At 38.3% G+C, this 57671-nt stretch carries 38 protein-coding genes and 5 pseudogenes (2 of these 43 running past the window's edge); 13 read left to right on the top strand and 30 right to left on the bottom strand.

Annotation, left to right across the window (positions count from 1 at the left end; genetic code table 11):
• The 6 genes and pseudogenes from QE450_RS08160 to QE450_RS08135 all read right to left on the bottom strand — a co-directional run.
• Positions 1-801 carry the 5' portion of a phytoene desaturase family protein gene (locus QE450_RS08160; protein WP_307298388.1) on the bottom strand. It extends 708 nt beyond the left edge of the window, so 801 of the gene's 1509 nt are visible here — the first part of the coding sequence; its start codon is at positions 799-801; its stop codon lies beyond the left edge, outside the window.
• Between the two features lie 70 nt (positions 802-871).
• Positions 872-1762: an alpha/beta hydrolase gene (locus QE450_RS08155; protein WP_307298386.1), complete on the bottom strand. Its 891-nt coding sequence runs from the start codon at positions 1760-1762 to the stop codon at positions 872-874.
• Between the two features lie 634 nt (positions 1763-2396).
• A complete protein-coding gene (locus QE450_RS08150) occupies positions 2397-3356 on the bottom strand; it encodes an L-threonine 3-dehydrogenase (protein WP_307298383.1) in 960 nt (319 codons plus the stop codon).
• Between the two features lie 37 nt (positions 3357-3393).
• Positions 3394-4584, bottom strand: coding sequence for a glycine C-acetyltransferase (locus tag QE450_RS08145; RefSeq protein ID WP_307298381.1), 1191 nt, complete (start codon positions 4582-4584; stop codon positions 3394-3396).
• Positions 4585-4942: 358 nt separating this feature from the next.
• A pseudogene (locus tag QE450_RS08140) lies at positions 4943-5275 on the bottom strand (nuclear transport factor 2 family protein); the annotation flags it as partial.
• Positions 5276-5437: 162 nt separating this feature from the next.
• Positions 5438-6169, bottom strand: a pseudogene (locus tag QE450_RS08135) (NADPH-dependent F420 reductase); the annotation flags it as partial.
• A 333-nt stretch (positions 6170-6502) separates the two neighbouring features.
• Between QE450_RS08135 and QE450_RS08130 the strand changes: the two are divergent.
• The 3 genes from QE450_RS08130 (at position 6503) to QE450_RS08120 (ending at position 9959) form a co-directional block, all read left to right on the top strand.
• Complete coding sequence (locus tag QE450_RS08130; RefSeq protein WP_301262276.1) at positions 6503-6871, top strand: winged helix-turn-helix transcriptional regulator; 369 nt, start codon at positions 6503-6505, stop codon at positions 6869-6871.
• A 257-nt stretch (positions 6872-7128) separates the two neighbouring features.
• On the top strand, positions 7129-7443 hold the full coding sequence (locus QE450_RS08125) for an ArsR/SmtB family transcription factor (protein ID WP_307298379.1): 315 nt from the start codon (positions 7129-7131) through the stop codon (positions 7441-7443).
• The gene (locus QE450_RS08120; RefSeq protein ID WP_307298377.1) at positions 7440-9959 is read left to right on the top strand and encodes an FAD-dependent oxidoreductase; all 2520 of its coding nucleotides are present in this window, start codon (positions 7440-7442) and stop codon (positions 9957-9959) included. Before QE450_RS08125 ends, QE450_RS08120 begins: the two co-directional genes overlap by 4 nt.
• A gap of 117 nt (positions 9960-10076) precedes the next feature.
• Here QE450_RS08120 and QE450_RS08115 read toward each other — a convergent pair whose 3' ends face one another.
• From QE450_RS08115 to QE450_RS08095, 5 genes are all read right to left on the bottom strand, one after another.
• A complete protein-coding gene (locus QE450_RS08115) occupies positions 10077-10421 on the bottom strand; it encodes a darcynin family protein (RefSeq protein WP_307298375.1) in 345 nt (114 codons plus the stop codon).
• A gap of 78 nt (positions 10422-10499) precedes the next feature.
• The gene (locus tag QE450_RS08110; RefSeq protein ID WP_301262272.1) at positions 10500-11078 is read right to left on the bottom strand and encodes a Crp/Fnr family transcriptional regulator; all 579 of its coding nucleotides are present in this window, start codon (positions 11076-11078) and stop codon (positions 10500-10502) included.
• Positions 11079-11263: 185 nt separating this feature from the next.
• Positions 11264-11935, bottom strand: a complete 672-nt coding sequence (locus QE450_RS08105; protein WP_307298371.1) for an NAD(P)H-dependent oxidoreductase — start codon at positions 11933-11935, stop codon at positions 11264-11266.
• A gap of 205 nt (positions 11936-12140) precedes the next feature.
• Positions 12141-12587, bottom strand: coding sequence for a MarR family winged helix-turn-helix transcriptional regulator (locus QE450_RS08100; protein ID WP_373462042.1), 447 nt, complete (start codon positions 12585-12587; stop codon positions 12141-12143).
• 287 nt (positions 12588-12874) lie between these two features.
• A complete protein-coding gene (locus tag QE450_RS08095; RefSeq protein WP_307298368.1) occupies positions 12875-13579 on the bottom strand; it encodes an SDR family NAD(P)-dependent oxidoreductase in 705 nt (234 codons plus the stop codon).
• 416 nt (positions 13580-13995) lie between these two features.
• Between QE450_RS08095 and QE450_RS08090 the strand changes: the two genes are divergently transcribed.
• Positions 13996-14457 (top strand): hypothetical protein, encoded by a 462-nt coding sequence (locus QE450_RS08090; RefSeq protein WP_307298365.1) that lies wholly within the window; start codon positions 13996-13998, stop codon positions 14455-14457.
• A gap of 108 nt (positions 14458-14565) precedes the next feature.
• Here QE450_RS08090 and QE450_RS08085 read toward each other — a convergent pair whose 3' ends face one another.
• Positions 14566-15255, bottom strand: coding sequence for an NAD(P)-dependent oxidoreductase (locus tag QE450_RS08085; protein WP_307298364.1), 690 nt, complete (start codon positions 15253-15255; stop codon positions 14566-14568).
• 195 nt (positions 15256-15450) lie between these two features.
• Between QE450_RS08085 and QE450_RS08080 the strand changes: the two genes are divergently transcribed.
• The 7 genes from QE450_RS08080 (at position 15451) to QE450_RS08050 (ending at position 24306) form a co-directional block, all read left to right on the top strand.
• On the top strand, positions 15451-16029 hold the full coding sequence (locus tag QE450_RS08080) for a TetR/AcrR family transcriptional regulator (RefSeq protein WP_307298362.1): 579 nt from the start codon (positions 15451-15453) through the stop codon (positions 16027-16029).
• A 133-nt stretch (positions 16030-16162) separates the two neighbouring features.
• On the top strand, positions 16163-18952 hold the full coding sequence (locus QE450_RS08075) for a hypothetical protein (RefSeq protein WP_307298361.1): 2790 nt from the start codon (positions 16163-16165) through the stop codon (positions 18950-18952).
• An 11-nt stretch (positions 18953-18963) separates the two neighbouring features.
• Positions 18964-20238 (top strand): efflux RND transporter periplasmic adaptor subunit, encoded by a 1275-nt coding sequence (locus QE450_RS08070; RefSeq protein WP_307298358.1) that lies wholly within the window; start codon positions 18964-18966, stop codon positions 20236-20238.
• A complete protein-coding gene (locus QE450_RS08065; protein WP_273616168.1) occupies positions 20235-20927 on the top strand; it encodes an ABC transporter ATP-binding protein in 693 nt (230 codons plus the stop codon). The genes QE450_RS08070 and QE450_RS08065 overlap by 4 nt, the downstream gene beginning before the upstream one ends.
• Positions 20927-22096 carry an ABC transporter permease gene (locus tag QE450_RS08060; protein ID WP_273616167.1) on the top strand — a complete coding sequence of 390 codons (1170 nt, stop codon included), beginning with the start codon at positions 20927-20929 and terminating at the stop codon, positions 22094-22096. Before QE450_RS08065 ends, QE450_RS08060 begins: the two co-directional genes overlap by 1 nt.
• Positions 22097-22147: 51 nt before the next feature.
• Positions 22148-23617 (top strand): sensor histidine kinase, encoded by a 1470-nt coding sequence (locus tag QE450_RS08055; RefSeq protein WP_274170010.1) that lies wholly within the window; start codon positions 22148-22150, stop codon positions 23615-23617.
• Complete coding sequence (locus tag QE450_RS08050; RefSeq protein ID WP_307298354.1) at positions 23614-24306, top strand: response regulator transcription factor; 693 nt, start codon at positions 23614-23616, stop codon at positions 24304-24306. The genes QE450_RS08055 and QE450_RS08050 overlap by 4 nt, the downstream gene beginning before the upstream one ends.
• A gap of 189 nt (positions 24307-24495) precedes the next feature.
• On the opposite strand, the gene QE450_RS08045 is transcribed toward QE450_RS08050, so the two are convergent.
• Positions 24496-25599 carry a Gfo/Idh/MocA family protein gene (locus tag QE450_RS08045; RefSeq protein ID WP_307298352.1) on the bottom strand — a complete coding sequence of 368 codons (1104 nt, stop codon included), beginning with the start codon at positions 25597-25599 and terminating at the stop codon, positions 24496-24498.
• Between the two features lie 259 nt (positions 25600-25858).
• On the bottom strand, positions 25859-26599 hold the full coding sequence (gene nfsA / locus QE450_RS08040) for an oxygen-insensitive NADPH nitroreductase (RefSeq protein ID WP_307298350.1): 741 nt from the start codon (positions 26597-26599) through the stop codon (positions 25859-25861).
• A 207-nt stretch (positions 26600-26806) separates the two neighbouring features.
• Between nfsA and QE450_RS08035 the strand changes: the two genes are divergently transcribed.
• Both QE450_RS08035 and QE450_RS08030 read left to right on the top strand, forming a co-directional pair.
• A complete protein-coding gene (locus QE450_RS08035; RefSeq protein WP_307298349.1) occupies positions 26807-27175 on the top strand; it encodes a winged helix-turn-helix transcriptional regulator in 369 nt (122 codons plus the stop codon).
• Positions 27176-27330: 155 nt separating this feature from the next.
• Positions 27331-28518, top strand: a complete 1188-nt coding sequence (locus tag QE450_RS08030) for a macrolide family glycosyltransferase (protein WP_307298347.1) — start codon at positions 27331-27333, stop codon at positions 28516-28518.
• Positions 28519-28560: 42 nt separating this feature from the next.
• Here QE450_RS08030 and QE450_RS08025 read toward each other — a convergent pair whose 3' ends face one another.
• The 16 genes and pseudogenes from QE450_RS08025 to QE450_RS07960 form a co-directional block, all read right to left on the bottom strand.
• On the bottom strand, positions 28561-29523 hold the full coding sequence (locus QE450_RS08025; RefSeq protein ID WP_307298345.1) for an SDR family oxidoreductase: 963 nt from the start codon (positions 29521-29523) through the stop codon (positions 28561-28563).
• 277 nt (positions 29524-29800) lie between these two features.
• Positions 29801-30733, bottom strand: a complete 933-nt coding sequence (locus QE450_RS08020) for an AraC family transcriptional regulator (RefSeq protein WP_273616298.1) — start codon at positions 30731-30733, stop codon at positions 29801-29803.
• 123 nt (positions 30734-30856) lie between these two features.
• Complete coding sequence (locus QE450_RS08015; protein ID WP_307298343.1) at positions 30857-32926, bottom strand: serine hydrolase domain-containing protein; 2070 nt, start codon at positions 32924-32926, stop codon at positions 30857-30859.
• A gap of 142 nt (positions 32927-33068) precedes the next feature.
• A complete protein-coding gene (locus QE450_RS08010; RefSeq protein ID WP_307298341.1) occupies positions 33069-34355 on the bottom strand; it encodes a sensor histidine kinase in 1287 nt (428 codons plus the stop codon).
• A complete protein-coding gene (locus QE450_RS08005; RefSeq protein WP_273616157.1) occupies positions 34356-35102 on the bottom strand; it encodes a LytR/AlgR family response regulator transcription factor in 747 nt (248 codons plus the stop codon). It lies immediately after the preceding gene.
• Positions 35103-35105: 3 nt separating this feature from the next.
• A complete protein-coding gene (locus QE450_RS08000; RefSeq protein ID WP_307298338.1) occupies positions 35106-36155 on the bottom strand; it encodes a BtrH N-terminal domain-containing protein in 1050 nt (349 codons plus the stop codon).
• 2 nt (positions 36156-36157) lie between these two features.
• A complete protein-coding gene (locus tag QE450_RS07995) occupies positions 36158-36715 on the bottom strand; it encodes a hypothetical protein (RefSeq protein ID WP_307298336.1) in 558 nt (185 codons plus the stop codon).
• A gap of 182 nt (positions 36716-36897) precedes the next feature.
• Positions 36898-37365 carry a DinB family protein gene (locus QE450_RS07990; protein WP_301262255.1) on the bottom strand — a complete coding sequence of 156 codons (468 nt, stop codon included), beginning with the start codon at positions 37363-37365 and terminating at the stop codon, positions 36898-36900.
• Between the two features lie 842 nt (positions 37366-38207).
• Entirely contained in the window at positions 38208-39149 is a 942-nt protein-coding gene (locus QE450_RS07985) for an alpha/beta hydrolase (protein ID WP_307298334.1), read from the bottom strand.
• A gap of 175 nt (positions 39150-39324) precedes the next feature.
• On the bottom strand, positions 39325-39852 hold the full coding sequence (gene loaP, locus QE450_RS07980) for an antiterminator LoaP (protein WP_307298332.1): 528 nt from the start codon (positions 39850-39852) through the stop codon (positions 39325-39327).
• 139 nt (positions 39853-39991) lie between these two features.
• Positions 39992-41155, bottom strand: a complete 1164-nt coding sequence (locus tag QE450_RS07975) for a cytochrome P450 (protein ID WP_307298330.1) — start codon at positions 41153-41155, stop codon at positions 39992-39994.
• A gap of 90 nt (positions 41156-41245) precedes the next feature.
• Entirely contained in the window at positions 41246-41761 is a 516-nt protein-coding gene (locus QE450_RS07970; protein ID WP_273616150.1) for an isoprenylcysteine carboxylmethyltransferase family protein, read from the bottom strand.
• A 138-nt stretch (positions 41762-41899) separates the two neighbouring features.
• Positions 41900-42889, bottom strand: a pseudogene (locus QE450_RS23630) (thioesterase domain-containing protein); the annotation flags it as partial.
• A gap of 408 nt (positions 42890-43297) precedes the next feature.
• Positions 43298-44872 (bottom strand): annotated as a pseudogene (locus QE450_RS23625) (type I polyketide synthase); the annotation flags it as partial.
• A gap of 201 nt (positions 44873-45073) precedes the next feature.
• A pseudogene (locus QE450_RS23620) lies at positions 45074-49879 on the bottom strand (SDR family NAD(P)-dependent oxidoreductase); the annotation flags it as partial.
• Between the two features lie 2 nt (positions 49880-49881).
• Positions 49882-57671: the 3' portion of an SDR family NAD(P)-dependent oxidoreductase gene (locus QE450_RS07960; RefSeq protein ID WP_307298326.1), read on the bottom strand. Its footprint extends 2845 nt past the window's final position; only the last 7790 of its 10635 coding nucleotides appear in the window; its start codon lies beyond the right edge, outside the window; its stop codon occupies positions 49882-49884.

Below are 57671 nucleotides of genomic sequence, written 5' to 3'. Positions count from 1 at the left end.
TTCCAAAAAAGCTCCCGTGATTTCTTTGTTGTTTTTTTCGAGCTTAACGATGGGTGTCCCGAGATGGAAATGAACTCCCACTTCTTCAGCCAGCTTTACCAAACCGTTTGCCAGTTTATTCAATCCACCGGGTACATACCATAATCCCTGATCATGTTGCATGTAAATCATCATATTCAAAACAGCCGGTGCGTCGTAAGGCGAAGAACCTACGTATTTGATGAAGTAGGACAGCATATCACGCAATTGTTTATTGCTGATCCGCTTGTCGATTGCTCCATGAACAGTAGAAAACAAATCGAAATTTTTTAACGCACCAAACAGACTCGTATGCTTCATAATTTCTCTTGTGCTATCTACACCATGTTTAAAATAAGTTTTATCTGTCATGTCGTAGATCTTTTTGGAGTATTCAAGCAGATCCTTATACTCGCGCATGTCTTTTTCACTTAGGGAGTCGTTCTTCTCCTGCATGTCCTGTAGATTTTCATATAAGTCGATGATATTTCCATCAGGGAAAAAGGAACGCCATTGATGATTCAGCTTTTCAATCTGCACATAGTCCTTCATTGATTTGCCGCTGGCAGCAAACAAATTCTCAAACACTTGAGGCATTGTCAGAATAGACGGGCCCAAATCAAAACCGAATCCGTCCTGATCCAGTCGGTTCAACTTTCCTCCGATGTGATCATTTTTTTCATATAAAGATACCTCATATCCTGCCTGTGCCAGCGAAATTGCAGCTGACAGTCCTCCAAGTCCGCCTCCGATAACTACTACGTTTTTGTTTGTCGTGTTCACTTGTCCTGTTTCTCCTTCCATCAATCAAGAATGGTGTTCATTGTTGCGCCAAGCCAGCATATGCCTTACTTTATTCTGCATACCGCTCATTTGCTGTTTCTCTGATTTTACGTGCAATCATTTCCCAGGCTTCCTCCGCTTTTTCTTTTGGACCCAGGTGGGTAAAAGCGTGCTTGCAGTCTTTGAATACTTTTTCCTCAATATGTACCCCAGCTTCCTTTAATTTCTCTGCATAACATTCCGCTTCCGGCCTGAAAGCATCATGTTCTGCGATGAGAATAAGGGCAGGTGCCAAATGTTTGCTTATGACAGCGCGAACAGGAGAAGCGAGAGGATGTTCTGCTTGACCTTTTTCCGGGACGTAGCACATGTTCAAAAAGTGAGCGACCTGAGGATATCGTGCCCGCCATTTGTCCGTTTCCGGCTTGTTGGCGTGCGGAGTCGCAAAATCCAGCATCGGGCATGACAGCACTTGAAGTAGCGGTTGCTTTTCCTTTTTTTCCTCCAAATAGAGACAGAGCGCGGCAGCCAGATTAGCTCCCGAACTTTGTCCGCCAACCATCATTTTTTCCGTGTCAATATTTAAATCGTCGGCTTTGCTCTGGATCCAGCGAAATACTTCATAGACTTGTTCGAGTGGGTTGGGAAAAGGATACTCCGGCGCTTTTGCGTACTCCACATTCGCAATGATGCATGCTGTCCGGTTAGACAGGTAACGACAGTAGGGATCGTCCATCTCCTTGTCGTGCATGATGAACGCTCCCCCGTGAAAATTAATATACAATGGGAGTTTTTTCAGTTTAGATTCTGAGGGATAGTAGAAGGAAATATCCGTGAGTTTTACAGATGTCTCTACTTTCATCTCTTTTTTTTCCTTCACTGGCTCGAAGGGGAGCATGGGCGTCTTTTTCGCCTGATTGGGGAAAAGACGAATTAACCTTGCAGCCATATGGGTGAACATTAGGATAACCTCGCTTTTTTACCATTTAAACTGGAAATGAATCGTTTCTAACATTAGTTCTCTAATGCTATTACCCTTTTTTCCTTTAAATGTACTAACTTTTAAAAAAAAGCGTCAAATACTGATTAATCAGCGTTTGACGTGACAATTTTGTGAAGAATATCTTATATTATATTGCGCATATCTAGACTTACAGCGTCATTCGGTTACGTATTCTACGATTCCTATTTACATAATAGTCGCCCGGCTCTGAAGTCCAATTGCTTTAACCACTAGTAGCCCCCTCGTTATTCCAGATGAATGAAGCTGTCCAAACTATTTTAGAAGAAAAATCAGATGTCTCCTCAGTTATGGTCGCCTTCAACATATTAGCATATGGAAATTTTGGGAAACTTATTTTCGCATAAAAAAGGACCTTAAGATGGATGTCTATCTCAAAGTCCTGATTCTAATGAATGCTATGGAAATGATCACGCCGCTGTGATTTACTAAAAAATTTCCAACCCTAACAAAACATACACCGTCTATCCCAACTCTACTTATATTCTGACGTTAAGCCCAAACAACAGATCGTTTTCGAAGACACCGCACATTTTATTAACACATTAGATTAGAACATGTACTTCACAAAACTCTAAGCTTTACGAAGTATATATCTCTCACTTAGCTTTGCCAGCATATCCTTCGTTATCGCCTTCAAGTCATAGCGGGCATGAAATCCCCATTCTCTTGTAGCTGCCGTTGCATCAATAGAATGCGGCCAACTATCTGCGATCGCTTGTCTCTTGGGGTCCACATCATAATCAAGGACGAAGTCAGGAATCTCCTCTCGAATCGCCGCAGCGATTGCCTCTGGGTCAACACTCATTGCGGTGACGTTAAATGAGTTCCGATGTACTAACCGACATGAGTCCGCTTCCATTAAATCAATGATAGCATCCAGCGCATCTGGCATATACATCATGTCCATATTCGAGTCTTTCGCAATATAGGATGTATATCTTCCAGTCGTCACGGCTGCATAATATATTTCTACTGCATAATCGGTTGTTCCCCCGCCAGGAGGTGTCATATAAGAAATTAAACCGGGGAAGCGTAGTCCTCTTGTATCTAGCCCATATTTATGAAAATAATAATCACAAAGCAGTTCACCTGATACCTTATTCACACCGTACATCGTATTTGGTCTCTGGATGGTATCCTGCGGGGTATTATCTCTTGGAGTGGAAGGACCAAAAGCTCCGATCGAGCTAGGTGTGAAGAATTGGCAGCCAAGCTCTCTAGATACCTCAAGTGCATTCATCAATCCACCCATATTCAGATTCCAGGCAAGCAGAGGCTTCTCTTCTGCCGTTGCTGACAGCAATGCAGCCAAATGGATGACAGTATCGACTTCATATCGCTTGGCGATTTCGAACATTGCCTTATCATTCGTCACATCCAGCAGCTCGAATGGTCCAGAGCGAGTAATTTCGTGGGCGGATGACTTAAGGTCTGTAGCAATGACGCGATCTGTGCCATATAACTCGCGTAACTTCATCACTAACTCTGAACCGATCTGACCGAGTGCTCCCGTTACCAATATCTTTTTCATCAGACATTCCTCCTGAAGTAGACTCCCGTGAATGCGTTTAGATTAATTTCATTTCCTTACCAACTTTCTCATAGACAGAGATCACCTGATCCAGCATCTCCTTCGTATGGGCAGCGGTAGGCATATTGCGTATTCTGCCAGTTCCTTTAGGTACCGTTGGGAATACAATGGCTTTGGCATAGACACCTTCTTTATAGAGACGTTTGCTGAACTGCTGGGTGGTCAACTCATCGCCAATGATACAAGGAGTGATCGGCGTTTCGCTTTGACCTACATCATATCCAAGCTGACTCAAGCCTCGCTTCAATTCCTTGCTGTTCGCCCATAACTTCTCGATCAGTTCTGTATCATTCATCAAAATATCGATGGATGCGCTACAAGCAGCGATTGCAGCCGGCGGTAGTGAAGTTGAGAACAAGAATGGACGACTTCTTAGCTTCAACCATTCGATCAGTTGTTTCTTACCAGCGACATAACCGCCAACAACACCGATTGCTTTGGACAACGTACCGATTTGAAAATCAATACGGTCGGATAATCCAAAATGCTTAACGGTTCCTGCACCTTCTCCTAGAACGCCCGAGCCATGGGCATCATCTACATACGTAATCAGATCGAATTGTTCAGCTATATTGACAATGTCAGGTAGCTTGGCTATATCGCCATCCATCGAGAACACGCCATCAGTGATGACCATGATTTTATGATATTGTCCTGATTCTGTAGCTTCTTTCGCCTTTTGCCTTAGATCATCCATATCTGAATGCTTATATCGAATCACCTTTGCTCTCGATAAACGGCAGCCGTCAATGATCGAAGCATGATTCAACTCATCTGATAGAATCGCATCATGCTGATCCATGACCGCAGATATCGCAGCCATATTGCAGTTAAATCCCGATTGATACACGATAACAGCTTCTGTCTTTTTGAAATGCGCAAGCTTATCTTCAAGCTCAATATGCAGATCCATCGTACCATTTATGGTTCGCACAGCTCCTGCGCCAGCACCGTATGTCTGCGCCGCCTTCACTGAAGCATCAATTAGGCGCTGATCGGTTGCGAGTCCTAAATAGTTATTGGAAGACAAATTGATTAGAGACTTTCCAGCAATCTGAATAACAGGCCCATTAGCACCCTGTAGCGTGTCAATAACGTTATATAGACCATTCATCTTTAGATCCTCGATACCCATAGTCAAAAATTGTTGTAATACTTGACTAGACATTTCATTCCCTCCTCATTAAACATATGTCCTCATACAGGAGACATTAAATCTTTAAGTAAACGCTTACAATATAGTCAATATACTGATTTCAATGTATCATCTTTTTTGTCATTTGTACACACATGAAGGACATATTGTATAAAAACCTACCCTATTTACTTTCACTAACTATGTTTTTACTAATATGAATACCTTATCTATACTCTCAATAAAAAAGACATTCTCTCCATCGATTCGGAGAAAATGTCTTTTGATGATCTTTACTTATAAAATGTCTAAATCATGCTAACTTATTGCTTACAATCATGCAACATGATTGATCGAAGAAAGGATCCGATATTAATCTACACAAAAGCAGTTACTTCACCAGACTTACATTATCTGCTCCCCAATACGCCTGAAGACGGGTTATTTTTCCTGAGGAATCAAACTGTGCGACGTCGATCGTTTCGATAACGACTTCTTTTCCTTCTACCAAAATGTGTGTATTGATCATCATTGCAGCCGAATTAGCGAAAGATGTACGAATTGGAGCTAACAGATCTACTTTTTTCACGTTAACGATGCCTTCTCGGATAAAGCTTTCAAGGTTTTCTTTGCCTACTATAGGATTCGTGCCTACAGGATCTTCTCCGATGATCTCATCTGCTAGTAGATCAATAACAGCATCTGCATTTTGTTCATTGAAATATTTTAAATAATTTTTTAATGTATTCTTCATGTACTCGTCAGAAAGTAAAGTCGTTCCCTCACCTTTGTTACTTGTGCTTTGGATAATGTTTTGTAAAAGTTGTTGCACCGGATGTGTCTCTGTCTTTTCTTCCAATCCTTCTTTGGGCAAAAGGATTGGTTTGTATATTTCTCGTTTTAAATTTACAACGACTTGCTTTTCTACATTACCTTTAGCAAAAAGTTCTGTAATTCTTTCAATAAATTGTTCTCTTAATTGAATTGCTACTTGTTTGTCTGCTTGATCCAGAGCAAGAACAAGTTCTTCTTTTGTTAATTCTGTGCAATAGGCTGGAGTGCCGGGCTGATGTCTCCAGGAATCACTTAAATTCCCACTATCCACCGCATCAAACCCGAGTTCACTCACCATCTTCTCGATAGTTTGCTTTTGCTCCTGGTTGTCTCCGGCAATAGCCATAGCGATACGGTATGAAGTCCCTTCCGGTTTGCCTTCTTTGTCTAATGTTTCAGTCAATAGGTTGTTAAATGCTTTAATCACTGGGCGACCTAACTGATTTGACACCCATACACTTTCTACCATGCCATTTTCGATTTCTTCTATTCGCTGATCCCTGATTGTTGGAGCATAATTTGACGTATCGACCACAATCACATGATCTTCAACTTTCTGTATAATACTACGAATATCAGATAATGCAGGCAAAGGAATAGATGTAATTAATATATCAATATTTTTGATTACCTCTTCTATGGTAACAATATCCCCTACAAGTTCCTTTCCTTCCAGTCGATCAATACTGCGAGCATCTGCAATTTTAACCTCATGTCCGTTATGAACTAACTTTCGTGAAAGAGTTGACCCAATATTTCCTGCACCTATAATTCCAAATCTCATTTGTATTCCTCCTGGATTGTAATGTTTTTAAAGTAATGATCAGCCATTCAATTTCCTATCTCGTTTTGGAAAATTTAATGAACAATCACAGCATAATAGATACAAAAATAAATCCCGGCATAACGAGCGACTTTAGCCTATATTTATCGAATAAATATCCGAGTGGTGGAGAAAAAATATTGTTAAACTCACTACTCTACTTGCCTTTATTATCTTATTGAAGTATGTTACTTTAAACAAGTACGATTATTTTTAGAACATACTATCAAATTTAATACTAATGTGATCTGACAGGCTTTTTAGAAGCCTATCATTGATCCAGGGGGAACAAATATGGAGCATACTCATAAATATTCATCTGATTGTGGGATGAATGAAGAGCAAAAATTGAGCAGTGGAAGTTCATCCGAGTGTGGACTGAACAAGGTACAAAAATTAGTCGGCGGTAAATGGAAATTATCTCTATTGTGGTACATGTCCGAAAATAAAAGAAGATTTGGAGAGATCCGACGGGCTTATCCAGATCTTACACAGTCGATGCTTACAAAGCAGTTACGAGAATTAGAAACCGATGGGCTACTGCACCGGGAAGTTTACCGAGAAGTTCCACCGAAAGTTGAATATTGGCTAACCGATCTCGGTAAGAGATTCCTACCGATCCTGAATAGCATGTATGAATGGGGAGAATCCAATTTAAAATAAATATCACGTTTGATATTTGATACTTGAAGAAAAATGATCGCCCTATGTAAAAGTCACTTTCGTTCAGATCGTTCGCCCCTTTTATTGATAACCTAAAAAGACCGGCTTGCTATAGAAGTCGGTCTTTTTAATATACATTCTGAACTAATTGAAATAAGTATCAACTGTTTGGGTCAATAGAATGTAAAAATGCTTTGAATTGACTCTTTGTTCACTATATCGTATTATTCTAATATAACGATATAAGGAGGGTTCATATGGACACTACCGCTTTTGATGTAAAAGATTTAAAACAATTTGATGAGCCTGCTAATCTGTTGAAAGCTTTATCGCATCCTATTCGCTTATGCATCGTGCGTGGACTTATACGCAAACGTAAATGTAACGTTTCATATATGCAAGAATGTCTGGATATTCCACAATCGACGATTTCACAACATCTACAGAAGCTTCGTAGCACCGGGATTGTTACCACTGAACGTTGTGGGCTAGAAGTTAACTATCTTCTTGCTGACCCTCGGATCGAACGCATCGTCCATATTTTGTTTGGAGAGGAAGATTGCGAATCATGAATCAACAACGTCAAAAAGTATTGATTGTCGGTGGTGTAGCTGGAGGTGCATCGGCTGCGGCACGTTTACGCCGACTGGATGAACATGCTGAGATTATTATGTTTGAAAAAGGCCCTCATATTTCTTTTGCTAACTGTGGATTACCTTACTATATTGGGGGTTCTATTACTGATCGTGAACGCTTGCTTGTTCAAACGCCAAAAGGCATGTCAGAGCGCTTTCGAATTGACGTGCGTACACAAAGCGAAGTTATAGCTATTCATCCGAATACTCGTACGATCCAAATCCAGCATCCTGAACGTGGTCTATATGAGGAAAGTTATGATAAGTTGATCTTATCTCCGGGCGTTCGTCCTTTTATTCCTAACTTGCCTGGCAATGATCATCCACTTATCTTTACTGTACGTAATGTGCCTGATATTGAGCGTATCAAAGAACGTGTTACTTCCGAACATACCCGATCAGCCATTGTTGTAGGTGGAGGATTTATCGGTGTAGAAATGGCAGAAAATCTACGCGAAGCCGGTCTGGACGTAACCCTCATAGAAAGTAATCCTCAGCTACTGGCTCCGTTCGATCCTGAACTGGCGACAGCACTAGCGCAAGAGATGGAGCAACATGGCGTGAGGCTGATGTTCAAGCAACGTGTGATCGGCTTTTATTCCTACGAACAAGGTATTCGTGTTGAACTTGAAAATGGTAGCCCACTATCTGCTGATCTGGTCATTCTTGCGATCGGAGTAAGACCTGACACTTCCTTCTTGCAAAGTAGTGGCATTGCTCTTGGATCACGCGGACATATTGTTGTCAATGAATCGCTTGAAACTAATTTACCAGATATCTATGCTGTTGGAGATGCTATTGAGGTGAAAGACTATATTCATGGTAGCCAGACAATGATTCCGCTAGCAGGCCCTGCTAACAAACAAGGTAGGATTGTTGCTGACCGTATCGCTGGATTGAGCTCTAGTTATAAAGGAACGATGGGTACATCTGTGATTAAAGTATTCGATCTAACCGGTGCTTCTACAGGAAGTAGTGAGAAGAAGCTCAAACGTCTGGGTATAGACTACCAGAGTGTGATTGTTCATCCTTCCTCTCATGCTTCTTACTATCCCGGTGCCAGTGCTATTACACTCAAGTTGCTATTTACACCAACAGGTAAAATTTTAGGAGCTCAAGCTGTTGGTTATGAGGGTGTAGATAAGCGAATTGATGATATTGCTACAGCTATTCATTTTGGTGGCTCTATTCATGATCTGGCAGAACTTGAACTTAGCTATGCACCACCGTATTCTTCTGCCAAAGATCCTGTGAATATGGCTGGATATGCGGCAGAGAATATAGTATCGGGACGTGTGCAGGTCTTTACGTATGCTCAACTAGCAGAACGTGACACTGAGCAATCTATTTTGCTCGATGTGCGTAGTGAACTGGAGCATCACAATGGACATATCACTGGATCACTTTCTATTCCAGTAGATGAACTTCGTCAGCGGTTGAGCGAACTGGATCGTTCCAAAGAAATTTGGGTGTATTGTCAGGTTGGATTACGTGGTTATACCGCTTCTCAAATTTTGTGTCAGCATGGTTTTGAGACTAAAAACTTAAGCGGCGGTTACAAAACATACCGTATGGCTCAATTTCAGACTAGCTCCTTTTCTTTCGAAGAACCAAACGGCAATAATAATGGACAACCTAATCCTTTACCAACCCTTACTGTAATAGAAAATGGATCACATATTACCGAACATCCAACTGCTCAACCGATGCATATAGATGTTGAACTGGATGTACGCGGATTAAGCTGTCCCGGCCCTCTTATGGAGGTTAAGAAAACAATGGATCAACTATCCAATGGACAGACTTTACATGTGCAAGCGTCTGACCCTGGCTTTTACGAAGATATAAAAGCATGGACAGCAATGTCTAAGTCTACGCTTCTCCAATTAGAGCGTGGTAACGGGGGCATGATTAAAGCGGTCATTAGCAAAACAATAGCAGAGCAGAACTCGGAGCTTTCCTCTTCCATTTCTACAGAAGCCGATCCTGCCAGCACTATGGTCGTTTTTAGTGGTGATCTAGATAAAGCGATTGCTTCCTTAATCATTGCCAATGGTGCTGCTGCAAGTGGTCGCAAAGTAACTATGTTCTTCACTTTCTGGGGATTGACTATTATTCGCAAGCAACCGCCACAAGCTATCTCCAAATCGATGATGGGTCGTATGTTTGATATGATGCTCCCTCGTACTAGCCATAAGTTACGCTTATCCCAAATGAATATGTTTGGCGCAGGTCCCAAAATGATTCGTGGTCTTATGAAACATCATAATGTTCCATCTTTAGAAGAACTTATACAGAGTGCCGTCGATCAAGGTGTAGAAATGGTAGCTTGCCAGATGTCGATGGATCTGATGAATATTCACCGTGACGAATTGATGGATCATGTTAAAAGTGTAGGCGTCGGTTATTATTTAGGACAGGCTTCTCAAGCAAATCATAATCTTTTTGTCTAATTCAAAATGACTGATAATCCACGTAAAAAGGAGTGCCTATAAAAAGGCGCTCCTTTTGCATTTGATCAGACTTTAATATCTATAAGGACGAATCTTAATGATTCATTGCATAGGGTTTTATTCGCAAGACATCTGTAAAGCTTCTTTCTCATACGATTGAAAAGCATTTTCCAAACCCATGATCACATCTTTGATCTTCATATATCCTTTTGTATATGTCTCGGAGTCACGAATTTCTTCCCACATATAATGGTACTGTTTGAGATCTTCTGTCTCACAGACTACAAAATCAGTATAATCTTTGCCCGGCAAAGCTTCAGCATCAAAAAAATGTACTGTAATCGATGAACGATACTTATTTATAATTTGCTGTAATACTTCTGCATGCTCTCTGCGTTGTTCTCGTGGTAACGCTAACCAGGAAGGATAGAACTCTAGTAAAACGATCATCATTTGTCGCATATGTCTTTCACCTCATCTAAGTAATGGTTGCTATATGTCTAGTGTAAAGGACATAATCTACAACTTCATTAACATAGGTTAATGATTTTCATGCAAAATGCGGCTCAGGGATACGGGTGAGATGCCGAGGTAAGAAGCAATATGATATTGAGGTATTCTTTGTTCAAGCCCTGGATATTTGAGTAGAAAAGCGTGATAACGCTCCAAAGCAGATAAATATAACAATTCCCGTTCACGTTCTTCTTTACGGATATACAGTCGTTCTAGAGCTGTGCGAACAAATCGTTCCCATCCATGACTTTGATCCATAAGCATTTGCAACGTAGAATAAGGAATCTCGATAACGGTAGAATCTTCGATCGCCTGAATAGTGTACTTTGATGTTAATCCGGTAATCATAGCTCCGTACGAGGTAGCAAAATCATTTTCTAATGTGAAAGCGACATTATATTCTCGTCCATCTGCTAAAGTGTAATACAAGCGAAATAACCCTTGTGTACAGAAATAAGCATGATTTACATGATCTTCAGCTTCAATAATAGTCGCTCCATGTGCAATAGACTTTACTGTTGTTGCATGTACAAACCATTTCCACTCTATAGGTGTTATAGAAGCTTGATAAGCCATAGACTGAAGTGTCTGATAATGATGCTCCATGATGATTGCCTCTCTCCTATTCAATATTGACCTTTTGTGCTAAAGCTATCATACATGTAGTTGAGTATAGTTTCTCTCTTTCGCATCGTTTTGTATACATTTATATGTAATAAAATGATTATATGTTACCTGCTGATGATAAAAAGGTCACTAAAGTAGTGACCCGCATACACATAATCACTAATTTATGCCCATACTACAATTTCTTCTAAAGGCTGTCTCATTTTAGGACGCTTCGGTTCTTCTTCTCGATAGCCAAAAGCAACCAGACAAGCGACTCCAAACTCATGTTTGTCGATAATTCCTTCATCGTGAAATAGAGAAGCTACTTTTTCTCTGTCGATTCCTTCAATCGGACAAGAATCTATTCCGATCTGAGCTGCTGCTGTCATCATATTCGCCATTGCAATATAACTTTGTTTGCATGCCCATTCATGCATCAATTGAGCATTATTCTCTAATTCAACTTCTGTAAATAACTTATACATATTCGAAACAAATGTCGCTACTCCATCGGGCATCTGCTGAATATTGCTCATCATATGGGTTATATATGCAGAATCAAACGTTAACTCGCTCGCTCTTTTGGCTAAAATAAATACCAGATGGCTTGAGGTTGGTATCTGTCTTTGAGCTCCGGCTGCGATAGGTTTTAACTTATCACGAAGTTCTTTTTCTTGCACCACTACAAATTTCCACGGTTCAAAACCAAATGAACTAGGCGATAATCTGGCAGTTTCTAAAATAAATTGAAAATCGTGATCCGCAATTTGTAGATCAGTTTTAAAGTTCTTACAAGCATGTCTAAATTGATAAGCACTTAAAATCTCATTTTTCTTCTCTTCTGTTGTATTCATAGTATGATTCCTCCATTATTATATTTGTTGATGTATCAACGTTGATGTATCAACAAATATACAATAAAATATTATGTACAGCAAGAAGATTTTATTTCCTCTGGATAAATGCAAAAAAAGTCGATCATTATAGACCGACTTTTGGATTACTATCTGCTTGGATAGCAAGTATTTGATTGTTTGATTTGCTTGAGCTTTGGGAGATTTACGTGTTATCTTTCATCTGTTTCACATTTTCATTTAATTGATCTAATACTTTTTTGAGCATATTGAACTCGGTATCACTAATATTATTCAACAGCCCTTTGGCAAATTGTTCTTTTTCTTTTTGCGAATTCTCAATAACTTCTTTACCGTAATCTGTCAATTGTACTAAAATCATACGGTTATCTCCGTCTTTTCTTCTTCGTAATACAATGTTGTTATCTTCAAGCTGTTTGAGATGTCTAGCGACAGCCGCTTTATCAATAGTCACTTTTTTTTGTAGATCACTTTGGCTAATTTCTGTTTCTTGATATATTAAAGCAAGTATTTCAAAGCGAGATTGGCTGATACTAATATAAGCATCAAATGTCGTATTTATCGCATTGTTTACACGATACATTTGGTATAACAACGCACTCTCTTCTGACCAATCTTTCTTCAAAACCATCCCATCTTTCGTAATCATATTTTGTTACTATAGGTGTACAGCGTATTAGACAATATACAACTTTAATCCTTTTTTTACAAGCAAGTCTGTTCCTTGACCTCGATAATAAACACATTCATATAACTCTCAAAATGGCATAGCACATCATAATAGATGACTATCCTATGTAGTGAAAAAAATCAGTAGTTCTTCTACGTGCCAGACTACTCTATATAGATAAAACCCTCTTTCTATAGACAAGAAAGAGGGCTGGTCACAATCATAATACATATAAAATAGATAACGATTTATTGATATACAGACAGAGTACCGTCATAATTGATCACCTGTCCATTGTGATTCTGATCATCCAGTATATAACTTACAATAATTTCAGCAGCTTGTGCAGTAGTTTTTACAAAATCGCCTGTCATATTTCCATTCAGATCAGTAGAGACAGCTCCTGGCATAACTGCAAAAATTTCAACTGGTATATTTTCTTTTTCAAAGCTCATTCCCCATGACTTGGTCATAACGTTCAAAGGAGCTTTTGCAGTCTGATAAGCAAAAGCATTAAAAAATGATAGTGGCTCAATCGGTATGCTGATATTTTGAATTATGCCTTTATTCGCAATCAATAGCGGTAACAATCCCTTGGAAAGAGCGAATGGGCCAATAAAGTCGACTTGGTGAGTGGCTACTAACTCTTCTACATCAAATTCCCAGCCTACTTTATGCATATCTCCAGGGATACCCGCATTATTTACCAACAGACTCAAATCAGTATAGTTTTGCTTGATATGATTGACCGCTTGATCAATACTTTGTAGATCAGCTACGTCGATTAATAGTAACTCTGCATGACCAAATGCTTTAAGTGTGTTTACGGCTACTTCTCCACGTTCTTGATCACGTGCCCCTACTAATACATGATATCCTGCTTGTAGTAGATGCTTCGCAATTTCAAATCCAATGCCTTTATTTGCTCCTGTCACTAATGCTGTTTTTGTCATGGGTATTCTCCTTAGATTAGCTTTTATTTTCATCAAAAGTAATAACGTTGATAAATCAACTGTTGACATATCAACATTTTAAAATATATTTTCTTTTCATGCAAGTTATTTGTAGAACTATTATTTATATGGACTTATTGCTTGTTTATCAACGGTACTTTCTGACCTAGCATCTGATCATACTATCGTTATTATTTTATAAGTTTTAAAAAGAATATTTTTACAATTTAGGTATATTAATGAAAAAGAAAATATTATATAATCTAGGTGTATTCTCCGCATATATGTATTAAGCGCTAAAGGAGGAATGTATTACATACTAACAGCATCTATTGGGAAAAGATTAGCTGTTTATTGAGGTGTTACATGATTCTGTTTTGGCTATATCCCTATTACACTTATACAGGAGGTTTGTAATGAAAAAATTATCTTTTTTATTGTTATCTGCTGCTTTATTCGCTTCGATTCTTCCGGTGACTTCTGCTTCAGCATCCGATAGTGACCTATACAATAGCACTTCTACTCCCCCCTCCACAGGAACCCCATCTGCTGTGCAATCTTCTACATCTCAAGCATCTGTTAATTATCACAGTATTCGTTTTTCGATTGATTTTATGGATACGATTATGGCAGGCGATAGTGAACCGCGTGGACAATTTTATCGGGCTGTTGAAGATGCGATTGGCGCTCCTGTTATTTTTTATGATTTCTGGAGCGACTATATCGTCATCAAAGTGATGGATAAGCAACTATCTCCAGAAGAAGCAGAAGTCGTCAAAAACAAACTTAATAGCTTAAAATGGATCAATGAAACATACGGTATTCCGTTAGATCAGGATATTATCACTGATATTCACTGGTTTGATCGCTGGTCTTAATCTATTCTTCATTTGCAAAACACCTCCAATGCGAAAGCAGATCACTTGCTGCTATTTTGCGTTGGAGGTGTTTTTTTCTATAATTATTTAAAATTTTGCTAGTACAAGTTATGATTTTCCGACATTAATAATCTTTTTGATCCATGATGGCTCACTTGTTGCCGCTCGAACCAAAGAGTCTGCACAGTCTACAAATGATAGAGGATGAAGTGGCTCAATCCGGGCTAAAGGCCCTGCTGTATATTGGACAGAGTCAGCGGTATGACTAAGCACAGAAGGACGTACAATCACCCAATCCAAGTTACTTGCGATCACTGCCTGCTCAGCGATTGCTTTATCTTTGATCGCTTTGGAGAAAATAAACCGCATCGTACGTACAGCAACCCGATTAAAAGCAGAAAATTCTTTTCCATCACTCAAATTAATGCCGCTTTGCATCACCACACGCCCAACTCCTGCTTGCTGACAAGCTGATAAAATATTGGGTATCCCTTCTGACATCACAGTTCCCGGTGAGAAATTGGCTGCAATAACATTCAAAGCTCCTTTTGACATGATATGACCTGATGAAAATGTTTTGGTTGGTCCTATACAACTGATAACCACGTCTGTACCTATCATAGCTTTAATCATAGTGGATGTATCCAATACGTCTCCCTGATAAATATGCAGTTGCTCAGTCGATGTATGAACTTGAGGTCGACGAGATACAGCATTAACTTCATGATTTAATTGAAGTAAACGCTCCACTACTTTCTTACCTGTGGCTCCTGTAGCTCCAATAACAGTAACTTTCATTTTTCTCTTTCCTCCCTGGATCATTTCATACATATATCCATATCTAAAAATGCACATTAGTGTATTAAGAAACAACTATGTATAATACTAAATACAAATACAGCATTTACAATGATTAAAACAACAGATTTTGTGCAGTAGTTCACGTTCTTCTTCAAACTGTGCATTATTTGGAAGAAAGCAGGTCATAATAACATGTCGCAAATAGATCGAAGAGTACGGAAATCACAAAAAGCGATCAAATTGGCTATTATTGATCTCATGATCGAGAAAAAGTTTGATCAGATTACGATTCAAGATATCGCTGATCAAGCAGATGTTAGCCGAAGAACGATTTACCTTCACTATACAGACAAGTTTGATTTGCTAGATAAGCTTATTCAAGAGCATATTGAAGAAATGAGAGACATTTGCAATTCACAAGACATGAATGATAGTTATGTAGAATCTGGATTGTTGTGGTTCGAATATTTTGAAAGTCAGTATTCATTTTTCTCTGCAATGCTAGCCAGTAAAGGAAGTTCTTTTTTTCGCACACGATTTCTAGCATTTTTTCTTCAAGAGTTAGAACAAGGAATACTGGATCAAAAGAAACAACCACTAACTGAAGAAGATTATGTAGATATTCAGTTTTTAGGAGCAGCGATTTTAGGAATAGTCGAATGGTGGATCAAGCATGAAAAACCTCACCCTCCCGCTTTTATGGCTAAGCGATTAGGATTATTGCTTGAACGTCATCTTGAGGTAGATGTATATGATCGTCCCAGTTTATAAAAAGTTTATATTTAATTTAAGTCCTGTATAGAAATACTTTGCTTTTGTTTATGTGTAATTTAACTCCTTCCTCTAAGATCAATCTATAAATCAACCTGTACACACAGGTGATGAAGATCAGGAGGAACGATAGATGAAGAAATACCCTGCATATCTTGCTCTGTTAGCAGGAATGGTAGCTTTAAGCCAGACTACAAATAATCCCGTATTCGCCGCTCCAACCCATCTGTCTGCAACTCAGATGAACTCCTCAGCTAGCGCTTCTTTAACAGCACTCCCTTCAATCTCACTCCAATCTGGAGTCAGTGTGAAATTAACCGATATTCAATTAGCTAGCAAAAATACAGGCAATATTCTGACCTACACCCTTACTTATACCAACACCACTTCCAGCCCATACAAGTTAATGAATAGCTTTTCAAGAGTAAGTACATTACGAACTTCTCCAATCAAAGGAGTACCTGTTCCTGATAACAAAGATCAGATAACGATTTCCCCGAAGTCTACTCAAACGATTACGTACTATGTAGATATGAAAAAAGAAAATAAACTAACCAGTAGCAAAATTACGATGTTTGGTTGGGATTTTAATGCCGCCAATTATGAGAAAAAGTTAGGTACATTTACCGTTCCTACGAATTACTCACCTGCTATCGCTCAAGGCAAAAGCAAAAAAGTAACGATTGGTACGACAACACTTAATCTCAAACCACAGCAGTTACAAGTGATCCGTTTTAATAATAAATTATATGCTCGTCTAGCTGTACAAGTAAGCAATCTAAGTACTGAAGTGTTAGAGGCTCCTAATTACCATACTTACTTACAGTCTGCTACCGGTTCTACTTTTGAGCTACAACTAGATCATGCTAGTCGTGATTTCTCTATTTCACCCGGAGATACTCAAAGTATAAAGTATATTGCCGCTATCCCAGCTTCTCTGAATACTACAAATATGACTTTACAGATTACAAGCAATACTGTTGCAACAGATAGCAAAATAGACAGTTCTACAGCAAGTAGTGTTACTAACTTGGAATTACCAGTAGTAGCATTCAAATTACCTAAAGTAAGTCCGTCTAGTCTTACTGTTCCTGTAGCATCTTCTCGAAAAATCGCTGTAGATGGAACAATGATTGAGACTCAATTAAAAACAGCAACAATCTCTACCAGTGGAGATAAAGCCGTATGGACGATGCAATTTAGAATAAAAAATATCGGTAATCAAACAGTAGTATTACCTACTTATGAAACATCTATCAAAACATCAGAAGGGTATTCATTCCCGATCACTACCAAAGCATTCACTAATCTAGCACTCAAGCCATTGCAGGAAAAGCAAATTCAATTATCTGCTGAAATTCCAGCTCAATTGAAACAGCAACAACTTCAACTGCAATTGTTAGAATCATCAGCAACAACTCCAAGTAATACAACGACAAATACGCAAGTAGCAGACAATACACAAGCGAAAAGTGCGATTATTTTACCCACTGCTTTTTATATAATTCCCTACAGCCAAGAACAGAATCAATCGGCGCAAACAGAGTATGCATTTGATAATAATTACGGCAACTTTGGCGTAACGCTTGAAAGCTTTCAACGTATGCCATGGACTGCTGAAGATATCGTAGTTGCCAAAATTCGTCTGCGTAATGCTGGCACTTCTTCTGTTAACTTGCCTCTACTTGGCGGATGGATCAAAGCGCAAAATAATCGCATCAGTAGCCCAGTACAGATTATAGCAGAACAGACAGATACGTCACTGGATGCCGGTCAAAGTCGTGTGTACTATGTGGTCAGTCATTTTGATGCAGATGCAGATTTATCTCAACTCAAAATCGAACTATATCCTAATGTAGATACTGCAAATACCGATTCAACCAGTCCAACTACCAATGCGACAACTTCTACTGGTAATACACTGGATCAAGATAATCCGTTCTTATCGCTACAAGTAGGTCAGATCAATTCTACTGTTGCCAAAATCGCCCCTGGATCTTCTTTCCATATTCAGACGATAGGCAAAAAAGCAGAAATCAAAGAACGTCGTACGATTACCTATGAAGGTACAAGTCAAAAAATTGCATATACTGAACTTGAAATGAAGAGCGAAGAAAAACGGACTTCTACACCTGCTCGTCTTATCGCTTATTACAAAACACCAAATAATGAATATTATGAAGCTACTGTTAATCAATCGGACAAAACAGTCGGTCCTGATGGTAAAAACTTAATTACTGTCTGGAGCAAACTCCCTGCGTCAATCAATACTTCCGGACTAACACTTTATATCGGTGAAGCGATTAACGATGGCAAAATGTCTACAGCGACGACTACACCTACAGGTTATATCAATGCGGTTGAACTGGGACTCAATAAACAGACGCCGCCTGTAGTGGCTAGTGTAAGTAGCGATATGGAGCTATTCCCGTACCGATTTGCGATTACAAGTGCTACAGGTTCATTGTCAGAAGGTCAAGAAAGTATTGCTCTGAATATGACCTATAACTTTAGCAAAGACAACACCTATAATATGGGCACGTATGGACATAATCTGGTCATTCAATGGGTAGATCCATCCGGTCAAGTACAAGAAAAAACTATGGTTCCGGGTACTGACTTAACACTCGGCAAGTCGATTCCGTATTCAACCACTTTAAATAGTAATGTGTACAAAACGATGAAAGGTGGTCGTTTCTTAATCAATGTGTACGATGAATTTGAAGGCGAACGAATCCTTCTCGGTACGCAGAGCTACAGAATTGATTACACGGCCAATATCGTCAATACACCTTCTACAACATCACCTGTAGATACACCTACAACGAATCCGGGCACACCTCCGACAACCAATCAACCGGACAAACCAGATTCAACTGATCGTAATAACAAAAATAGCACAACAGATCTATCTGCTAACTAACGGAGGAACCTATGAAAAGTAAAAAACGAATCTGGATCACTATAGCTATTATTGTCGTATTAGCCGCTGCCGGAGCAACCGCTTATGTTCTCTGGCCCAAAGCACAAGATGAATTGGTCGTTGAACCTACCCCTTCTGTTCCTGTGCAAAAAGGAGAAATTACAGTATTGATCAAAGGGGCTGGTTCGATCAAAGCTACGAGCCAGACGCTTGTCTATGCCGATCATGAAGGCAATATTAATCAGGTAAACGGCAAACTAAATACACGTGTTCAAAAAGGACAGGTCTTGTTCAACTATAAAAATAAAGATAATTCCAAAGATATCACTCAACAAACCAACACCCTGAAGCAACAACAAAGCGATCTTCAAGATAAGCAAGAACAATACAAACAGCTAGTTATGAATAATGCGACTCCAACCGAATTAGATACAGCTCGGCTAGCAATAGAAAAAGGTAAAGACGATATCACTGTTACTGAAACAGAAATCGCGCGTTTACAAAAAGATCAAGCTGCTCCTGCTCCGCTGCTTTCTCCGATTAGTGGAACAATCACTAAGATGAGTGTCGCTCCCGGCGGAGCAGTCAGTAGTGGCGCAGAAGCATTTACTATTGTTGATTATCAAGATTTGAGCGCTACGATTCAGGTCGATGAATTAGATGTTCTTAAAATTCACGACGGATTAAAAGCTACACTTCAGCTAGATGCATTACCCGGCAAAACGTATACTGGCACAGTCTCAATGATCGCAAATGAAGGTTCAATCAAAAATGGTGTTTCTACTTTTGCTGTAACGATTCATTTGGATCAACCGGGCGAGATCAAAGCAGGTATGTCCGCACAGGCTACGATTTTGGTCGAACAGAAAAAAAATATTCTTGTAGTACCTATCGAATCGGTTATTCAACAAGGTGACCAATATGTAGTTCAAAAAGCGAGAGTATCAGCAGGTACACAAAATGCGCAACCTGATGCTACGACCGAACAGAAAGTAACGATCGGGATTCATGATGATAGTCAGATTGAGATTAAAAGTGGTCTAAAAGAAGGCGATCTAATCGTGATCCCATCCAGTGATATGAGCGGGCTTAGTACCTCTTCACCAGATAGCAGTATGTCTGGTACAGGTGGCTTGGATGACAGTAGTTCGACGACAGTTTCAGATAGTGGTTCAACTGACAGTAATGCAACAGACAGCAGTACTTCAACAGATAATAGTAATACTACCGATACAAATACGAGTACATCTAGTGATAGCTCTTCTACAGATGGTGGCACTCCATGAATAAGGAGCCACTGATACAGATCAGTCATATGAATCATGGCTATATGATGGCAGGACAGCAGATGCCTATTTTGCAGGATATCTCTATGACGGTGAATCATGGTGAATTTGTAGCGATTATTGGCCCTTCAGGGTCAGGCAAGTCTACTTTGATGAATATGATAGGCTGCTTGGATCTGCCTAATAGCGGAGAGTATATATTGGATGGTCAAAATGTACGCAAAACGTCTGATAATCGCCTTGCCAAAATTCGTAACGAAAAAATCGGTTTTATTTTTCAAAGTTTTAATCTATTGCCCAAATTATCAGCGATCGAAAATGTAGAGCTTCCTTTGATCTATCGTGGATTGTCTTATCGAGAACGTAAAAAAAGAGCAAGTCAGGCGTTAGAACAAGTAGGATTACATGAACGGATGTATCATCGTCCTAATCAATTATCCGGCGGACAACAGCAACGTGTCGCAATAGCACGTGCTCTTGCTGGTGATCCGCCTTTATTGCTAGCAGATGAACCGACAGGTGCTTTGGATACAAATACAGGTAAAGAAGTCATGCAGATGATCAAAAGTCTGAATGAACAAGGACATACCATTATTTTGATTACCCATGATCTGGATATCGCTGATCAAGCCAAACGTGTTATTCGTATTCAAAATGGCGTTTTGACAGAAGATCGGAGGAATGAGTAATGATCTTTTTTCAAAGTGTACGTATGGCATTACTTAGTGTAATCAGTAATAAAATCCGCTCTTTTTTGACGATGTTAGGCATTATTATTGGAGTCTCGTCGGTCATTCTAGTCGTCTCTGTGGGTATGAGCTTTAACGGGCAGATCAGTGATCAATTTGGAGATATGGGCACCAATCTACTATCTGTTAATGTGATGGGACGCGGGGTAACCAGTTCACTGACGTATGAGGAAGTCATTGCTTATAACCAGTTAAAAGGTGTATCCGGTGTATCCCCTACCCTTTCAGGCAATGTGACTGCCAAAAATCGCAATAACAATGTCGATGTTTCCTTAGAAGGTGTAACTCCTGCGTATGAGCATGTCAAAGACTTTCATGTACAATCCGGACGATTTGTTCTTAATATTGATAGCCAGTACCGACAAAAGATAGCTGTGATCGGCTCATCTACTGCTACCACTTTATTTGGCACTGAAAATCCAGTCGGGCATGATATCCGTCTTAATGGCGAAACTTTCAAAATCGTAGGTTTGTTACAAAGTAAAGGCTCAAGCTTAATGGGCTCCAATGATGAGAAAATTTTAATCCCACTCGCTACCGCAGAACGCTTTTTACAGACAAAAGGTATTCAGACGTTTGAAGTCAAAACTGTGACCGAACAGGATATCCCTACTGTCAAAGCCCTACTTGCAGCTAGCCTTGAACAGAAATTCAAAGATCCTTCAGCATACGATATATTTGATGCTCAAGAAATGATCAAATCTATGGAAAAAACCAATGCATTAATGTCAGCATCTCTAGCAGGGATCGCAGGGATTTCACTGATTGTAGGTGGAATCGGTATTATGAATATTATGATTGTATCGGTAAATGAACGGACGCGTGAGATCGGTATTCGTAAAGCGATTGGTGCTAAAAAGAGCAATATTTTGATCCAATTTATGATCGAATCGATATTTCTCAGTACACTTGGAGGATTGCTTGGTATCGGGGTAGGACTTGGATTGGTCTGGGTGGCTGGTAAATTCACACCGTTTCCGATTCAATATGCATGGAATATGGTTACGATCTCATTTGCATTTTCATTTGTGATCGGTGTTATATTCGGAATTATTCCAGCCAATAAAGCTGCACGATTACGACCTATTTATGCGCTTCGTACAGATTAAATGCTACAATACATTCGTAATCACTTATCTATTATCGAAGGAGTACGTGGTATGACTATTAAACAACGCCTGATCATTTCTAACATTTTGATGATTGTCATACCTGTACTAATTTCAGCGATTATTATCGGAGCCGGACAATATTTATCTTACCAGTATTGGAAAACGAAATACGATAATGAAAGCTCTATCTACGATGTACCGGAGAAAATCACTTCTGTTGCGACAGAACTTATTCAACATCCTCAAAAGCAAAAAACAAATGAAAAACAGCAACTAGAAGATTATTTGCAAAAGCATTCAATGAGACTGACAGTGCACGATTATAATACGCGTACACCTCTGTTAAATATGGGGAAACTGACGATCGATGCTAATAATAAAATGATGACAGCGATCTGGTCTTTGAACGGAGAAGGTAGTATCTACCTTGCTGAAGAAGATGTGTATAGCAAAAAAGTAACTGTAAATGATCAGACGTATGTCATTTCAACATTTGATTCGTTTCATGAAAATGCTACGAATGATGATAGTTACTACAGCCGATATCAGATGTTAATTACGCTGTTTATGATCTTATTTGGCATTGGGATTATTGTCACTATCTTTTTTACTAATCGCTTTCTGACTTATTTTGTGTTCAAGCGAATCAGTCAACCGCTCAATACATTAGTAGCAGGTGTTCAGCAGATTCGGGATGGTAACTTAGATACACGTATTCAATATGAGAGCAAAGATGAATTTGCCGCGATCTGTCATGATTTTAATGATATGGCATTACAGTTGAAACAATCGATGCAATTAATTCAGCGTCAAGAAGAAAGCCGTAAAGAACTACTGGCTAGTATCTCACACGATCTACGCTCTCCACTCACTTCGATTCGTGCTTATTCAGAAGGGCTTCTCGATGGAGTGGCTAATACACCGGAAGCTCAACATAAGTACATTACTATGATACAGACCAAAGCAAGAGATATTGACCGGATGGTTGCCAAAATCTTTCTATTTTCCAAAATGGATCTAGGTAATTATCCATACGATCCTGAGCTGCTAGATGTGAATTATGAATTAGAATCACTTGTCAAAGCAACAGCTGAAGAATACCGTAGTAAAGGTCTGTATATCACCACGTCATTTTCACATCAGAAAGCCAGAATTTTTGCAGATCAATTGCAGTTAGATAGCGTATTTACCAATATCGTCGAAAATAGCTTAAAGTACAAGCACAAAGAGCGCGGATGGGTTCATATAGAGACCAATGTAGATGATGATCAGATCACTATTTGTATCACCGACGATGGTCCCGGTGTTCCTGATCAATCATTGCCTCAACTGTTTGATCTATTTTATCGTAGTGATCCTTCGCGTAATAATCCTAATAAAGGTAGCGGGCTTGGCTTAGCGATTACTGCCAAAGCTGTGGAACGCATGGGTGGAACGATTCGGGCAATGCATGCACCTTCAGGCGGTTTGCAGATTAAGATTCAGCTTCCATTGATTAATCAGGAGGAAGTACAATGAGAAAAATACTAATTATAGAAGATGATGAAGCGATCGCATCGATTGAACGCGATTATCTCGAAATCAATCACTTTGCAGTGGAGATAGCTGATAATGGACTTACCGGTGCAGAAAAAGCATTATCTGAACCTTATGATCTGATTTTGCTGGATCTTATGTTACCGGGTGAAGATGGATTTTCTGTATGTCGCCGTTTGCGTGAAAAGCTAGATATTCCTATTCTTATGGTTACTGCCAAGCAAGAAGATATTGATAAGATTCGCGGATTAGGGTTAGGTGCAGATGATTATATTGTCAAACCCTTTTCTCCTAATGAATTAGTAGCGCGAGTAAAGTCCAATCTAGCTCAATATGATCGGATAAAAGGAAAACCTGATCGTTATGGCAATAGCCATATTGAAATAGGTTCTTTTGTGATTAATATGCAAGCTCACCGAGTCTATCTAAACGGTAAAGAACTAGAGTTGAAGAAAAAAGAATTTGATCTGCTCCACTTTCTGATCGTAAATGCTAACAATGTATTTAGCAAAGAAACGTTATATGAGCGTATATGGGGTTTTGAATCGATTGGTGATAATGCGACTGTAGCTGTTCATATCAATCGACTACGTGAAAAAACAGAAGAAGATCCTAGCAATCCTCGCTATATTCAGACAGTATGGGGTGTCGGCTATCGCTTTCAGCCTTGAATGTAATCAATCAAATCTAGTGTAGTTTGTACCAAAAAGGAGCAGTCATCATTGAAGATGTCTGCTCCTTTTTTTAAGGTAAGAGATTTAAGATAAACGATTTGACTTTGCAAAAATTAGTATTGATTTTATTAGTAAAATTCGCGCTTTGATTCACACTTTGAATACCCAGCACGTAGACATAGAGTCTTATTTAAAATATTGACGTTCACCTGTTTGTGCAGATTTTTGTATTGCATCGATTAATTGATGTACTTTGACTGCATCTGCAAAATTCGATGTCAATGATGTTCCTTCTTGAAGATCTTGAGCAAATGCACGATACACTTGAGCGATATTTAGCACTGGAGTATCATCTCGCAGAGAATCCGGTACAGAATAATAGTCATCCGGAACTGTTAACTCTTGTAGTTCGGCATCAGCAGAATTGGCTCCTAACAATTCATGTGCTCCAAATTGAATCGTTTTAGGCGCATATAAAACAATCGTCCCTTGATCACCAAAGATTTCAAGAGTCACCCCTTTTTGATGCTTCACTCCTCCTTGAATATGAATACTCGCTGCTGCTCCATTTTTTAATTTACCAGTAACCAGAATTTGATCATCTGTTGTTTTCTCAATCATTTGTTGAGTATCTACTAACGCTACTTGAGTGTATTGTTGTGCTGTTGTAGCGGAAAGTTCTGCAAAGTCGCCAACCATATAAGTAAACGCATCTATATTATGTCCACCCACGATAGTTAGCAAATTTCCGCCAGATGTACGATCGAACAAATAAGCAGTCGATTGATCAGCTGTACCGCCCATACCTTCCATAGATACTCTCAATTGAGCAGATAAGACTTTTCCTACATATCCTTCTTTCAGCAAATCTTTGACATACTTAATCGCAGGAGCTTGTCTTGCTTGTAATCCGATTGCAGTTGGAATCTGATGCTCTGCTACCCATTGTTGCATTTCAATAGCTTCTTCTGTAGTTGATCCTAAAGGCCATTCACTATAAATAGGCTTTCCAGAAGGAATACTAGCTTTGACCGCATGATAATGCTCTTTTACATTAATACTGACAACTACCATATCTACATCAGGATGTTGTACTAACTCTTCAATTTGATCAAAACCATGAGTAGCTTTAAAAGCTTCAGCACTTTTGGTTGCACTTTCTTTGTTACTTGTAGCTACGGCTGTTAACTCATACTCTTCCAAATGCTGAACTGCGGGAATATGAGTACTATTTGCCCACCCGTTATTTACTGATCCACCGATAATACCTACTTTGATCTTTTTAGTCATTTTTTCATCGCTCCATTTCGAATCATTGAATTAGTAATACCAACAAAAATAGCTTGAGATAGGATGATCTTTGATGACTTTATTACGCTTTAGAGATTTATGTTCGTATTCATATTAGAAATTATTCATAAAAAAGAGTAACTTTATAATAAGTTACTCTCGATTTGTTTCTCGGATTGTTTTTCAAAACTAATTAGTGGGCTAAATATAACATAGTGGAAATTAATGTGCAAATATAGACTCCTATATATACTGCTTATTACTTTTTAGCGTATCCCATTTTATTCATATAACTCATCATATTAGGCAGAATACTTCGTTGTAGATGATCATGAATATGATCGCTCCATCCTTTGACCGTTTTTACAGTGAAAGGCGCTCTGATCGGACGATCTTCATAGTATTTTTTCATTGTGTTATCATAAGTAGATAGTTCTTCTTTGTCCAATGGTTGGTATTTATTTTCAAATAACACCATAGATTTCGGTAAGCGTGGTTTGAGTTCTGCTTTCTCTTCTGCTGGAACACCAATACACAATCCTACTACTGGAATAACGTATTTAGGTAATTGCAAAGCTTCAGATAATTTCTCGATATTGAGTTTGACACCGCCAATATATACGCCACCAAGTCCCATAGATTCGGCTGCTGTCAAAGCATTTTGCGCCATAAGTCCAGCATCTACTAAACCAATCGTTAGAAATTCAATATATTCTATATCTACTTCAGGAGCTATTTCATGATTCCGATGAAAGTCTGAACAGAAAACCCAAAACTCGGCTGCTTGTCCGATATAAGGCTGATGACCACAAAGTTCCATTGCTTGTTGGCGAAGCTCTGGATCTGTAACCCGAATAATAGAAACAGCCTGTAACAAGCTAAATGACGATGTTTGAATAGTTGCCTGGAAAATAGCATCTAGTTGTTCCTCGGTTAATGGTTGATTAGTGTACGAACGCACCGATGAGTGGTTGTGAAGCAATTCTAATGTTTGATTCAAGTATGTTCTCTCCTTTAATATTTATTCATATGTTAGACTATTGATTAGCTTACTAACTATACCTGTTATAAAGACTTCTATGCGATCATTTGATCTATAACAATTTGCATAATAAAATAATCATAAAGTGATATCGTGACGTTGCATAGAGGGCAATTTAGATGTACATAGTACACATAGATGTACTTAAGAATGGAGAGAAAGACGATGAGAGTGTGTAAAGACGGATTTCAAAAAGAATTTATTAATGATCAGACAGATATGTATACCATCGCTTTTACGCAAAATATTTTATCTGGACGATGGAAATATTTTATTTTGTGGTATTTAAAAGGACATACGCGCCGGTATTCAGATATCAAAGCGTTTCTAGGTGATCTTTCGCAAGGTTCTTTAAGCAAACAACTACGTGAATTAGAAAAAGATGGGGTAATTAAACGCAAAGTATATCCTGTAGTTCCACCCAAAGTCGAATATTCACTGACTGATAAAGGAACAGCGCTTATGCCTGTACTGGATGCGATGAATAGTTTTGGCAAAACGTTTGGTGAACAAGCAGATACTATACGAGAGTAACTATTTTCTAGCCAAACGGTTATGAGCTCTTTCTTCTATTCACTGCTCCACTATACTTGTGAAAAATCTGCAAAAATTGGAAAAGAAATAGATTATTGTTATCATAAATAAGCAACGGTTCTATTTCTTATACTATCCAATAGGAGTGATATCGAATGTTACGTATTCTAATTGTTAATTTTCCCGCAGAAGGTCATGTGAATCCAACACTTGGGATCACTCATGCTTTTACATCACGTGGCGATGAGGTTCACTATATTACGACCGAGAAGTTCAGAGATAGATTAGAAGCTGTTGGAGCGATTGTTCACGTTCATACTGATCTGCTTAGAAATGCTTCGATCCGTATAGGTAGCCCCAATGGAATAAATGAATTTTTAAACATTCATATTCAAACTTCGTTACACATTTTAGCGTTAACCGAACAGCTATCACAAACAATGCAATTTGATTTTGTATTTTATGATAAGTTCGGGGCCGGTGAGTTAGTTCGAGATTTCCTGAATATTCCGGGTATTTCCTCGTCTCCATCTTTTTTGATATCTAATGATCAGATGACCAAACGAATTTTTCCAAGTCAAATGGACACTACTTCTCAGCTTTCCGAGAGTATTCAAGCTGGACTATCACTAATGAAAGAGAAATACAACGTTATGCCTAAAGAAATGGGTCAATTTATGAATAATAACGGTGATCTAAATATTGTTTATACAAGTAAATACTTTCAACGTAATGGCGATCAGTTTGGCGATGAACATCTTTTTATTGGACCTAGTTTTCCAAAACGTACTGAAAATACGTCATTTCCACTTCATCTTCTTAAAGATCAAAAAGTACTATACATTTCAATGGGAACCGTTCTGGATCACACCGAACAATTCTTTAATACTTGTATCGAAGCTTTTACAGACTTTAACGGTATTGTAGTTATTGCTACAGGTGAAAAAGTTGACGTTACGAAGATCAACCTGGCTCCTGAACATATCATGATTTTACCTTATGTTCCTCAGTTAGAGGTGCTACAGCATACCGATGTATTTATTACTCATGGCGGTATGAACAGTGTCAATGAAGGCATCCATTTCAATGTGCCTTTAGTCGTTTTGCCACAAGACAAAGATCAGCCAATGGTCGCTCAGCGCTTAACTGAACTGCAAGCAGGCTATCGTATTACCAAAGATCAGATCAATGTACAATCACTTCAAGAAGCGGTACAAGAAGTGTTGTCTAATCCACAATACAAAAAAGGTGTACAGAACATTAATGAAAGCTTCCAACACACAGGCGGGCCACAAGAAGCATTAGATCGCATCGATGCTTATCTTCATAACAGACAATTGTAAATGACTTTTTAATCAAAAATCTATATCTGTCTTAAATTGATTCTATTTAAAATAATGACCGTTCTCCATATCAGTAAATAAAGATGGATGATGGTTTGTCCATCCTAATTGTGACTGTGTTAATGCACTTGAAACAACATTATCGACAGATACAAAACCACCTAACCATCCAAAATGAGCACTGGCTTGTTCTTTTTTGATACTTGATACAGGTACATTTAGATAACGACCGATCGCAGTAGCAATCTCACGAAAAGGTATTCCTTCTTCTCCGACTGCATGGAAGGTAGAACCTGCGGTAGCTTGTTCCAAAGCCAGTCTAAATAGGCGTGCTACGTCTAATTGATGTACTGCTGGCCATCGATTAGCTCCATCTTCTACATAAGCCGATACGCCCTTTTTGCGAGCAATGTCAATCAAAGTCGGTAGTAAACCGCTTTTATCGCCGATGCCATGTACAAGTGGGGCTATACGAATAACAGAAGAGCGAACTCCTTGATCTGCGAGTGTTAGCGTTGTTTTCTCTGAAATAATCCGTCCGCCTCCTACTGATTGAGGATCGGACGGATCCTTTTCGGTTGCTACGTAACCAGCTTTTAGTGCCATAGTTGGGAAAGCCATCACAAGTGACCGATCTTCGCCCGAAAGAGCTTTTCCAAGCGTTTCAATCGCACGCCGATCCGTTTCAGTAGCCATTGCCATAAATCTAGATCCAGCATGACGAGGGTTACCACCTAATACAATCTTTACACGTGTAGATAAGCGAGCATGCGAAAATTTATGAAAAAAGGCAGTATGGATCACTCCATCTGCATGGGCTACTCCTTTACGTAAATCTTCGATACTCTCTACATTGCCTTGTTGGGCTTTTGCTCCAATCGCTGTAAGTTTGCGAGCACCTTCTGCGGAACGCACCAGACCTGTTACCTCATGACCGGCTTGAATTAACTCTTGAATCACCGCACTTCCTATAAAACCATTCGCTCCTGTGACAAATACTCGCATCCTATATCCTCCTCATATCATCATGTATTTGATTCCGTCTCTACCTTGCTCCCCAAAACACACTCTTTCTGCTTTTAAGTTACTTGTAGTATAGATTGGATATCAGTATGACATTTGCCTATTCTGCGTAAATTCTTGCCTGATTCGCCAGAACGTCTGAAGATACAAAAAAACCTGCAAAGCTAATAAGCTAGATGCAGGTTGTATACCAGCTTGAAGTGGTAATAAGTTCGGGCTGGTATTGTAATTGAGCTGTATTCATGTTTACTGGTATATGTTAACGCCATCTATTGCGATCTCTACTAGGTGGACTACCAAAAAAACGACTGTAATCTCGACTAAATTGTGAATCACTAATATACCCGACCATCCGGCAAGCCGTGATCGCATCCATATGACCAGATAACATCAATCGTCTTGCTTCTTGCAGACGCAAAGCTTTTTGATATTGCAAAGGGCTCATAGAAGTTACTGATTTGAAATGTTCACGAAAAGAAGATTGACTCAAATGCACCATGTCTGCTAATTCAGGAATTTTTAAAGGCTGAGCAAAATGTTCATGAAGCCATCGAACCGCTTTAGCAACACGTTGTACATTAGATTCTACAAAAACAGTCTCAGCTACAAATACACCTATAGGGCTACGAAGAAGTCGTATAAAAATTTCATCCACAATAAGTGGAGCTAGCAATTCACTATCACTAGAGCTAGATAAGCAATCCACTAAGCGTGCAACTGCATGTATAAATCCTAAATCGCCTGGTAGCATATATCCCGGACTTCTTTGGCTCACTTTAGGTAATCCTTGCGGGAATACTTTAGGTACCAATTCAGCAATTCGTTGCGGATTAAGATATATACCCACACCCAGAAAAGGATCAGAGGGGCTAGCTATAATAGTCTTCATCATTACCGGTAAAGCAACAGGAGCTACAAATATTGTAGAACCTCCATATTCAAAAATCTCATTTCCCACTTCAATAACCTTTTTACCTTGTGCAGCGATACCCACTGTCGGCCAATACATCGTATGGGTATAATCTGCTTTTTCGACTTTGGAGTAACGATTAAAATATAAACCTGAAATTCGCTCAGACTCATAACTACCATCTTTATTCGCATGTATTGAGAGTAAGTCTGCTAAGCGTGATGTCTCTACTTCTAGTAATTCGCGACTCTGCGTTGTAGCGTGAATATCTAACATATCCATCGTATCCAATGTCACTCCCAGATAATATGTATTTACTCAAATAGTATAATACAAAAGAAGTACGTACAAACATTATTAATGTTTATACGTACTTTTTTATTTATGAATATGATCGAAAATCTTTTATTTCGTTGTACCTTGACCTAATGTCACTTTGAAAACATTTCCTGCTTGTCCGCCAAACACAATCAATCCATTTTCAGGCAGAACAGCAGATTTTTTAGAAGTGATGATAGAAGATTCTACAACGTTGCCTTTGGCATCATATACAACAAAGCCCGCATTGTTTGGATAATCTACGTTTATTGTTTTGCCTGCTGTATTTTTATCAATTTTGAACCATTTGACATGTCCATTAGAAGCGATCGTGATTGTAGATGATTTGTCTTTGGATAAAGGTGAGATCGCATCTTCTGGGATATATAGTTGTTTGCTTGTTTTTAGATATTCGATCTTATTTTGTTTTACAAATTCAAAATCAAATGTGTCTCTGCCTGTCATAACAGGAATTTGAACTACATTGACGGCATGATTCTGATCGATGATTTTGTCTCCATTAACATAGCCATTGCTTGCATCTACAGCTAGCGTTTTGGTCAAAATCGATGGCGCTATATAAAAAGCAGAATTAATCTTTTCATCTACCGCATAATAACGTTTACCATTCCGTGCTTTCCATGCTTGTTGTACTGCTGTTGATACTTTATTTTTATTTAATTTTTGGTATTCATAAAAGACCATTGCGGCTTGTCCCAATCCAGGGAAACTTACCGTTGTATTGACTTTAATATACGTTTTTCCATTGGTCTGTTTGTCAAAGCTTATGATAGTACTTCCATCTTTGCTGGTAAATTGTTGTTTACCTGTATACACATACGTCTGAGCAGGTATAATTCCACCTAATATATCAGGTAATTCCATTTTCCCATTTTTGAGTTCCAATTGAATTGTTTTGTCTAATGTGCCATACAATCCAGCATATTGTTTCATTTCAGCGGGCATATTTACTTGCACAGCAGGTTTGAATGTTTGATCAGGTAATATCTTTTTAATTTTGCCTTGATCTTTCAATTCTTCTAACAATAATTGCGTTGCTAACTGCGTATTATATAAAGAAGATCCTCCTGCGGACACAACTGCGGCAGACATATCATAGCCGGGCAAAGAAATCAGATCGGCATGATACATTATAGTATCTCCACCTTTAGATAATGCTTTGATACCATAGTCGCTAAAAGGCGCTAAATTGACAGCATCCCAACCCAGACCATAATTGGTTGTATTTCTTTCTTCAGGCACCCAGATTCCATTGCGATATTCGTCTTTTTGCATCGCTTGAGCAGATTTCTCGGATAAGAGTTCTGGCTTATTGCCCATCAACACATCACCAAATGTCGCTAATTCTTCTGCTGTAGAATAGATACCGCCTGTACCGAGTATATTCGCATTTTCTACAGGCAATGCACTTTCGATTCCTGGAAAGTACGTTTTGGATAGTTGTTTACGATCGAACTGGTCTAACGGTGTATGCGTAGATTTGAATTTCATCGGATCACTAATACGTGTTTTGACAAATTCAGAATAACTCATTCCGCTAACTCGCTCTACTAACACCTCAAGTAACTGAAAACTATCGTTACTGTAGACAGAAAATGCGCCTGGATCGGCTTTGAGATGTTCGGTTTGTAATTCTTTTAGCAAGTTATCATAGTTCTGAGTATCATTATCGTCAAATAAAATACTGTTATGATAATGAGATCCGTATAATCCTGAAGAATGATTTAGCAAAGTACGAGGTGTGATTTTGGTATAACGCTCGTCTGCCATTTTAAAATCAGGAATATACGTAGTTAATGGTTGATCAATATCTATTTTACCTGCATCCACCAGCATCATTACTGCGGAAGAAACATACATTTTACTGACAGAACCTATTCCAAACATCGTATCCGGTGTGATTTTTTCTTTGGTTGCCTGGTTTTTGATACCTGCATGACCGGATAGAATCACTTTGCCATGATCAACGATAGCATATTGGACAGCACTTGCTCCGTAATCTGTCACGACTGTCGTTGCCCATTGCTTCGCTTTTTCTTCTGGAGATAGATTGGAATGACTTTCCTGTGCAAAAGATGAAGTCATCGGTACAACCGTTAATACAGCAGCTAATAGTAAGCTTCCTATCTTTTTCATTATATAATTCCTCCCTTGAACGTGTTCAAATATAATCACTATCTGCATCTTACATGGAAATAGTCGAATCCTCTTCAAAAAGGGCTGAAACGAAAAAAACAATCCCTCAACGACATGAGAGATTGTTGGTTGTGTACTTTTTTTATTGAAAAGGCAGAATAACCATATTATTAAAAACTTGGTGTTTTCGTTCGATTGTCATATTCCCACCGTATTTATTACAGATTCGATCAATATTCGTCAGTCCGATTCCATGAAACTCTAGATTCGATTTTTGGCTTTGCACCTGCCCTGCACCTTGTACCATATGATTCAAAATATGAATAGAAAGGTGGGAATCCGTCGATTGGATCTTGATCAATATATAACGATCTTCAGCGATATTGATCTTTTTGGAAGCTTCAATAGCATTGTCTAACATATTACCTAGCACTACACAGAGATCATACCGTTCAATCTGGATATGTTGAGAATACAGTTGCAGTTGTGTATCGATCTGAATGCCATTGGCTTGACCGATATTAAGCGCATTGGTCACTAACGCATCTACAACCAGATTGCCTGTGTTCACCCGCTGATAAGCATCCTCAACCTTATTTAGCGTGGTTTGGATATGCTTTTTAGCTTCATCTAACTCATTTTTTTCGATACATTGTTCGATATACAGAAATTGTTGATGGGTATCATGAATAATTCGCTTAATCTGCTTAAAGCTATGCACAGTTTTCTCATAATTCGCATCTTGATAATCCATCTGATCTTGCAATTGTATATTTTCGTGCATCAATTGAAATTTCTCGATCATATTATCTAATATATAAATAATAAATACATTCAAAAAAAGAAAGCTAAAAATCGAGATAAAGTAATACACATTCCTTTCACTATACATTGACAATACATTGACCTGATAAATACTAATCGCCGGGATCGTAAGGAAAAGTAGATAATATCGATAATGCAAAGGAAAACTTCTACGCTTCACAATAAATCGAATAATCAGAATAATCACAAACATGATTAAGCAACTTAGCAGTATGCTTTTGGATAAAATAACATACTCTTCAATAGCCACAGGATTAGAAGTTCCTAGATCGGTAGCATTAAATGGATACAAAATGTACAGTGAAATAAAATTAACTAATGTGAGTAAAACTGCGTACAAAATCGAAAAAACAATCTTCTTCTTTAGTTCAGTCTGGTAAGGAATCGATAATACAAAAATAACGATCAAAGCCAACACTGAAGAAAATACAGAAGATGTATATGAATTTAAATAAAAGAAATCAAGCACACCAAATAAGATCAAATACACCCAATGATTAGAGCCGCGGTGTCCTTTGCCAAAAACAGCATTGAAATAAAAATTAATTTGAAATCCCATCACCAGTACAATACAAGCATTCAGCAATAATAGTTGAGTTTCCATCTATTCATACATACCTGTAATCATAAATTTGGTATACACGTCTTTAACTTCTTTTACTTTGGAACGTCCAATCGGTAGCTCTACTCCATTAGACATTAGAACCATGCCTCCTGCAAACTTTTTAACATGAAGCAAGTTGATAATAATAGAACGATGAATTTGTAAAAAATGATATTGTTTTAATGCAGTAGCATAGTTAGAAATAATGCCTTTGGTTGTGTGAGTCTGCTGAAGAGTGACAACATGCAGTTTGTTTTTCATCGTTAAACTTTTGACAGCTTCAATCGAAATAATATCGTCGTATTTCAATACAACTTCTTCATAATCTGATTTGATAATCAAAATTCGTTTATCTAACGACTGAAAATATTGACAAACTTTGAGAATCTTTTCTTCAAACGTAGACACAGCAATTGGCTTGAGTAAATACTGAAAAGTCACTACATCAAAGCTTTCGATCATATAATCTGGATAACTGGTAAGAAACACAATTTGTTCATCCAGATGTTTGAGGTCTCTAATCTTCTGAGCTGTCTGGATTCCGTTAATACCACCCATTTCTATATCCAAAATCAAAATATGAAAAGGTTGTTGGTTATTCTCATAATAAGAGACTAATGATTCACCAGATTCAAAATAGTCGATCTCAAAATCGATACTGGTTTTCATAGATAATGTCATCAACATATGTTGGACAAGTTCTCTTTGCTGCTGATCATCATCACAGATCGCCACTCTATACGTCATTCATCAATACTCCATTTCTATCTTTTGATCCTTTTTTTCTATCATCAATTGATTGTATTCGACAAGTTCTTGCTCTAGCTGACGAATACTTTGTAATTTGCTCCAGATTCGCTCTACCATTTGTTGCCGCTTTTCGCCTTCTACATACTGACTTTTTAGTGCCATGTTAGAGACTAATTTCCAGCGTTGTGCTACATATTGATACTTTTCGATCAACCGTTCTAACGATACATCATAAGATATACCTTGCTCTAGAAAATAAGTGAACAAATATCGATTATTGCTCATTCGGGATAGATCTTGATACATCTGCTCTACATATTCATCTGTCAGCATAGTGATATCTGCTAAACAGTTATGAACATGATCAATATACCGCTCCAGCGCTTGTAATCCAGTATAAGCACTGCTTACAGGTTGTCCATGATCTGTTGTAATCATATGCAAATACTTACTTTGCATAACGTTCAGATTCATTTGGATTACATCGTGAATATCTTTTTCGGTTACTTCTATAGTTGCTTGAGTACTATCCACCACATTATAGACATAATGAGTTCCTTCTTCAATCATTTCTGTCTGCCTAAGATCAAGCGCATTGATTAATGTCTGTTCATCAATCGTATCTTTGAGATGGTAAAATTCATCAATAAATTCAAATTGTTCATCTGCATACCCTACTAATAACAAACAATGAGCAAAGTGACGTAGTTGGTACAATGAATTATATTTCATATCAAAAACATCCAGCCAGACAATAACAGGCTCTCCTTGAATAAGCAGTTGCTTGATATGTTGTACGACTGCTGTTTTATCATTTTCACGATAGATCTGAAGCTTAATCCGGTGAATCCATTGTAAATCATTCTCGGTAGCCATATAGATTGGAGATAATCGACCTTGCCCTTCTTCTTTCGGTTCCGTGTAAACGATCCCACATTGTTTCCAGACACTGCAAAACTCGGACACATTTTGATAGGCTAGAATACTGCTTACACATAAGGTAAAACAATCTTCACCGTCTTTAGGTTCAGGTCGTGGCTGCATATTCATGTCTATTCTCCTTTTTGTAATGTTATCGAGAATATATGCATACAAGGATTATCCGGCAATATGATCCTGTTCATATGAAGAGGATGTTCAAATGATAACGTTTGCAACCAGATCGTTGTCTGTTTGCTTGTTAAGAGTGCTCCCTTTTGGGTGTAAATGCCACTACAGCGATACACTACTTGTTCTTGATATTTAGGCATATGATCTGTCCAATTGGTCAAAGCGAGAGACATCTGCTCTACTAACGTATCATTCAAATAGTATTCAATATCTTCTTCATAAGATCCATTATCCGCCGCACCTAAAATAAACATAGCTGTATAATAGTCGGCTGGAATATCCAATTGTTGATTTTCCAATTCGATATTATTAAAAGTCGATTGAGCATCGGGAAATAAAAATGGAATTTCTTCAATAATTACATCTGTTTGGTTAGGTATTTCATCTCCAGGATAGGACGAACCGAATGTCGTAAAATTGCCAATTCGTTGTTCTAATTCATAACTAAATCCGTTGTTATTATAATAAGTAGATAAAGGTAATGGATAATACTTTGCCAATCAAATCACCTCTATAATATTTTATTTTATGTAATTATATTCCAATTAATTCGAATATTACGTTATTTTATAGCGATAGTCAATCTTATCGTTATCTCATCATCTAGTTCAATCTAGCGCAGCAAAAAAAGGAGTACAGCAACATATGCTATACTCCTCTTTTACTTGGTATATAAGTTTAATTAAGATTGTTTAACAAGGCGAGACATCGCGTTGATCATACCAGAATGTGAACTTTCATGCATAGTGTTCAATTCCAGTAGATTGCCAACTGTTTCTGCTTTGGCAAAGTTTTCTTTATTCGCAACAGGTTCATTTGTCTGACCAGCAAACGTTTCACGTAACGATTGTGTTTGTTTTGCAAATACATCAAGCAACTCTTCCCATGCTGGCGCTTCAGTTGTCCAGTCCGCAGGCTTGGTTCCTGGTCCAAAAAAGGTTCTGTACTCCGCAGGTATTTGAGACGCGTGACCAGCGAAACCAAGTACAATCGCATCTGCGATAACAATAACATGTCCCAGTTGCCAGTGAATATTATTATTAAATCCGGTTGGAACAATAGAACGTTGTTCTGGAGTCAACTCCGCCGTATAGCCAAGAATACTTTTACGTGTTCTTTCAAATAATCCAAATATAAATAAGTCTGACATGTTGATCCTCCTAATAAAATCTAATGTAGTCTTAGTTCGATGTAATCTGAAATAAAATGAACCTTTACAAGTCTAACTTTATTTCATTTTAAATTCAACTTTCCTATATATAAAATCAATAAAAAAGCTACAAATAAACAGTAAATGTAAGCGAAATCAAGCATGTGTGACCTCAGTGATCCAGACTCCATTTTACAGTCCGAAAACAAACTTTACTCCCCTTTAACTTTTGAAAAGATAGGTTTATTATATAGACATCACCAAGAGGTGCTGAACCACATAAGCAACAAACAAGCATCAATCAGGTGATAGTCTCATTTCTGTATTAGTAGTTAAGATCTACAGGAAGGGAGCAGGATTCCGTTGGAAAATGTTAGCGAAGTATACTAGAATCGATAACACGCAAGAAAAGCGTCAGTGAAAACGTTTTTCGTGAGATCGTGGGTATACGGGAAATCATTAGCGACATGAGTATGGATGGAAGCCGGATCGATTTAATGAAGTTCTCCAAAACTTGAAGATTGGAGGAACGGATATCGCTATCTCCTTTACGTAAAGTTTGGAGGTAAGGCGAACAAAGTATTACAGTAATTATCAAATAAGTATAACAATTAGTACAAACGATTATTGAAATGGTGAAGACCTAATAATCGGCAACATGGAAAATATGAAAGTATGTGCCATGTCACGCAGGAGGATTGTTTCAGGAGGAAAAAGTTAATTGTATATTCAAAATAACACGTAAAACCCCACACTCTTGATATTCAAGGATGCGGGGTTTTATGTGTTGTGTAGCTGTTTATTCCGGAATATCTACTTTTTTTATCATTATATACTTATGTCTAGCTTAGATTAAAAATGCGTTTTAATGCTTCTGCACCTTTTAGTACGCCTGCTTTGGCTTTATCAATTTGAGGCATACTCATAAATCCATGAATCATACCTTCGTAACACATATATTCTACAGCTACACCTTGTTCTTGCAACTTTTTGGCATAGGCTGCTCCACCGTCTCGCAAAGGATCATATTCAGCTGTAATAATCATCGCTGGTGGCAAGCCGCTCAAGTCTTCATATAATATCGGTGCCGCATATACATGCTGGCTTTCTTCTTCTGTATTAAAGTAATGTTTGCGGAACCACTCCATCATATCGGCTGTTAACAAATACCCTTTTTGATTATCACGATACGAATCTGTTTCTTTCTCATTCCCAACAGACGGATAGTATAACAATTGATATTGAATAGCAGGTACTCCGCCTCTTTGCTTCGCAATAATACAAGCGACAGTAGCCAGATTACCTCCTGCACTATCTCCACCTACTGCAATCTGCATCGGATCTATCTGAAATTCTGCTGCATGTTCTGTCAGATACACTAATGCATCATAAGCATCCCATACAGCGGTCGGAAATTTGTATTCAGGTGCTAAGCGGTAATCGACAGAAATCACAGTACAACTGGATTCGTGAGCAATCTGGCGACACATCTCATCATGAGAATCCAGACTTCCTACAACCCATCCACCACCATGATAAAAGACAAGCGTCGGACGCGGTCCTTGCTCTGCGGTTGGTCGATAGATCCGAATAGCAATATCTCGATCTTTTAAAGGAATCGTTTGATCTTTTATTTCAAAAAGTTCTGTTTTATTTGTCGCAAACGGTAACGTCATCATCTTTTCCATATCACGATAGTCTGATGGAGAAATAGTCTCAAAGGGAGGCATCTGAAATTGATTAATCATATTCAATAATTGTTGAATTTGCGGATCGACAGACATAATAAATTACATCCTTTCTTTCACTCGTTATAGTAGACCTATGCTCAAAGATTGATTCCCCAACTACAACGATAATGAAACCTTTATCCTCGATACTGCAATCTATGTAAAAAAAGCCAGACCACCTTATAAAGTGATCTGGCTCACATCCAAAAACATTTTCGATAGCTTACGATCATGGAGATAATATTTCGATTCCAACATCAATAAGTCGAATATCGTTGAGTAATTGCACTTCAATTTTGGCTCTACCTTTACGTTTATCAATTTTACGTATAATCGCTTCTTTTCCCATAAGAGGACCTGAGATCACATGAACATTTTCATCCAATACCATAATATCAGAATAACCAATAATATGATTTTGTCCAAACAGTTGAAGTAACCAATTCATTTGATTTTCAGGAATTTTGGTAAAGTACTCTTTGGTATTCGCTGTAGTACAAGAAGAACTACCTACCAAATAGTACACATGAGGCGTTGTTTTGATCGAATGATACACATCTTGAATCATATTCGTTTTTACAAAAATATAACCAGGAAATAATACTTTCACTTCATCTTTGACAATACCTTGACGTTTCTCGGGTATTATCCTTTTGGGTATCATGCATTTGAGTTGCTTGTCGTCATAATGTCGGTCTATGTGCTTTTTAATATGGTCTTCTTTACCGGTTTGGACGAAAAATGTATACCAACTCATAATGCCTCCTCAATAAAATGAATTTTAAATCAGAACATTAATTACATATTAAACCATTTTTATTATACAAAAGTAAATAAAAATAAGAAAGGATTTCATTTCAATTGGTTAGTAGTCATTTTTTATGCAAAAAAAGAACCTATGTACTTTGTCCAAGTTCCACAGGTAAATTTTTCAGGCTATAAATATTGCTATAGGCAACATCAATTTGATAATTAGGACTTACTTTCATGTTCGGATACTTTTGTATCAGAGCAGTCAATGCTGCTTTTAACTCAATGCGAGCTAATTGAGATCCCAAACAAACATGAATTCCTTTACCGAATGAAAGATGTTTATTATTGCGTCGATTAGGAATAAATAATTCTGCTTGTTCAAAATGATCTTCGTCCCGGTTCGCTGATCCGATCCAATTTGCGATATAATCACCGGCTTTTAGTGATTTCCCACCGATCACTGTATCTTGTGATACTTTACGAATTGTACGTTGAACCGGCGCACGATATCGCAATACTTCTTCCACTGTGGTTGGAATAAGTTCTGGTTGTGTATGCAATGTCCCGAACAAATTGTTTTGATTGAGAGAATAAATCGAGTTAGTGATCAGACTGGTTGTAGTTTCATTACCTGCAATCAGCAAAAAGACACAACTACCCATCAATTCTTCAGGAGATAGCCTGTATCCATTTTCTTCTGCTTGAATAAGATCCGAAATAATATCTTGTTCTGGTTGAGCACGCTTGACCTCTATAATATGCTGGAAATAAACGATTAATTGCTGGCTGGCTTCTGCTTGAATCTGTGCAATACGCATATATTCCTCAATCGTATTATCTTGCGGAGCTACAGTAAGTGTACTCACCCATGCTCTGAACTTTTCAAGATCTTCTGTAGGAATACCAAGCAATTCTGAAATAATAATCATCGGCAGAGGGAAAGCAAAATCTTGCACGATATCGATATGCTGTTTACCATCAATAGCATTCATCAGTTCAGCGATAATTTGATCAATTTTGGGAATCCAGGACATCACAGCTTTTGGTGTGAATGCTCGATTAATCAATGCCCGGTTAAGTGTATGCTTGGGTTGATCGAGTCCCATTAATGAATCTTTGATAATATCTGGCAGTAAAACAGCATTTGAGAAATAATCTTTGTCTTCAGCGACCCTTTTCACATCGTCATACTTAAATACATTCCATACATCTTGTCCTTCATCATAATATACCGGTTCATTTTGTCGCATTTGTTGATACCATGCAAAAGGTTCGTATTTCTCTTCATTAGTTGTAAAACCAGACACTTGAGTTAAGTCAGGAAAAATACTCTCTTGTTTTGTTCTCCATTACAATTCCTCCTAAAAGTCTTTTATTTTATACATACTCACTATGTCTTAATACTGTTGGAACGTCTGTTTCATCACTTTCTCTTCTAATGAAATTCGGTTAATCAATGTAATAAGATGCAGAATAAATAAAGGAATAAAGACTACCCATGCTTGAGAAATCAGAGCAAAACCAATCAGTTCTGGAATAATATTCATATAGTAATTAGGATGACGTACATGCTTGAATAATGGACTTTCAACAAGTTTGTGGTCTTTAGCAATGTACAACTTGAATGTCCAAAAAGGGCTAAGTGTACGAATAACATACATCAGTGTAACCAAAGAGAATAAATACACAAGCAGTCCAACAATCGTAAGCCAGCTAAACTGAACATCATAGACAAAAGCATAGACGATACATCCTAAATAGATTAATCCTTGTACGGCAATCAGTAGTTTACTGTTATTCATGCCGTACTCTACTCCACCATTGGCTTTGATTTGTTTCTCATTACGTGCAGATATCATTGCAGACGGAACACGAATCATACATAGCAAAATTAAAATAATACCGATCATCATTACAAACATCTCCTCTTATTTTCGTATGGGGTTACTTTCTGTAGAGCAAATACAATCAATACATTTAAAAGAAAAATCAACAAATACCCCGGTTCTCTGCATCACCTCCTTTACAGGGTACCGTAGGCTATAAATCATTTATAAGGTTGTAGAAGACACTGCATTAGGAACATCATTCGGTGTATAAATAGATTGAATAGCTGTTGTAATCTGTTGAAGCGATGTGGGTTCAGATAACATCACAAAATGATTAGTTGCATCAATATCTACCATCTGAAGATGTGGTAATATTGTTTTCCATGTCTGCCAGTAATCTGTAGGATTCATGCTATTATCGTCTACCAAAATACCGTTCTGATTACGGAAATAATAACTACGAATAGATTGCGGATTCAGTAAAGGTAATGGCTTATACTGATCTAACTCATAAGCTTGTTCTAAGCGATAACAAGTCTCTATAAATTTTTCTTTGGAAGCGTTCGACCCATTTGGATAAAGCATTTGCCATAGATCTGGACGATCCGCTGTCCATTGAACATGTGAATCATCAGGATAGAAAGAATCAATCATAATGATTGAAGATACTTCTTGCTCCATAGTCTGCAATATACGAGCGATCTCATACGTTAATACTCCTCCTAATGAATATCCTCCTATATCGTATGGCCCTTCAGGTTGAATATCCCGAATAATACGTGTGTAATAAGCAGCCATAGCATACATACTTTGCAGAGGTGGCTCATCATTAGAATAGCCTTTAGCCTGAATACCATAAAATGGTCGGTTCAGTTGATTGGCTAACTCTATATAAGCTTCAACTCCACCTGTACCACCATGAATCCAAAAAATAGGCTGTCCTACAGTCACTGCATTTAAATGAATTAACTCAGAATAGGCAATAGAATCCGAATGAGTATTCATATGGCTAGAATCAGTAGGCAGAGCAGCTATTAATTCTTCGATCGTATCGCACTCCATAATATCTTCTAATTGAATCGATTCATCAATCTGACTCTGCAATCGTTGTAACATTTGTAAAATCAGAATAGAGTTCATACCATAACGATCTAAAGGTACATCTACTTGTATAGAGGTATCTTTTATTCCTAGCAAGTCAGCCAAAATAGTAGTAATTTGCTGTTGTATAGACAGAGTAGAATTCGCTTTAACTTTTGGTAATGTTGACTCTATAGTCAGATGTTCTTCTGCTTCTTTTTGATTTTGTAATGTACCTGTGTATTCATTTTGTAACTCAACTTCTCTTGCACGAGACGATGATACCTTCACCCAATATTTCTCTTTGGAAAATGAATACGTAGGTAAGCTTAGTCGTCGTGGTTGAGATTCTGCATACCCTGCACTCCAATTTACATCAAGCCCCTTCGTCCACACGTCAAGCAGTTTATGATATTTAGAGCGTTGTATCCATTTATACACAGCTTCAGACAATTCTTCATCTGCTTTGAACAAAGAAATAAATGATTTGTGCGCTGAAGCATCGCCCTCGTATACATTTTCTACTGGATGTTCAGATGATATATAAGACTGAAGCTTTTCTTTTAATTCATCGATTGAACTCACTACACATCCGAATCGTATCTCAAATGCTTCTCTTCCTACTTGAAGTGTATAAGCAATATCAGGTAGCTGATCGTCTGTATAGTCATTGTGTTGAAGCACTTGTATCCACTGCTGAATCTGTGCTTGCAAGCGTTCTTTGGTCATAGCAGACAATAAGAACACTACAGGATGATATGAAGATTCATTTTGATTATGATGTGGAGACATCTCAGGAGTGTATTCTTCAAGTACTACATGAGCATTTGAACCTCCAAAACCAAAAGAGCTTATTCCTGCGCGTCGTGGTATCTCTTGTCCATTCTCATCTCTAAGCCGTTGCCAATCTTGAGTTGCATTCACAATATAAAAAGGGCTATTTTCCAAATGGATATACGGATTCACAGTTTCGGCATGAAGACTTTTGACTAGCTTTTGATGCTTCATTTGTAATAACACTTTGATGACCCCGGCGATTCCTGCTGCCATTTCCAAATGTCCAATATTGGTTTTTACCGAACCGATGCCACAATAACCGATAGAATGATCAAGCCCTGTAGATTCTTCACCTGAAGTCTGAAAAGCTGACTTTAACGTGTTGATTTCTATCGGATCGCCTAGAGGTGTTCCTGTACCATGCGTTTCAATAAAACTAATCGTGTCTGGCGAAATACCTGATCTCGCAAATGCTGTTTTTAACAAAGCAGTCTGTGCTTTGGGATTAGGTGCTGTCAGAGAACCAGCTTTGCCTCCATGATTTTCATAACTACCGCGAATAACGCCATAAATATGATCTCCATCTGCTTCGGCATCTGTTAACTTTTTCAAAAAGATCATCCCTACACCTTCTCCGCGTGCATACCCATCTGCTTGAGCAGAAAATGTTTTGCAACGTCCATCTGTACTAAGCATGCCTGCTTTATTCAGACTAATATGTGCATCGAGTGACAAGATGGTATTCACTCCGCCTGTTACAGCGGTATCGCAATCACCGCTACGGATAGCATTGACCGCTCGGTGAATAGCGACTAATGAACTGGAACACGCTGTCTCAATCGGTTGACTCGGCCCATGTACATTTAAAAAATGACTCATTCGATTTGGCCCTACTGAAGGTACATTGGCTGTAATAGAGTACGCTTCTACATTTTCATTAGCTTGTGCCATCATCACGTTATAGCCACTGCTACCTGTTCCCACAAATATACCTAACTGTGTACCTGCTAAGCTTGAAGCGGCATATCCAGCATCTTCAATTGCTTTCCAGACATACATCATCAATAGCCGTTGCTGTGGATCCATATGCACAGCTTCACGAGGAGAAATACCAAAAAATAAAGGATCAAATTCATCAATCCCTTCGATAAATCCTCCCCATTTAATATTGGTTTTGTAGTTATTTTGATTAGGATCACCAAAGTGCTTTTTCCAATCCCAGCGATTAGAAGGAATCTCACTAATGCAGTCTTTCCCGGATACAAGATTGTCCCAAAACTGAGTTACATCTTCCGCTTGCGGGAACCTCGCACTCATGCCGATAATAGCGATAGGTTCTTGATGATCTACAGATAAAGAAGATGAAACAGAACTGACTGATTGTTGGTTTGAATTTATTTTTGGTTTAGACGATACTTTTGGTTTGGACGATGTTGATAAGTTAGAGCTATTTGGCTTCGCTGAACGATGACGCTGTTCTATCGCCTCACTAAAGAAATGCTTTATTTCTGTACTATATTGATCGATTAAAAATGCTGTAATTTGTTGAATCGTGGTTTGTTCGAAAAAGTGAGCCGGTGTTAGATCGGTCTGTAACTGATGATTGAATTGATCAGCTAATTGTGTAAATAAAATCGAGTCAAATCCATACTCACTCAGCTCCACATCATTCTCTATATCTATCAATTGAACTTTGAGTATTTTGGCAGCCGTAGTCTTTATCCATGTACTCACATGTTCTTCAACTATCGATAAAGAATCTGTTGAACTATACTCTTCAATAGGTTGTTCATGTAAAGAAGATATAGCTACTTCTTCCAAAGGTACTTGTGGTTTAGTAGATATTCGTTGCTCGTTCGCTAAGCCAGAAGAATCAATGTCTGGAATCCAATATCGATTTTTTCTAAATGGATACGTAGGCGCATGAATAAATTGACCGACTTGATCTTGATATAATATCTTCCAATCGATTTTGGCTCCTTGTACCCATGCAGTAGCTAGTGTATTCCATTCCTGTTGGGCTACGAGTTGTGATATGAATAGAACACGATCTGCTTGCTCGGCAGGTAGAATCAATGTCTGCTGAGGATGATCGATATTCGTTTGTTGTCTAAAAGCATGTAATTGTTGCTTGAGATCAGCTATATCTACAATGTTAAATGCAACACGAGCTTTCATTTCAGTACGTCCTAATTGAAATGTATATGCCAAGTTGCGCAAGTCTAACGATTCGTCCGCAGTGTGTACAAAATCTAGTAACTTTTGCGCATAGACTTGCAGTCGTTCTTCAGTCTGAGCAGATAAAGGAATAATAATCGCTGGCTGTTGATCATTTATACTGTTTGTCTGCTTCATGAGTGCAGGTACAGGAACATACTCTTCTACGATAAGATGAGCATTACTTCCATTAGCTCCAAATGAACTGATCCCTGCACGTAAAGGAATTTCACTTGCAACTCCACCATTCGTGATTGTAGGTCGCTCCCACACTTTTCCTTGATGTTGTACATAAAAAGACGTTGATCCAAAAGGAATAAGTGGATTCAACGGTTCGGCATGAAGAGAAGGGAAAATTTCTTTATACTTAAATTGCAATACTAATTTGGTCAATCCTGCGATCCCTGCGGCAGCTTCTAAATGCCCTATATTGGACTTGAGCGAACCAATAGCACAAAATTGTTGCTCAGTACTACCTGCTTGACGAAAAGCACGTTCTAACGCTTGTAATTCTATCGGATCTCCTAAAGAAGTTCCTGTGCCATGAGTCTCGATATAGCTTAATGTAGACGGATCGATATGAGCGCTTGCCAGTGCATTTAATATCACTTCTGATTGTGCAACTGGATCAGGAACCGTAGCACCGGATGTTCTTCCTGAATGATTAAGAGCTGAACCTTTGATAACAGCATAAATAGGATAACCTTGCTTTTGAGCTTCAGCTACAGAAGTCATCAGCACTGCGCCTACGCCTTCTCCGGGAACATATCCATCGCCATCTTTCCCAAAACTTCTACACTTTCCTTCTGAAGATAAAAATTGTGCTTCTTTCAAAAATATATACTTATGAGGATGAGTTACCAAATTCACTCCACCGGCTACAGCATAATGACATTCGCCACGTTTGATACTTTCACAAGCAAGATGAACAGCAGTAAGTGATGATGAACACATACTGTCCAGAGCCATTGAAGGTCCATGAAAATTTAAATGATACGATACCATATTCGCTATAGAAGCTGCATTGGTTCCAAAAGCAGAAGGTTGACCTTGCTGTGACATCTCTGCACTATACAACTCATAATGATTCCAGAATACTCCTGCAAACACGCCTACACTTCGACTACTGGAAGCTGAATAATCATGTTGATTTCGATGTACAGCAAATCCTGCATCTTCACATGCTTCCCATACCGTCTGCAAAAACAATCGTGCTTGTGGGTCCATTCGTTCGGCTTGATAAGGAGAAATATTAAAAAATAAAGGATCAAAATCATCAATCCGATCTACAAAACTACCGTAACGATAATAATCTTCTACAGCATACGCATTATGATTAGAAGCCCAGCGATGTTCTGGAATCGACGTAATTGAATCTTTTCCTGCTTTTAAATTTTTATATAATTGGTCGATCGTATTGGCATCTGGATAGCGCCCGGCTACACCAATAATAGCGATGTCTGTTAGGTTGTCTGTCTGACTCTCTTTTGTAGGTAGATCTTGATTTTGCGAGATTACAGGAGACTGAGCTAGATTTTCCCGCATATGATAACGAATTTGCTCAGATTCACCGTATAATACAGTCCATTGAGGTGAATCCGACTTCATAATCAGATCAAGCGTATTCATCCCTACATCTGTTGGTAAAGGGATCATTCCTCCAGACTTATACATGAATTGACGATGAGTATCACTGACCTGCATACCACCCTGTTCCCATAATTGCCAGTTGATTGTATACGTGCTTCCAGAACGTTGTCCTTGTTTTACTTTGATTGCACGTTCTAGTACCAGTTGATCTATATATCCATTCGCTACTGCATAATCAGATTGCCCGATATTGCCTACTACAGCAGACAGAGAAGAGAAAACAACAAAAAAATCAAGAGCTTGTTGAGATAGCACTTGATCTAAATAAGTAAATCCTTGAATTTTAGGTTGTAGCGTCTGATGAAGTTCAGTGATTGATTTCTGAATCAATAACTTATCTTGAATCACACCTGCACAATAGAATACGCCATTAATAGTAGCGTATTCTGCCAGAATCAGATCAACCATTTTTTCGACTTCTTCATGTTTGGTGATATCTGTCTGGATATATATCGCTTCAGATCCCTTAGCGCGCAGTGATTCTAACTGTACAGATAATGAATCGCTTGAAGGAGATCTGCCTGTTAGAACGAGCACTGTATCCGTATGATCTGCAATATGCTTGGCTAACTCATATCCCAGACCGCCCATTCCTCCAATAATTAGGTAGACACCGCCATTACGAAAAGAATGCTGAGTAGTAACATTAGAGTCAGCATGTAACAACGTAACTTCTTTTAACGATTTGATATGTCGTTCTAATCTATCCCCTTGATAATGAATACTGTTTGATAGAGCTGTAGAAGCCTGATGAAATTCCTGCTCTAATCGCTGTACAATATGGTCTGCATCCGATACATCTGCCACATCCAACAAAATAAGTTGACTTTGAATCAAAGGATATTCTTGAGCAATTGTTTTAAACAATCCTTCTAATCCCCAAATCGTTCCCGTAGTATCCCCATTATCCGCAATCACTTGAACGAAAGTCGGCGTGTGTCGATTGGTTTGTACATGTTGTTGCATGAATGTAAATATCTGTTCGATCAGAGAAGGTAGATAGTCTATCGTATACTGCTTATTGTGTTGAAGTACAACGATATGCTCTATTTGGGAATGAGCTGATAATACTTTTTTCCACTCTGGAGATGGAGTATACAAAATAACGATTCGATCTACAGCGTTGCTTGCCGTTGGAAGCGATTCTGAGATCAAAGTTTCTTCCCATACAGGTTCATAGATAACTGCTGTACTTTCAACTGGATCTATCGTGTCTGTTAATACTGAACGGTCTGCTAACGATTGGGACTGAGAAAGAGTTTGCAGAAAAGTATCCTGCCAGTGATCATTCAAATACGCGGCTAATGTAGCCACAGTAGAATATTCAAATAATAACGTTGGATATAATTCGATTTGGAGATACTGTTCTAAAAAAGTAACCAGTTCCAGTAACTTAATCGAATCCAATCCTAATTCATAAAAACCCGTTTCAAGATCAATATGATTAGAGTCAATCATCAAAATATCTGCTAATTGTAACTGTAAAAATTGTTCTATTTGTTTGAGTGGAGATTCTGATGTATGGCTATCTAGAGTAGTTGCCTTTTCCACTTTGGAGTGAATAGTAGCAACAGAACCAGATGATTCGTTCACTAATCCTGTAATTAATTGAGATTCTCGAATTCGTTTGGCAGTAAGATTTTGAAATGATGCAAGAAGACCACCTTCATGATCATAAATGGAAATATCGCGCTTAATAATGTCTGCATCTGCAACAAGGTCTTCTTTGGTTCTTACGGTATGAGTATAAATTTGCTCGGGAAAAGAATCATAAATGGTAAATCGCTCAATCATAAATGGAATATACGGTTTGAATCCTTCCATTGACTTCTCGTTACCCTGTGCATCCCAACGGAACGATGTCCCCGCAAAGGTAGAACCATCTAACAAAGCGACATGGGCATAAAATTTATTCATATATGGAGTAGCTACAGGGCTAATATGCAAATGCATCCATTCATTATCATCTTGTTGATATACAGTGCCGGAATTTTTCATAAAATCATAATGATGAATCTCCGAATCGCGCGCTAACCTATATACTTTATCCATATCCCATTGACTGACTAGCTGTTTATCTAGAAAAGGCATAGATATCTGTGTTCTAGCACTCTGATTTGTAGTTATAGGATGAAGAGAACATTCCATATTAACCACTTTATCGTTCTCTTTTATACTATCGTTAGCATGATAAACTTTGCGACTGGATACGACTACATCTGTATAGTGACCATGATTTGTAAAAGATACCCAAATTTCAATATCGAACTGTTCTGACGTGACGATAGGTTGCTTGAATATTACATTATGCAATTCTATAGCTTGAGTTCCTAATGCATGAGAACTGAGACGATAGATCATATCAAGTAGCACCACGCCAGGAAGTGTACAGATTTGATGCACTCTATGATCTTGTACAAAATAATCGGTATGTTTTAGCTTCTGCAAAAAGGTTTCGGTACGAGATGCTATAGCCATCCCTATTCACTCCCTTCGCCAACTTTAATCACATCAAAAAAATCAGATGTTGCTTCTGAAGATATCACTCCAGATGTTGCATACTCTTGGGGTTCCGTAGGCCAGTATCGTTGACGATTAAATCCAACATCAGAATAAGATAAAGGCAATTGACGACGATAAGAAGCAGGAATCCCTTCATTACTTACAAGAATATGAGCATTATTACCGCCTAATCCAAATGCACTAATACCAGCACGCAAGACTCCTTGTGTATGACTCCACTTCTGATGCTGTTGTACAATATAAAATGGTGATTGCTCAAATCGAAATCTTGGATTAGGGACTTCACAGTGAATCGTAGGTGGTAACTCTTCATGCACAAGAGACAGCAATACTTTGATAAAGCTAGCCACTCCTGCTGCACTTAATAAGTGACCGATATTGCTTTTCACACTACCTACTCCGCAAAATTGTTGACGATCTGTTACACCTGAAAAAACGCTGGTTAATGCTTTTAATTCAATCGGATCGCCAATTAATGTCCCTGTACCATGAGTCTCTATATAACTAATCGTCGAAGGATCGATATCTGCATTCTGAACTGCTTTGTATACCAATTCTTTCTGCGCTTCTGGGTTAGGTGTTGTGATTCCCATCGTATTGCCATCATTATTCAAAGCACTTCCATCAATCACGCCATAGATACCATCTTGATCTGCAATCGCTTGATGTAGCGGCTTGAGTATCATAACTCCGCATCCTTCTCCCAAGCCTATCCCATCTGCATCTGCACTAAATGTTTTACAGCGTGAATCTGTCGATAATACATTAGCTGATCCTAACGTTTCAAAAGGGACTTCATCTAGCAAAATATCAACACCACCTGCAAAAGCCAATTCACACTCTCCATTTTGAATACTTTGTACAGCAAGATGAATCGCTGTAAGTGAACTAGAACAAGCAGTATCTACAACTAGATTTGGACCTTTCAAATTATAAAAATGCGCTAAATGTGCAGCAATAAAATTTTGCCCTATACCGACAATCGTATCTTTCGCTGTACGATCGACTTTAGAAGAATAGTTACTGGTACGTGATCCTACAAATACACCTGTTTGTGTATTTGATAATTGCTTTTTGGTATATCCTGCATCTGTAGCCGCTTCGACACTCACTTCTAAAAGTTGTCGTTGTAACGGATCAATCTGCACAGCCAACGATTCACTGATACCAAAATAAGCAGGATCAAATTGTTCGATATGTGGTAAAAAAGCTCCATAACGCACATGAGTTGTCGAATCATATGAAGCGATTCTATTAGATTGTTGATGCTGACGAGAAGATGGTGCTTTTTGAATACTATCTTTGCCTGATTTTAAATTATTCCAAAATTGCAACGGATCATTGGCATCAGGAAAATGACATCCTATACCAATCACAGCAATCTTCTGCTTCGGCTCTTGTTGTTTCTCAGACATAGGCGTATACATATCCTGTGCCTTTTCAATAATAGATGGTGATGGACTTGCAACTTGCTCTGTAGTGGTATCATTTGTGAATAATGTAACTAATTCCAATGGATACGTGTACACCAATTGTTCTGCTAATTGTTGAATTGTAGGATACTCTAACATCATGGTTGGATCTACAGCAGTTCCTTGTAATGTTCGATCTAATGTTGTAATAATTTGTGCTAGTAAAATAGAATCGATTCCGTATTCAGCAAATGGCGTATGATCATCTAATCGTGCAACGTCTACTTTCAATTCATCTGCAATCAGCTTTCTTAACCAATCCAAAGTCATGTGGTGTAATTCATCTGACTCTGGCATAGCGATTGATGGTGCTGGTGTGTAAGCAGATTGGACGTTTTGCTCTGCTATCAACTTGTCAGAGAATACAGACGGTTGATATGTCATCCATATCGATGGTTGCGCAATCTCTTGATCGATAACAGCAGGCAATATGACGCTATCTTTGGATGAGTTCATAATACAATCAAGCAACAATAATCCTTCTGTATTAGTCATACTGAGTAATCCTGTTTGCTCATAAGGCTTACTTTTCACTTCGCCAAATCCGGTTTCTTTCCAGCTAGGCCACTGAATACTGTATATCGGATATGCATCTGTAGATGCTTCAGCAAAATAATCCATATAAGCATTTGCCATAGCATAATCACTTTGTCCTACAGCCAGTGATGGGATCGTCGCAGCAACTGACGAGAACAATACCCAGAATTGTAAAGGTTCTTGTTGCAAGCACTGATGCAAAGTATGCAGTCCTTTTATTTTGGGATTCATTACAGATTCAACTGATTCTGCCTGTTTGCGAATAAAAGCTGGATTGATCTGATCCGCTGTGCCTGCACAATGAATAACACCGCTTATCGAACCTAACTCCGAATGGACTTCATCAATCACTTTCTGCACTTCTTGCACAGAAGTTAGATCTACAGAAGTCGCATAGATCTGTACACCTTGTTTTTCTAGTTGGACAATCGATTTTATTTTTTCTGCGGTTATTGAAGTTTGATGATCATATAAATGCCATTCTTTTCTTGGCGGTAATACTTCTTGACCGCTTAATACAAGCTTTTTCACTCCATATTGAGCTACAAAATGTTGAGCACATAACATCCCCAATCCTCTAGTTCCTCCAGTGATCCAAAGGACTTGTTCTGGATCAAATGAACGTTGTTGAGCGGGGGTAGTATTAAAATCAGGCATATTCTCTACAAGTCCGAGATAAGCTACCCAACGCTGATCGGATCGATAGCATACTTCCACATCTGGAAAATCAAACAATAGTTCTTGCATAATCGCAAAAGCTGTCCTTTCTTCTGATGCATGCATATCAAAATCAATATGTTTTGAACGTACATGAGCATATTCATGTTGTAACATCCGATACAGTCCTACACGTTCTGCTCCTTGAAGATGTACAGATATATTCTGAAAAGACTCTAACCCTTTTGTTACCTGCAATAACGTGATCGGTGTTTTTTGGTTGATCTCAATCCAGTGTTGTAACCATTGCAACCAGCCTTTGTGTAAAGTGTAGCGTATGTTACTGTTACTATCACTCGTATCATCACTTGTCCATGCAGTCAGATCAATAAAACTTGCAATCGATTTTATTTGCTCCTCTGTGCTCTCCAATTGATGTTCTAGTTCGTCTTCATCCCAGATCAACAAATTTGGGATTATAGCAGATAGATGCTTTTCTAAACTTTCTGTTTTATTATTCATTAAAATGACGACTTGTTTATCAGCAGGTAAAGTAAACTCGCTATTAAATGATTCCGTTATAGCACTCATTTGCCAATGTTTTTTGTATATAATTGATGTTCGGTCAGATTGTTGTTGTGCTTTTGGCAATGATGTCGATAGATTAGAGCTTGCAAACATCAGATGATCTGGAGCCCAATATCTTTCTTTGGCAAACGGATATACAGGTAAAGAAATACGCTGTGGCTGACGATCGCTATAAAGTAATTTCCAATCGACTGTTAGACCTTTTACCCATAATTCTAATAATTGATTATACTGACGATGATTGAGCCATGAAGCAATCATATTTTCAAATCCACGATCTGAAGACAGCATAGACAACATTTCTTTATGCGCTTTCGTATGTCCTCGATAGAACTGGTATGAATGAGGTTGTGTAGTTGGTTGTAGATACGATTTCAACTTCTCTTTCATATCCGATAACGAATGCGTCACAAAAGCTAACCGTTCTTCCATCGCTTCTCTACCGACCTGCAAAGTATAAGCAATCTGTTGTAAAGGAGACACTGAACGATCCGTTGCTAGCGCCTCTAATAATTGTTGTGCTTGTATACGCAATTGTGCTTCTGTTTTGGCAGATAATACAATTAGTACCGGATCATTTTCAGATAAATCAGTAGACGTTGTAATCGTTGGTTCTACTGTATATTCTTCAATAATCAGATGAGCATTCGAACCACCGGCTCCAAAAGAAGAAAGACCTGCTCTTCTAGGTATTTCTTGCTTTTTACCATGTTCTTCAAGTAAAGGGCGTTGCCATTGTGATAATTCTTTTTGTACAACAAACGGAATATGATCAAAATCGATATTCGGATTCGATGGATCTGCATGCAATGAAGGCACAAGTTGTTGATGCTTCATTTGTAATAGAATTTTAGTTAATCCTGCGATACCGGCGGCACTTTCGCAATGTCCAATATTAGACTTTACTGAACCTATAGCGCAGAAATGTTTATCTGCTGTATTTTGCTCATAAACGGCATTTAATCCAGCTATCTCAATAGGATCACCTAAAGATGTTCCTGTTCCATGCGCTTCTACGTAGCTAATCGTTCTCGGCTCTATCCCTGCCCGTTGAAATGCTTGCTGAATCACTTGAGACTGAGCAACAGGATTAGGAACCGTATAACCATTGGTTTTGCCACCATGATTGATTGCTGAACCTTTAATAATTCCGTAAATATGATCACCATCTGCCTGAGCAACAGATAGAGGTTTTAGTACAACAGCTCCTACACCTTCGCCTGGCACATAACCATCACCATTTGCACCAAAGCTTTCACATCTTCCTTGACTCGACAGAAATCCACCCTGAGTTAGCATGTGATACTTGTTAGGATGAACAGAAATATTGACTCCACCTGCTATCGCAGTCGAACACTCTTGAGTAATCAGACTTTGACAAGCCAAATGAATCGCTGTTAGTGAAGACGAACACATCGTATCTACAGCCATACTCGGCCCATTAAAGTTACAGAAATACGATACACGATTTGCAATCGATGCTGGATTTCCACTAAGTGCTACAGAACTCTGGCTTAATGCTTGCGCTTGTGCTCCATACAATTGATACTCTTCATACATAACACCCACATAGACACCCACTTGATGATTTTCATTCGAGTCTGTAGAAGCACCAAGTGTCTGTCGGGTATAACCTGCATCTTCAATCGCTTGATAGACCGTTTGTAAAAACAATCGTTCTTGCGGGTCCATCATCTCTGCTTCTTTAGGTGAAATATTAAAAAATAGCGGATCAAATTGCTCCACTCCATCTATAAATCCGCCCTGAGTTCTATTCTGCGATGATGTAGCATCTAGCGAATCATTATTCCAACGACTTGGAGGAATATCTGTAATACAGTCTATTCCTTGTTTTAGATTTTCCCAGTATTGATCCACATGATCGGCTTGAGGATAGCGACCAGATAATCCGATAATAGCAATATCTGTTTCATGCTTTTCTACAGGTTGATGAGTATGATAAGCCAATTTGAAGCGAGAATGAATACCAGGTAACTGTGCTTGGATTGCTTTCTTTGGTTGATTAGTAGATAAATATTCTGCTTTAGCAACAGAAGGTGAAGATTTTTGAACTGTACTGATATTAAACTGCTTATCCAAAATATCAAAGTGTGCTTTGATGAAATAAGTTGTTAATGCTGATAATGTCTGATATTCGAATAATAGTGTTTTGGATAATCGTCCAAATGTCTGCTCTAATTGTTCTGTGAATTGTAATGTTGTAATTGAATCGATACCGTACTTCTCCATCGGAGCATTGGCTTCGATGTGATCTACCGGCAACTTGAGAATAGTAGATAGTGTTTGTTTCAAATACATCATTGTTGCCGATTGTAGACTATTCGATTGTTCATGAACGTCAACAGATTCTGGTTCAGGTAGATTCACACCCTTTTGATCTGCTATTTTATTGGTGTCTGCTTGTGATGAGATAGTGATTACCGATTCAATCCAATTTGTTAATTGCTGAATAGTGGTATATTCTACGAACGTCAATGCTGTTAATTGCAATTGAAAATTTTGATTCAATTGATGGGATAAATCTGCTAACATCGTCTGATCAAAACCGTATTCTGACCATTCTGTTTCTGTATCCAATTCAGAAGCATCTACTTTGAGAATAGTAGCCATGATCTGTAATATTTCTTTTTCTACTTTATGATCTGTTATCGTTGGGACTACATTCGTTCTTGATAATAATATGGATGATAACTGAGCTTGATCGCCATATAAAGTAATGATTTGAGGTTGATTAGACGCCATACCTGCATAAAAAAGTTGCAATCCAGTCACTGTAGGCAATGGTCTCATACCTGTCGTACGATACAGAAACTGTGCTGTATCCTTGTCGATATGCATTCCACCTTCTACCCATAGACCCCAATTAAAACTCACTGTCTGACCGGAACGTTCTCCAGCTAACACTTGCTTATGACGATCAATAGCATATTGATCCATAAAAGCATTTGCTGTGGCATAATCTGCTTGACCTGCATTCCCAAACGCACTAGCAACCGACGAGAATAATACAAAAAAGTCTAATGGTATAGACTGAGTAGCTAAATCCAAATGGACTGTACCTGTTACTTTTGGAGCTAACACTTGATTGAATTCGTCGGTTGTTTTCTTAATGATAAAATTATCTTGAGTCATACCAGCACTATGAATAATGCCGTTTAATGATCCATATTGTTGAGTAATCCATGCTATTAATTGGGTTACATCTTCCTGTTGTGTCAGATCAAGTTGTTTGTATAACACAGTCGCTTCTTTTGATCGTAATGAATAAAGAATAGATTCATCTATACTGGCTGCTCGACCTGTTAAAATAACAATCGGTTGCTCCACTTGCTGTATAATTTCTTTTGCAAAAATCATACCTAAGCCACCTGTACCGCCGGTAATCAAATAAACTCCACCATTTTTCCATGGGGAGTGAGTAGTCTTTGTTGGTATTATGATCTGTTCGTAATCAGACTGAATATAGCGTTGTTGAGATTCATAGCGAATCTGTTGATCTGCACTATACTGATTTTCTTGTAATTGTGTAATGATTTGAGCATTTGTTAGATAAGATTGCGTTTCTATCATTTGAATAGTTATATTAGGATTTTCTAGTGTGACTGTTTTGAGTAATGCTATAAGAGCAGTAGGCGATTTTTGAGACTTTTGATGAACAGTAACCATTTGAATAAACACACGATCTTCTTTATACCTTTGCAAAATATGCTTTATTTCTTCAAATGCTTGTGTAGCCAATCGGGTAAATCGTTGATCGATCGAAAGGTTTGATTTATCAACATGTGTTAGATGAGCTGGTAATAACGAAATGCACTGTGCATTAGGAAAATGTTGTTTCACTTGTTGTTCTAGTGCCAGATCAGGTTCGCATAGCATGATGATATGCTGATCATATTTACGATGCTGAGCAACTAATGGATCAGTCACTGCTTTTTCTTCCCACTTGGGATAAAGTAAGATTGCTTTTTCATTACGAATCGCTTTACTTGTTAAGCCTTGTAATCTTACACAAAGAAGCCCTGTCTGATCTATTAGATCTATATTTAATTTCGATATAGAAGATTGAGTTACTTCATCTTGATAGACATGTGCCCACATTGTTGATGTTGTCGGATGATAGATATCAATTTGTTCCAAAGCAAACGGTAAAGAAGTTTCTTGCTCTTGAGATCGTTCTTCTCTACCTAACCATATTCCAATAGAAGCTTGCAAAGCACCATCTACCATCGCAGGATGAAGAACATAATCCTGGCTATTTACTTGCAGTTCTTCTGATAAGTGGAGCTGAGCTAACCATTCATTTGAACCTGCATATAGATGATGAATCGTTTGGTGACGATCTCCATAATTCATATTCAGTTGACGATAAGCTTCATAACATGTGTTTGCAGTAAATTCTTTTGTATTACATCTTTCTTTGATCTGCTGTATATCTAGTAAAGGTTGTTCTATCTTGGCATCTTCAATGATAG

Source organism: Paenibacillus sp. SORGH_AS_0306 (genome assembly GCF_030819345.1).
In the GTDB taxonomy this organism is placed as follows: Bacteria; Bacillota; Bacilli; order Paenibacillales; family Paenibacillaceae; genus Saccharibacillus; species Saccharibacillus kyungheensis.
This window is presented reverse-complemented; position numbering and strand designations above follow the sequence as displayed.

What these genes read in the sequence shown, in the direction of transcription:
- QE450_RS08035 (WP_307298349.1), top strand. Translation starts at nt 26,807, where the DNA reads ATGAGAGTGTGTAAAGACGGATTTCAAAAAGAATTTATTAATGATCAG.
- QE450_RS08070 (WP_307298358.1), top strand. Translation starts at nt 18,964, where the DNA reads ATGAAAAGTAAAAAACGAATCTGGATCACTATAGCTATTATTGTCGTA.
- QE450_RS08155 (WP_307298386.1), bottom strand. Translation starts at nt 1,762, where the DNA reads ATGTTCACCCATATGGCTGCAAGGTTAATTCGTCTTTTCCCCAATCAG.
- QE450_RS08115 (WP_307298375.1), bottom strand. Translation starts at nt 10,421, where the DNA reads ATGCGACAAATGATGATCGTTTTACTAGAGTTCTATCCTTCCTGGTTA.
- QE450_RS08015 (WP_307298343.1), bottom strand. Translation starts at nt 32,926, where the DNA reads ATGAAAAAGATAGGAAGCTTACTATTAGCTGCTGTATTAACGGTTGTA.
- QE450_RS08055 (WP_274170010.1), top strand. Translation starts at nt 22,148, where the DNA reads ATGACTATTAAACAACGCCTGATCATTTCTAACATTTTGATGATTGTC.
- QE450_RS08025 (WP_307298345.1), bottom strand. Translation starts at nt 29,523, where the DNA reads ATGCGAGTATTTGTCACAGGAGCGAATGGTTTTATAGGAAGTGCGGTG.
- QE450_RS08010 (WP_307298341.1), bottom strand. Translation starts at nt 34,355, where the DNA reads ATGGAAACTCAACTATTATTGCTGAATGCTTGTATTGTACTGGTGATG.
- QE450_RS08000 (WP_307298338.1), bottom strand. Translation starts at nt 36,155, where the DNA reads ATGAATATGCAGCCACGACCTGAACCTAAAGACGGTGAAGATTGTTTT.
- QE450_RS08060 (WP_273616167.1), top strand. Translation starts at nt 20,927, where the DNA reads ATGATCTTTTTTCAAAGTGTACGTATGGCATTACTTAGTGTAATCAGT.
- QE450_RS08005 (WP_273616157.1), bottom strand. Translation starts at nt 35,102, where the DNA reads ATGACGTATAGAGTGGCGATCTGTGATGATGATCAGCAGCAAAGAGAA.
- QE450_RS08105 (WP_307298371.1), bottom strand. Translation starts at nt 11,935, where the DNA reads ATGAATACAACAGAAGAGAAGAAAAATGAGATTTTAAGTGCTTATCAA.
- QE450_RS07985 (WP_307298334.1), bottom strand. Translation starts at nt 39,149, where the DNA reads ATGTCTGTCGATCCGCAAATTCAACAATTATTGAATATGATTAATCAA.
- QE450_RS08090 (WP_307298365.1), top strand. Translation starts at nt 13,996, where the DNA reads ATGAAAAAATTATCTTTTTTATTGTTATCTGCTGCTTTATTCGCTTCG.
- QE450_RS08095 (WP_307298368.1), bottom strand. Translation starts at nt 13,579, where the DNA reads ATGACAAAAACAGCATTAGTGACAGGAGCAAATAAAGGCATTGGATTT.
- QE450_RS08080 (WP_307298362.1), top strand. Translation starts at nt 15,451, where the DNA reads ATGTCGCAAATAGATCGAAGAGTACGGAAATCACAAAAAGCGATCAAA.
- QE450_RS08120 (WP_307298377.1), top strand. Translation starts at nt 7,440, where the DNA reads ATGAATCAACAACGTCAAAAAGTATTGATTGTCGGTGGTGTAGCTGGA.
- loaP (WP_307298332.1), bottom strand. Translation starts at nt 39,852, where the DNA reads ATGAGTTGGTATACATTTTTCGTCCAAACCGGTAAAGAAGACCATATT.
- QE450_RS08085 (WP_307298364.1), bottom strand. Translation starts at nt 15,255, where the DNA reads ATGAAAGTTACTGTTATTGGAGCTACAGGAGCCACAGGTAAGAAAGTA.
- QE450_RS08075 (WP_307298361.1), top strand. Translation starts at nt 16,163, where the DNA reads ATGAAGAAATACCCTGCATATCTTGCTCTGTTAGCAGGAATGGTAGCT.
- QE450_RS08150 (WP_307298383.1), bottom strand. Translation starts at nt 3,356, where the DNA reads ATGAAAAAGATATTGGTAACGGGAGCACTCGGTCAGATCGGTTCAGAG.
- QE450_RS07970 (WP_273616150.1), bottom strand. Translation starts at nt 41,761, where the DNA reads ATGATGATCGGTATTATTTTAATTTTGCTATGTATGATTCGTGTTCCG.
- QE450_RS08100 (WP_373462042.1), bottom strand. Translation starts at nt 12,587, where the DNA reads ATGGTTTTGAAGAAAGATTGGTCAGAAGAGAGTGCGTTGTTATACCAA.
- QE450_RS08030 (WP_307298347.1), top strand. Translation starts at nt 27,331, where the DNA reads ATGTTACGTATTCTAATTGTTAATTTTCCCGCAGAAGGTCATGTGAAT.
- QE450_RS08110 (WP_301262272.1), bottom strand. Translation starts at nt 11,078, where the DNA reads ATGGAGCATCATTATCAGACACTTCAGTCTATGGCTTATCAAGCTTCT.
- QE450_RS08065 (WP_273616168.1), top strand. Translation starts at nt 20,235, where the DNA reads ATGAATAAGGAGCCACTGATACAGATCAGTCATATGAATCATGGCTAT.
- QE450_RS08130 (WP_301262276.1), top strand. Translation starts at nt 6,503, where the DNA reads ATGGAGCATACTCATAAATATTCATCTGATTGTGGGATGAATGAAGAG.
- QE450_RS08050 (WP_307298354.1), top strand. Translation starts at nt 23,614, where the DNA reads ATGAGAAAAATACTAATTATAGAAGATGATGAAGCGATCGCATCGATT.
- QE450_RS07990 (WP_301262255.1), bottom strand. Translation starts at nt 37,365, where the DNA reads ATGTCAGACTTATTTATATTTGGATTATTTGAAAGAACACGTAAAAGT.
- QE450_RS08145 (WP_307298381.1), bottom strand. Translation starts at nt 4,584, where the DNA reads ATGTCTAGTCAAGTATTACAACAATTTTTGACTATGGGTATCGAGGAT.
- QE450_RS08125 (WP_307298379.1), top strand. Translation starts at nt 7,129, where the DNA reads ATGGACACTACCGCTTTTGATGTAAAAGATTTAAAACAATTTGATGAG.
- QE450_RS08020 (WP_273616298.1), bottom strand. Translation starts at nt 30,733, where the DNA reads ATGGATATGTTAGATATTCACGCTACAACGCAGAGTCGCGAATTACTA.
- QE450_RS08045 (WP_307298352.1), bottom strand. Translation starts at nt 25,599, where the DNA reads ATGACTAAAAAGATCAAAGTAGGTATTATCGGTGGATCAGTAAATAAC.